Source organism: Streptomyces sp. 130 (genome assembly GCF_007096885.1).
Classification (GTDB): Bacteria; Actinomycetota; Actinomycetes; order Streptomycetales; family Streptomycetaceae; genus Streptomyces.
Window position 1 is genome coordinate 1 of the sequence record NZ_VJNO01000017.1, and the last position, 55,752, is coordinate 55,752.

The window sequence follows — 55,752 nt, forward strand, 5'->3', positions numbered from 1 at the left end:
CGGCCTCCCGGCCTCCCGGCCTCCCGGCCTCCCGGCCTCCCGGCCTCCCGGCCTCCCGGCCTCCCGGCCGCCCGGCCGCCCGGCCGCCCGGCCCCCCGCCCCCCGGGGTGCCGGGCCCCGGCCTCCCGGCCCGGGGCCCCGCCCCCGGGGCGCGTCCTCGCGCTCCCGGGGGGCCGGGCCCCCGGGCCGCGCCCCCGGCCTCCCGGCCCGCGGCCTCCGGGGCGCCCGGCCTCCCGGCCCCCGGGGTGGCGGGCCCCGGGGCGCCCGGCCTTCGGGGTGCCGGCCCCCGGCCCCCGGCCTCCCGGCCCCGGCCCCCGCCCCCGGCCTCCCGCCCCCGGCCCCCCCAGCCCCCGCCCCCTCAATACGCCACCCCCACGCCCTGCTTCACCGTCGCCGGGTCGTTGGTCAGTGCCAGCATCGCGTGGGCCACGTCGGCGCGGGAGATGGTCCGGCCGCTGCGCGGGTTGCCGGCGATCACCGTCCGGTAGGCGCCCGTCAGGGGGCCGTTCGTCAGCTTGGGCGGCCGCACCGACGTCCAGTCCGTGGCCGAGGCCGCCAGCGCCGCCTCCATCGCCGTGAGATCCGCGTACACCTCCTTGAGGACCGCGCCGAGCATCGAGAGCACCATCCGGTCGAGCAGCGGCTCGCCGGCGGGCGCGGGGGCGACCGGGGCGGCGCTGACCACCAGCAGGCGCCGGGTGCCCTCCGCCTCCATGGCGGTCAGCACGGCGCGGGTCAGCCGCTCGGCGACGCCGTCGGCCTTGCGGCCCCTGGAGCCGAGGCCGGAGAGGACCGCGTCCCGCCCCGCCACCGCCTCCCGCAGCGCCTCCGGGTCGTCCACCCGGGCGGCGGTGTGCACCGTGACGTCCGAGAGCGGGACCGCGAGCCGGGCGGGGTCGCGGACCACCGCCGTCACCTCGTGCCCCGCCGCCACCGCCTGGCGGACGATCTCCTGTCCGATACCGCCGGTGGCACCGAAAACCGTGAGCTTCATGGCGCACCCCTTCGAGGTGGGTAAGTATTCACTCACCCCTAGAGTGGGTGGGTAACCACTCACCCGTCAAGCCTTATCGGAGGGCCCATGGAGCAGAAGCCGGCCCGCGTCCGCCTCGTCGACGCCGCCCACCAGCTCATGCTCACCAAGGGCCTGGCCCGGACCACCACGAAGGAGATCGCCAGGGCCGCCGGCTGCTCAGAGGCCGCGCTCTACAAGCACTTCCTCAGCAAGGAGGAGCTGTTCGTGGTGGTCCTCCAGGAACGGCTGCCCAGGGTCGACCTGCGTGAGCTCTTCGCCGACCCGGGCGCGGGGGAGCGGTCGGTCGAGGAGAACCTCACAGGCATCGCCCGCCAGGCCGCCCTGTTCTACGAGCAGAGCTTCCCGATCGCCGCCTCCCTGTACGCCGAACCGAGGCTCAAGGAGCGCCACGACGCGGCCATGCGCGAGCTCGGCACCGGCCCCCACCTGCCCATTCGCGGCGTCGACAGCTATCTGCGGGCCGAACAGGCCGCCGGCCGCGTCCGGCCCGACGCCGACACCTACGCGGCCGCCTCCCTGCTCCTCGGCGCCTGCGCCCAGCGCGCGTTCGCCTACGACGCCACGGAGACCGGCGAGCCGCCCCAGCCGCTGGACGCCTTCGCGGCGTCCCTGGCCCGCACCCTCCTCAACGGCCTCGCGGGCTGAGGCCGAAGCTCAGGCAACCGGCCCGGCCAGCCACGCGTCGACCTTCGCCAGCAGCTCCGCCCGCACCGGCTCGGGCGCCGTGGAACCGCGCACCGACTGGCGGGCCAGCTCGGCCAGCTCCTCGTCGCTGAACGCGTGGTGGCGCCGGACCAGCTCGTACTGCGCGGCCAGCCGGGAACCGAAGAGCAGCGGGTCGTCCGCGCCGAGGGCCATCGGCACGCCGGCGTCGAAGAGGGTGCGCAGGGGGACGTCGGCGGGCTTCTCGTAGACGCCGAGGGCCACGTTGGACGCGGGGCACACCTCGCAGGTCACCCCCGCCTCCGCGAGCCGGCGCAGCAGCCGGGGGTCCTCGGCGGCGCGCACCCCGTGCCCCACCCGGGCCGCGTCGAGGTCGTCCAGGCAGTCCCGGACGCTGGACGGGCCCGACAGCTCGCCGCCGTGCGGAGCGGCCAGCAGACCGCCTTCCCGGGCGATGGCGAACGCCCGGTCGAAGTCCCGGGCCATCCCGCGCCGTTCGTCGTTGGAGAGGCCGAAGCCGACGACGCCCCGGTCCGCGTACCGCACGGCGAGCCGCGCGAGGGTGCGGGCGTCCAGCGGGTGCTTCATCCGGTTCGCCGCGATGACCACCCGGATCGGCAGCCCGGTCTCGCGCGAGGCGGCGTCCACCGCGTCCAGGATGATCTCGATCGCCGGGATCAGCCCGCCGAGCAGGGGCGCGTACGAGGTGGGGTCGACCTGGATCTCCAGCCAGCCGGACCCGTCCGCCACGTCCTCCTGGGCGGCCTCGCGCACCAGGCGCTGGATGTCCTCGGGGGCCCGCAGGCAGGACCGGGCGATGTCGTACAGCCGCTGGAAGCGGAACCAGCCCCGTTCGTCCGTGGCGCGCAGCTTGGGCGGCTCGCCGCCGGTCAGGGCCTCGGGCAGCCGCACCCCGTACTTGTCGGCGAGCTCCAGCAGCGTCGTGGGCCGCATCGACCCGGTGAAGTGCAGGTGCAGGTGGGCCTTGGGCAGCAGCCGTACATCACGTTCCATTGCAAGATCCTGCCGCACGGAGGGGGCGGCGCGGTAGCCGCTTTCTCCATCGGGTGCCCCCTCGAACGCGAAAGCGACCCCCGGTCCGGACATCGGGGGTCGCTTTTACGGGAAGGGGTGGCGCTTACGCCTTCGCCTCGCCCAGCAGCTTCTGGAGCCGCGAGACGCCCTCGACGAGGTCGTCGTCGCCCAGCGCGTACGACAGGCGCAGGTAGCCCGGCGTGCCGAAGGCCTCGCCCGGGACGACCGCCACCTCGGCCTCGTCCAGGATCAGCGCGGCCAGCTCCACCGAGGTCTGCGGGCGCTTGCCGCGGATCTCCCTGCCGAGCAGCTCCTTGACCGACGGGTACGCGTAGAACGCGCCCTCGGGCTCCGGGCAGAACACGCCGTCGATGTCGTTGAGCATCCGCACGATGGTCTTCCGGCGCCGGTCGAAGGCGGTGCGCATCTCGGCGACCGCGTCCAGGTCCCCGGAGACGGCGGCCAGGGCGGCGGCCTGCGAGACGTTGGCGACGTTGGACGTGGCGTGCGACTGGAGGTTGGTCGCGGCCTTCACGACGTCCTTGGGGCCGACGATCCACCCGACGCGCCAGCCGGTCATCGCGTACGTCTTGGCGACGCCGTTGACCACGATGCACTTGTCGCGCAGCTCGGGCACGACCGCCGGCATCGAGGTGAACTTCGCGTCCCCGTAGACCAGGTGCTCGTAGATCTCGTCGGTCAGCACCCAGAGGCCGTGCTCGACGGCCCAGCGGCCGATCGCCTCGGTGTCCGCCTCGCTGTAGACCGCGCCGGTCGGGTTCGACGGGGAGACGAAGAGGACGACCTTCGTACGCTCGGTACGGGCCGCCTCCAGCTGCTCCACGGAGACCCGGTAACCGGTGGTCTCGTCGGCCACGACCTCCACCGGGACACCGCCGGCCAGCCGGATCGACTCGGGGTAGGTGGTCCAGTACGGGGCCGGGACGATGACCTCGTCGCCCGGGTCGAGGATCGCGGCGAACGCCTCGTAGATCGCCTGCTTGCCGCCGTTGGTCACCAGGATCTGGGAGGCGTCGACCTCGTAACCGGAGTCGCGCAGCGTCTTCTCCGCGATGGCGGCCTTGAGCTCGGGGAGCCCGCCCGCCGGGGTGTAGCGGTGGTACTTCGGGGTACGGCACGCCTCGACGGCGGCGTCCACGATGTAGCCGGGCGTCGGGAAGTCGGGCTCGCCGGCACCGAAGCCGATCACCGGGCGGCCGGCGGCCTTGAGGGCCTTGGCCTTGGCGTCGACGGCGAGGGTGGCGGACTCGGAGATGGCACCGATGCGGGCGGAGACCCGGCTCTCGGACGGAGAAGTAGCAGCGCTCATGACCCCCATGCTCCCAGACCGTTTTCCGCGTCGGCACAGGGGTTTCAGGGACCGGACAGCACTCGGACAGCATGCGGACACGAAGCGACCAGGAGCGATCAGCAGCTTTCTGTTCGACGCCGGGCCTCTGAGCACGTACACTCTCCTGTCGTTGGCCTTCACCAGCCGCACCGTTCCTGCACTCGGATCATCCGGGGACATGCGGTAGGTTGGTGGAATCCACAAAGGGTCGTAGCTCAATTGGTAGAGCACTGGTCTCCAAAACCAGCGGTTGGGGGTTCAAGTCCCTCCGGCCCTGCTACACACTCCTTCGCCAGGATGTGTGCGCATGTACGTACTTCAATGCACCGCCGTGCGGCTCCACCGGGCGCGGCACGGCCACGACCCGGAATCAGGTGAGAAGCGTGACGGACGCCGTGGGCTCCATCGACAAGCCTGATGCCGAGGACGAGGCACCCGAGTCGAAGAAGAAGTCCCGGAAGGGCGGCAAGCGCGGCAAGAAGGGCCCTCTGGGCCGTCTCGCGCTTTTCTACCGCCAGATCGTCGCGGAGCTCCGCAAGGTCGTCTGGCCGACGCGCAACCAGCTGACGACGTACACCAGTGTGGTGATCGCGTTCGTCGTCGTCATGATCGGCCTCGTAACCGTGATTGACTTCGGTTTCGCGCGGGTCGTCAAGTCCGTCTTCGGCTGATCCACGCGAAGGGCGCCTGATGGGCGCCCCTTTCGCATGTTCCACCCATATGTATCCAGGAAGAAGCCACCGTGTCTGACCCGAACCTGAACGACGCCGTCGAGCCGACGGCGGGCGCCTTCGAGTCCGCCGAGGACGAGCTCGACATCGTCGAGGCGGCGGACGCCGAGGAGTCGGACCAGGCCGAAGCCGCCGACGCCGGCGAGGAGGCGTTCGAGGACGCCGCCGAGGAGACCGCGGAGACCGCGGACGCGGCCGACGAGGAGGAGGCCGAGCCGGCCGAGCCCGTCGACCCCGTCACGGCCCTGCGCGAGGAGCTCCGCGGGCTGCCGGGCGAGTGGTACGTCATCCACACGTACGCCGGTTACGAGAAGCGTGTGAAGGCCAACCTGGAGCAGCGCGCCGTCTCGCTGAACGTGGAGGAGTTCATCTATCAGGCCGAGGTGCCTGAGGAGGAAATCGTCCAGATCAAGAACGGCGAGCGCAAGAACGTCCGTCAGAACAAGCTCCCGGGTTACGTCCTGGTGCGCATGGACCTGACGAACGAGTCCTGGGGCGTCGTCCGCAACACCCCCGGCGTCACCGGCTTCGTGGGCAACGCCTACGACCCGTACCCGCTGACGCTGGACGAGATCGTCAAGATGCTCGCTCCGGAGGCCGAGGAGAAGGCCGCCCGCGAGGCCGCCGAGGCCGAGGGCAAGCCGGCTCCGGCCCGTAAGGTCGAGGTCCAGGTGCTGGACTTCGAGGTCGGCGACTCGGTCACCGTCACCGACGGCCCGTTCGCGACGCTGCAGGCGACGATCAACGAGATCAACGCCGACTCGAAGAAGGTCAAGGGCCTGGTCGAGATCTTCGGGCGCGAGACCCCGGTCGAGCTGAGCTTCGACCAGATCCAGAAGAACTGAGCTTTCCGCCCGCTTCTGGACACATGCCTACCGAGCAGGTCAGACAGGCTCTCGCAGCCGGTCTGACCTGCTTGGTTTTTGGACGCACGGCTATACCCGTTATCGTTGTGCGGTATGCCTGCATCCGGATGACCGGATGACGGCGAAAACTCTCACTAGGACCCGGAGAGAGCACATGCCTCCCAAGAAGAAGAAGGTCACGGGGCTTATCAAGCTCCAGATCAACGCCGGTGCGGCCAACCCGGCCCCGCCGGTCGGCCCCGCGCTGGGTCAGCACGGCGTCAACATCATGGAGTTCTGCAAGGCCTACAACGCCGCGACCGAGTCGCAGCGTGGCATGGTCGTGCCGGTGGAGATCACGGTCTACGAGGACCGCTCCTTCACCTTCATCACCAAGACTCCGCCGGCCGCCAAGCTGATCCTCAAGGCCGCGGGTGTGGAGAAGGGCTCCGGCGAGCCGCACAAGACCAAGGTCGCCAAGCTGACGGCCGCCCAGGTCCGCGAGATCGCCACGACGAAGCTCCCCGACCTGAACGCCAACGACCTCGACGCCGCGTCGAAGATCATCGAGGGCACCGCCCGTTCCATGGGCATCACGGTCGAAGGCTGATTCAGCCCCACTCCCTCAGTGGTAGGACCGGCGCTGGTCCGCACCACGACTCCACACTCTGAAAAACATCAGGAGTAGAAGTGAAGCGCAGCAAGAACCTCCGCGCTGCGGACGCCAAGGTCGACCGGGAGCGCCTGTACGCCCCGCTCGAGGCCGTCCGTCTCGCCAAGGACACCGCCACCACGAAGTTCGACGGCACCGTCGAGGTCGCCTTCCGCCTGGGTGTTGACCCGCGCAAGGCCGACCAGATGGTCCGCGGCACCGTGAACCTCCCGCACGGCACCGGCAAGACCGCCCGGGTCCTGGTCTTCGCGACCGGTGACCGTGCTGCGGCCGCGGAAGCCGCCGGCGCCGACATCGTCGGCTCCGACGAGCTCATCGACGAGGTGGCGAAGGGCCGTCTGGACTTCGACGCCGTCGTCGCGACCCCGGACCTCATGGGCAAGGTCGGCCGCCTCGGCCGCGTGCTCGGTCCGCGTGGTCTGATGCCGAACCCGAAGACCGGTACGGTCACCCCCGATGTCGCGAAGGCTGTCAACGACATCAAGGGCGGCAAGATCGAGTTCCGCGTCGACAAGCACTCGAACCTGCACTTCATCATCGGCAAGGTGTCCTTCGACGACACCAAGCTGGTGGAGAACTACGCAGCGGCGCTGGAGGAGGTCCTCCGTCTGAAGCCGTCCGCGGCGAAGGGGCGCTACATCAAGAAGGCCGCCCTGGCGACCACGATGGGCCCCGGCATCCCGCTGGACCCCAACCGCACCCGTAACCTCCTCGTCGAGGAGGACCCGGCCGCCGTCTGAGCCTCCGCGCTCGTACGACCGCCGCGTCACGTGTGACATGGACGGGCCCCGCAACCTTTCGAGGTGCGGGGCTCGTCCTCATTCGTACGTGGACATGACTGTCGGAGCCCTGCGTTAGCGTGGGTGACCGAGAGTCGAATGAGGGGCGGAATCGAAGATGAAGACCCATACCGTGAGGCGCCTGGGCCTGTCCGTCGCCGTGGTGGCGGCGCTGACCTCGGTCGCGGCCTGTGGCGGATCGGACGACGGGGGCAAGGGCGGGACCGAGAAGGAGAGCCGCGGCAGCTCCGTGGTGAAGGTCGACCCGATCGCCGCGCTGGTCGCCGTGCAGAAGAAGACCGGCCAGGCGCAGTCGGCCCGGGTCGAGGGGGAGACCACCATGGGCAGCACGATGTCCATGAAGCAGACGGGCGTCATGGACTGGTCCGACGGGATCACCGGCACCATGAAGATCACGTACACCGGCGGCACCATGGCCGACACCCTGAAGCAGGCCGGCGGCAGCGGCACGATGGAGGCCCGCTACTTCAAGGACGGGTACGCGGCCGACATGGGCGAGGCCCTGGCCCAGCAGACCGGCGGCAAGCGCTGGATCAACTACAGCTATGACGACCTCGCCGAGATGGCCGGAGCCTCGGGCGAGGTGATGAAGGACCAGATGCAGAACAGCACCCCCCAGCAGGGGGTGAAGTCGCTGCTGGCCTCCGGTGACGTCAAGAAGGTCGGCCAGGAGGACGTCCGCGGCGTCAGCACCACGCACTACTCGGGCACGGTCGACGTCGCCGAGCTGACCGCCAAGAGCGGCAATCTCGACGCCGACGAGGTCGCCGCCCTCAAGAAGCAGCTGGCCGACGCCGGGATCACCACGGAGACCATCGACATCTGGGTCGACGAGAACGACCTGCTGGTGAAGAAGACCGAGCGCGGTGAGATGAAGACCGGCGAGCTGAACTCCACGGTGTTCTACAGCGACTACGGCACGAAGGTCTCGGTCGAGCGCCCGCCGGCCGCCGAGACCGTCGACTTCGCCGAGATGCTGGAGCAGCAGCAGGGGGCCGCCTCCTGACCCGGTTCCGGCGAGTTCAAACCTCCCGGCACCACCCGAAGCGGGACGGATTTGCCCGGCGCGACCCCAGTCGCGTACTCTTCTGCAGAAGCCAAAGACCGCTGGTCGTTGTCCTGAACCGTGAGGTTCGGGCAACCGAAGGCTCCGTTGATGCGGACGACCTGCGCAGGTGACTGTGGAGAGCTCCCGGATTCCGTCCGGTCGAGCTACGCCCTGGCGCCCGCGCCGGGGCGTTTCGTCTTTCCGGTCCCTTTCGAGCGGTCCTCATCACCCGGAAGGAGGCCGACGCTATGGCAAGGCCCGACAAGGCTGCTGCGGTAGCCGAGCTCGCGGACCAGTTCCGCAGCTCGAACGCCGCCGTGCTGACCGAGTACCGGGGTCTCACCGTGGCACAGCTCAAGCAGCTGCGCCGTTCGCTCGGTGAGAACGCCCAGTACGCCGTGGTGAAGAACACGCTGACCAAGATTGCGGCCAACGAGGCCGGGATCGACACGCTGGACGACCTGTTCGCAGGTCCGACGGCGGTTGCCTTCGTCACCGGTGACCCGGTGGAGTCGGCGAAGGGTCTTCGTGACTTCGCCAAGGACAACCCGAACCTGATCATCAAGGGCGGTGTCCTTGACGGCAAGGCGCTGTCCGCCGATGACATCAAGCAGCTCGCGGACCTCGAGTCCCGCGAGGTTCTGCTCGCCAAGCTGGCCGGTGCCATGAAGGGCAAGCAGACTCAGGCTGCGCAGCTCTTCCAGGCGCTGCCGTCGAAGTTCGTCCGCACCGCGGAAGCGCTTCGCGTCAAGCTGGAGGAGCAGGGCGGTGCCGGTACGCCGGCTCCCGCCGAGGCCGCCGAGTAATCACGCTCAGCGGTCCAGCGGGCACCGTGTACGCCCGCCGACACATACATCCGGCACCTGCCGAATAGTGGAAGGACGCCTGTCATGGCGAAGCTGTCCCAGGAAGACCTGCTCGCTCAGTTCGAGGAGCTCACCCTCATCGAGCTCGCCGAGTTCGTGAAGGCCTTCGAGGAGAAGTTCGACGTCACCGCCGCCGCGGCCGTCGCCGTCGCGGGCCCGGTCCAGGGTGGCCCGGCCGCCCCGGCCGAGGACGAGAAGGACGAGTTCGACGTCATCCTCACCGCCGCCGGCGACAAGAAGATCCAGGTCATCAAGGTCGTGCGCGAGCTGACCTCCCTGGGTCTGAAGGAGGCCAAGGACCTCGTGGACGGCGCCCCGAAGCCCGTCCTCGAGAAGGTCGCCAAGGACGCCGCGGACAAGGCCGCCGAGGCCCTCAAGGGCGCCGGCGCCTCCGTCGAGGTCAAGTGACCCAGGGAGTCGTCTGACTCCTCAGGACCCCCGTGCCGCGAGGCGCGGAGTCACATCGCGAAAGGCGATCACCCGTTCGGGTGGTCGCCTTTCGGCGTACCGGAGGCGGGTGTCTTGCCCTTCCCGCGTTGACGAGTATGGTGATCTTCGCCGTGCGCCTCTCGTGGGGCGTGCGGGCGGTGGTCCGCGGGGCCCGAGGGCGGACGAGGCCGAGGGGGCCCTTGACGAACCGCACGCGGCGCGCAATTCTCAAGGCGCGTCGCCGAATCGATCCGAATCCGAGGCATGGATCGACGGCGGAGCGGGCAGTAAAGAAGGGCGCACCTCGCGCAGGGCTGGACAAGGTGTTGAGAAGAGCTGTTGAGAGCAACGTGGGTCTCTGATAACCCCGACTGGACATCAGTGTGGCACTTGGCTACACTGACCCTTTGCGCTGCCTGTTAGCTGCTCCCTGCCCGTCACCAGGGGCATACCCATCTTGAGCATCGTGGACCGAGCATCCCTGACCTGGGATTTTCTGCCCTCATGTCCAATTTGGGACCGGTACGCGCGTAGTGAGTCCGAGCCCTCGGAAGGACCCCCTCTTGGCCGCCTCGCGCAACGCCTCGACCGCGAATACGAACAACGGCGCCAGCACCGCCCCGCTGCGCATCTCTTTTGCAAAGATCAAGGAGCCCCTCGAGGTTCCGAACCTCCTCGCGCTGCAGACCGAGAGCTTTGACTGGCTCCTCGGCAACGCCGCCTGGAAGGCTCGCGTCGAGGCTGCTCTGGACAGTGGACAAGACGTCCCCACCAAGTCCGGCCTTGAGGAGATCTTCGAGGAGATCTCCCCGATCGAGGACTTCTCCGGGTCGATGTCGCTCACTTTCCGCGACCACCGCTTCGAGCCCCCGAAGAACTCGATCGACGAGTGCAAGGAGCGCGACTTCACGTACGCCGCCCCGCTCTTCGTCACGGCCGAGTTCACCAACAACGAGACCGGCGAGATCAAGTCCCAGACGGTCTTCATGGGCGACTTCCCGCTCATGACCAACAAGGGCACCTTCGTCATCAACGGCACCGAGCGTGTCGTGGTGTCGCAGCTGGTCCGCTCGCCGGGTGTCTACTTCGACTCGTCGATCGACAAGACGTCCGACAAGGACATCTTCTCCGCCAAGATCATCCCCTCCCGGGGTGCCTGGCTGGAGATGGAGATCGACAAGCGCGACATGGTCGGTGTCCGCATCGACCGCAAGCGCAAGCAGTCGGTCACCGTCCTCCTCAAGGCGCTCGGCTGGACCACCGAGCAGATCCTCGAGGAGTTCGGCGAGTACGAGTCCATGCGCGCCACCCTGGAGAAGGACCACACCCAGGGCCAGGACGACGCGCTGCTCGACATCTACCGCAAGCTCCGCCCGGGCGAGCCGCCCACCCGCGAGGCCGCTCAGACGCTGCTCGAGAACCTCTACTTCAACCCGAAGCGCTACGACCTCGCGAAGGTCGGCCGCTACAAGGTGAACAAGAAGCTCGGCGCGGACGAGCCGCTGGACGCCGGCGTGCTCACCACCGACGACGTCATCGCGACCATCAAGTACCTGGTCAAGCTGCACGCCGGTGAGACCGAGACGGTCGGCGAGTCCGGTCGTACGATCGTCGTCGAGACCGACGACATCGACCACTTCGGCAACCGCCGCCTGCGCAACGTCGGCGAGCTCATCCAGAACCAGGTCCGTACGGGTCTCGCCCGTATGGAGCGCGTCGTGCGCGAGCGCATGACCACCCAGGACGTCGAGGCGATCACGCCGCAGACCCTGATCAACATCCGGCCGGTCGTCGCCTCCATCAAGGAGTTCTTCGGCACCAGCCAGCTGTCGCAGTTCATGGACCAGAACAACCCGCTGTCGGGTCTCACCCACAAGCGCCGTCTGTCGGCGCTCGGCCCGGGTGGTCTCTCCCGTGAGCGGGCCGGCTTCGAGGTCCGAGACGTGCACCCGTCCCACTACGGACGCATGTGCCCGATCGAGACCCCCGAAGGCCCGAACATCGGTCTGATCGGTTCGCTCGCCTCGTACGGCCGCGTCAACGCGTTCGGCTTCATCGAGACGCCGTACCGCAAGGTCGTCGACGGTCAGGTCACCGACGAGGTCGACTACATCACCGCCGACGAGGAAGACCGTTTCGTCATCGCCCAGGCGAACGCGGTGCTCTCCGACGACCTGCGCTTCACCGAGGCCCGCGTCCTGGTCCGCCGCCGCGGCGGCGAGGTCGACTACGTCCCGAGCGACGAGGTCGACTACATGGACGTCTCGCCGCGCCAGATGGTGTCCGTCGCGACCGCGATGATCCCCTTCCTGGAGCACGACGACGCCAACCGCGCCCTCATGGGCGCGAACATGATGCGCCAGGCCGTTCCGCTCATCAAGAGCGAGGCGCCGCTCGTCGGCACCGGCATGGAGTACCGCTGCGCCACCGACGCCGGTGACGTGCTGAAGGCCGAGAAGGACGGTGTGGTCCAGGAGGTCTCCGCGGACTACATCACCGTCACGAACGACGACGGTACGTACACCACGTACCGCATCGCCAAGTTCATGCGCTCCAACCAGGGCACCTCGGTCAACCAGAAGGTCGTCGTCTCCGAGGGCGACCGCGTCATCGAGGGCCAGGTCCTCGCCGACGGCCCGGCCACCGAGAACGGTGAGATGGCGCTCGGCAAGAACCTGCTCGTGGCGTTCATGCCGTGGGAGGGCCACAACTACGAGGACGCGATCATCCTGTCGCAGCGCCTCGTGCAGGACGACGTCCTCTCCTCGATCCACATCGAGGAGCACGAGGTCGACGCCCGTGACACCAAGCTCGGCCCCGAGGAGATCACCCGGGACATCCCGAACGTCTCCGAGGAGGTCCTCGCCGACCTGGACGAGCGCGGCATCATCCGCATCGGTGCCGAGGTCGTCGCCGGCGACATCCTCGTCGGCAAGGTCACGCCCAAGGGTGAGACCGAGCTGACCCCCGAGGAGCGACTGCTCCGCGCGATCTTCGGTGAGAAGGCGCGCGAGGTCCGCGACACCTCGCTGAAGGTGCCGCACGGCGAGATCGGCAAGGTCATCGGCGTCCGCGTCTTCGACCGCGAGGAGGGCGACGAGCTGCCGCCGGGCGTGAACCAGCTGGTCCGCGTCTACGTCGCGCAGAAGCGCAAGATCACCGACGGTGACAAGCTCGCCGGCCGTCACGGCAACAAGGGCGTCATCTCGAAGATCCTGCCGATCGAGGACATGCCGTTCCTGGAGGACGGCACCCCGGTCGACATCATCCTCAACCCGCTGGGCGTCCCGTCCCGAATGAACCCGGGACAGGTCCTGGAGATCCACCTCGGCTGGCTCGCCAGCCGCGGCTGGGACGTCTCCGGCCTCGGTGACGAGTGGGCCAAGCGCCTGCAGGCCATCGGCGCCGACCAGGTCGCCCCCGGCACCAACGTCGCCACGCCCGTCTTCGACGGCGCGCGCGAGGACGAGATCTCCGGTCTCTTCGAGGCCACGATCCCGAACCGCGACGGCATGCGTCTGGTGCAGCCCTCCGGCAAGGCCAAGCTGTTCGACGGCCGCTCCGGCGAGCCGTTCCCGGACCCGGTCTCGGTCGGCTACATGTACATCCTCAAGCTGCACCACCTGGTCGACGACAAGCTCCACGCCCGCTCGACCGGCCCGTACTCCATGATCACGCAGCAGCCGCTGGGTGGTAAGGCGCAGTTCGGTGGGCAGCGATTCGGTGAGATGGAGGTGTGGGCCCTTGAGGCTTACGGCGCCGCTTACGCCCTCCAGGAACTGCTGACGATCAAGTCCGACGACGTCACCGGCCGCGTGAAGGTCTACGAGGCGATCGTCAAGGGCGAGAACATCCCCGAGCCTGGCATTCCCGAGTCCTTCAAGGTGCTCATCAAGGAAATGCAGTCGCTCTGCCTCAACGTGGAGGTGCTGTCCTCGGACGGCATGTCCATCGAGATGCGCGACACGGACGAGGACGTCTTCCGCGCGGCGGAGGAGCTCGGTATCGACCTGTCCCGGCGCGAGCCGAGCAGCGTCGAAGAGGTCTGACGGGTTGGCCGGCCGGATCTCCGTGATCCGGCCGGCTCTCCCCGGACCCGTTCAGACCATTGCTGAAGTGCCCCGATTCACTCGCGTGACGCGAGGGGGCTCGAACCCCCGAAAGAGGGATTGACGACAAGTGCTCGACGTCAACTTCTTCGACGAGCTGCGGATCGGCCTTGCCACCGCGGACGACATCCGGACCTGGTCCCACGGCGAGGTCAAGAAGCCGGAGACCATCAACTACCGCACCCTCAAGCCCGAAAAGGACGGACTCTTCTGCGAGAAGATCTTCGGTCCGACCCGGGACTGGGAGTGCTACTGCGGCAAGTACAAGCGTGTCCGCTTCAAGGGCATCATCTGTGAGCGCTGTGGCGTCGAGGTCACGCGCGCCAAGGTGCGCCGCGAGCGCATGGGCCACATCGAGCTCGCCGCTCCCGTCACCCACATCTGGTACTTCAAGGGCGTCCCGTCGCGCCTGGGCTACCTGCTGGACCTCGCGCCGAAGGACCTCGAGAAGGTCATCTACTTCGCCGCGTACATGATCACGTTCGTGGACGAGGAGCGCCGCACCCGCGACCTCCCCTCCCTGGAGGCCCACGTCTCCGTCGAGCGCCAGCAGATCGAGAACCGCCGCGACTCCGACCTGGAGAACCGCGCCAAGAAGCTCGAGTCCGACCTGGCCGAGCTGGAGGCCGAGGGCGCCAAGGCCGACGTGCGCCGCAAGGTGCGCGAAGGTGCCGAGCGCGAGATGAAGCAGCTGCGCGACCGTGCGCAGCGCGAGATCGACCGCCTCGACGAGGTGTGGAGCCGCTTCAAGAACCTCAAGGTCCAGGACCTGGAGGGCGACGAGCTGCTCTACCGCGAGCTGCGTGACCGCTTCGGCACGTACTTCGACGGCTGCATGGGCGCCGCCGCGCTGCAGAAGCGCCTGGAGTCCTTCGACCTCGACGAGGAGGCCGAGCGCCTCCGCGAGATCATCCGTACCGGCAAGGGCCAGAAGAAGACCCGTGCGCTCAAGCGCCTCAAGGTCGTCTCCGCGTTCCTGCAGACCAGCAACAAGCCCAAGGGCATGGTGCTCGACTGCGTGCCGGTCATCCCGCCGGACCTGCGTCCGATGGTGCAGCTGGACGGTGGCCGCTTCGCGACCTCCGACCTGAACGACCTGTACCGCCGCGTGATCAACCGCAACAACCGCCTGAAGCGGCTTCTCGACCTCGGCGCGCCCGAGATCATCGTGAACAACGAGAAGCGCATGCTCCAGGAGGCCGTGGACGCCCTCTTCGACAACGGTCGTCGTGGCCGTCCGGTCACCGGACCCGGCAACCGCCCGCTGAAGTCCCTCAGCGACATGCTGAAGGGCAAGCAGGGCCGCTTCCGTCAGAACCTGCTCGGCAAGCGCGTGGACTACTCCGCGCGTTCCGTGATCGTCGTCGGTCCGCAGCTCAAGCTGCACCAGTGCGGTCTGCCGAAGGCGATGGCGCTGGAGCTCTTCAAGCCGTTCGTGATGAAGCGCCTGGTCGACCTGAACCACGCGCAGAACATCAAGTCGGCCAAGCGCATGGTCGAGCGCGGTCGCACCGTGGTGTACGACGTCCTCGAAGAGGTCATCGCCGAGCACCCGGTGCTGCTGAACCGTGCGCCCACGCTGCACCGCCTCGGCATCCAGGCCTTCGAGCCGCAGCTGGTCGAGGGCAAGGCCATCCAGATCCACCCGCTCGTCTGCACCGCGTTCAACGCGGACTTCGACGGTGACCAGATGGCCGTGCACCTGCCGCTCTCCGCGGAGGCGCAGGCCGAGGCCCGCATCCTGATGCTGTCCTCGAACAACATCCTCAAGCCGGCCGACGGCCGCCCGGTCACGATGCCGACCCAGGACATGGTGCTGGGTCTGTTCTTCCTGACCACCGACGGCGACCTCCGTGACACCAAGGGCGAGGGCCGCGCGTTCGGCTCCACGGCCGAGGCGATCATGGCGTTCGACGCCGGCGAGCTGGCGCTGCAGTCGTCCGTCGACATCCGCTTCCCGGTGGGCACCATCCCGCCGCGCGGCTGGGTGCCGCCGGTCGCCGAGGAGGGCGAGCCCGAGTACCAGCCGGGTGACACCTTCCGGCTGCGGACGAGCCTGGGCCGCGCGCTCTTCAACGAGCTGCTGCCCGAGGACTACCCGTTCGTCGACTACTCGGTCGGCAAGAAGCAGCTCTCCGAGATCGTCAACGACCTCGCCGAGCGCTACCCCAAGGTCATCGTGGCGGCGACGCTCGACAACCTGAAGGCGGCCGGCTTCCACTGGGCGACCCGTTCGGGCGTCACCGTGGCCATCTCCGACGTCGTCGTGCCCGAGGCCAAGAAGGCCATCGTCAAGGGCTACGAGGAGCAGGACGAGAAGGTCCAGAAGCAGTACGAGCGCGGTCTGATCACCAAGGACGAGCGCACGCAGGAGCTCATCGCGATCTGGACCAAGGCGACCAACGAGGTCGCCGAGGCCATGAACGAGAACTTCCCCAAGACGAACCCCATCTTCATGATGGTTGACTCGGGTGCCCGAGGAAACATGATGCAGATGCGTCAGATCGCCGGTATGCGTGGTCTGGTGTCCAACGCCAAGAACGAGACGATTCCGCGTCCCATCAAGGCGTCCTTCCGTGAGGGCCTCACCGTTCTGGAGTACTTCATCTCCACGCACGGTGCCCGTAAGGGTCTGGCGGACACCGCCCTGCGTACCGCCGACTCGGGTTACCTGACCCGTCGTCTGGTGGACGTCTCGCAGGACGTGATCATCCGCGAGGAGGACTGCGGCACCGACCGCGGCCTCAAGCTGAAGATCGCCGTCAAGGGCGACGACGGTGTCCTCCGCAAGACGGACGACGTCGAGACCTCGGTCTACGCCCGCATGCTCGCCGAGGACGTCGTGGTGGACGGCAAGGTCATCGCGCCTGCCAACGTCGACCTCGGTGACGTTCTGATCGACGCCCTGGTGAACGCCGGCGTCGAGGAGGTCAAGACCCGCTCGGTCCTGACCTGCGAGTCCGCGGTCGGCACCTGCGCCTTCTGCTACGGGCGCTCGCTCGCCACCGGCAAGCTGGTCGACATCGGTGAGGCGGTCGGCATCATCGCCGCCCAGTCCATCGGTGAGCCCGGTACCCAGCTGACGATGCGTACCTTCCACACCGGTGGTGTGGCCGGTGACGACATCACCCAGGGTCTGCCGCGTGTCGTCGAGCTCTTCGAGGCGCGTACGCCCAAGGGTGTCGCCCCGATCTCCGAGTCCGCGGGCCGCGTCCGCATCGAGGAGACCGAGAAGACCAAGAAGATCGTCGTCACCCCGGACGACGGCAGCGACGAGATCGCCTTCCCGATCTCCAAGCGCGCCCGTCTCCTGGTCGGCGAGGGCGACCACGTCGAGGTGGGCCAGAAGCTCACCGTGGGTGCCACCAACCCGCACGACGTGCTGCGCATTCTCGGCCAGCGCGCGGTCCAGGTCCACCTGGTCGGCGAGGTCCAGAAGGTCTACAACTCGCAGGGCGTGTCGATCCACGACAAGCACATCGAGATCATCATCCGGCAGATGCTCCGCCGCGTGACGATCATCGAGTCCGGCGACGCGGAGCTGCTGCCGGGCGAGCTCGTCGAGCGCTCGAAGTTCGAGACCGAGAACCGTCGCGTGGTCACCGAGGGCGGTCACCCCGCCTCCGGCCGTCCGCAGCTGATGGGTATCACCAAGGCGTCGCTGGCGACGGAGTCGTGGCTGTCCGCGGCCTCCTTCCAGGAGACGACCAGGGTCCTGACGGACGCGGCGATCAACGCCAAGTCCGACTCCCTGATCGGCCTCAAGGAGAACGTCATCATCGGTAAGCTCATCCCGGCCGGTACGGGCCTGTCCCGCTACCGCAACATCCGGGTCGAGCCGACCGAGGAGGCCAAGGCCGCGATGTACTCGGCCGTCGGCTACGACGACATCGACTACTCGCCGTTCGGCACGGGCTCCGGCCAGGCCGTTCCGCTGGAGGACTACGACTACGGTCCGTACAACCAGTAAGCGAGTCGCTTGATACGCCCGGAGGGCGGTCACCCCGGCATCGGGGTGGCCGCCCTTCGGCGTGCCCGGCTCGCGCGGTTCAGCGGTCCGGGGCCAGGAACGGGCGGAGGCGGTGCACGCGGGTCGCGTAGTCCGGGTGAGAGGCCAGCAGGTGCGCGGCCGGGCCCGGACTGGCGCCGCCCATTCCCGTCATGGCCGGCCCGGTGCCCGGGTGCGCGGGGTGCCGGCCCTCCTCCATGGCGAGCAGGACCTCCGTGAGCGTGGGCGCGAAGCCGAGCGAGGCGGCGTGCAGGTCCGCCCGCAGCTCGGCGCGTCGGCTCAGCGCCGCTGCGGCGTAAGGCAGGGCGAGCAGCACCAGCGGTGCCGCGCCCAGCACGATCGCCGCCGGTCCGAGCAGCACGACGCCGCACCCGGCGATCAGCGCCGCGGTGGCCACCGTGCCGAGCCGCGCGGCCCGGCCGCCGGCGCCGAGAAGTACCGCACGTCCGGCCCGGAACGCCGTGCGGGCGGGCAGCGTGTACCAGCGTCCGGCCAGCGTGGACCAGCTGTGGCCGCCCGTGTGATGGCCCAGTTCGTGGGCGAGTACGGCCGCGAGCTGGGCGCTCGACAGGTTCTCCAGGGCGAACCGGGTCACGCCGACGATGTGCCCGGCAGCCGCGTACGCGTTGAGGTTCGGGGTGTCCTCCACCCAGAGGCGGTAGCGCTCGCCCTCGACGCCCGCCCGTCCCGTCACCTCGCGCCAGACCGGGTCCAGCCGGGCGCGCTCCCGGGGGAGGGGGTAGCGGAGGCCCAGGACGTACCGGGCGTACAGGTCCTCCGCCGGCCGGTGGAAGACGAGCAGGCCGGACGCCAGCCAGACCAGGGCGGGGAGCCAGTACGGCACCCTCCAGGCGAGGTCGAGGAGCCGCCCGACGGCGAGGAGCGCTCCCAGGCTGAACGCGAAGGCGGGGAGGTGGAGCGCCAGTCCGCCCAGTGCGGTGGCGTCCGCGCGTCGTCGGCGCGCGGCGAGATGCAGCCGGGTCCCGGGGGCGTGGCGGTATTCGAGATCGTCCACCGCGTCGGGGCCGGCGATTTCCGGGGGGACCGCCCCGTATGGGGCGGCGGGGTGGTCCGGGTCGGGGTGCTGGGGCATGTCCGTCCTCGGGTCGTGGGGGTGAGGTCAGCCGATGACCACGGAAACGGGGAGCAGCAGAGCGCCCAGGCAGAACGCGGCCAGTCCGGCCCGGATCCACTGGTGCTTGCGCAACGCGATCCGGCTGGTCTCGGCGAGGGCCGCCAGGAGGGCGGGCATCGGCAGTCGTTCCGTGTCGGCGAGAGCCTGCGGGAGGCGGTTCAGCCGCACGGCCCGCTGGATGTCCCCGAAGTAGGTGAGGGGAGCGCCGGGTCCTGCGCCGCGGACCCGGTAGCGCGGTACGACGGCCATCAGGAGGCACAGCAGGGCGATGGCCAGGACGGTGATTCCCGTCCACCAGAGGGCGGAACCCCAGCCGGACAGGCGGCTCGAAGGCCACCTCGTGCCGGCCAGGATTCCGCAGACCAGGCCCGAGCTGATGCCGAGGGCGGCCACCACGACGGCCGCCTTGCTGTCGGCGCGGGCGATCTCGGTGCGGAGGTCGGCGAGAAGTCGTGACGCGGCCTCCGCGCCGGGCGCGGGGTCCGGGGCGGTCATGGCACGTCCTTGGGCAGGTACACATCCTGCTCGTGGGCGGGTGCCGCCGTGGCTGGCTGCTGCCGGGGCTCGGGGACCTGTGGCCCCGGGACCGTCGCCTCGGGCTCGTCGGGCCACTCGGCGGACAGGGGCAGCCGGGGCGCGGGGGCTCCTCGGCCCGTCTCGTCGGCCGGCAGCTGGTGGTTCAGGATGTCGTGCAGGGCACGCAGGGCGAGGTTCTTGGGACCTTCGAGCTCGTACCCCTCGACGTTGTCGCTGTTGAGCAGTTGGGTGACCATGTCCGCCTTGGCGCGGATCATGCTCAGCTGGTCCTGGCGAAGACTCTGCATGACCAGCCGGGAGTCCTCCGGGTGCTCGGCGAGGTGCAGGGCCCAGGCCCGGACTCCGCCCTGTTCCAGTTGGCGCTGGTAGAAGTCGACCTTGGCGAGTTCGGCGTCCTGCAACTCCGTACGCCACTTCTGCTTCTGGAGGAGCAGTGCCTGCTGCTGCTCGCCGTACGCCAGGGCGCGGTGGGTCGTCTCGAAGTCGAGGGCCATGGCCCGGCGTTCCTTGTGGACCTTCTCCACGGCGTCGTGGTCGATTCGTTGCATGCGCCTCTCGTGTTCGATGTTGTCCTGGTCCCGGTGCAGCCGCATCGTCCAGGTGACGAGGAGCCCCGCCTGCGCGCCCAGCGGGCCCCGGGCCTGTACCGCGCGGAGGACTTCGGCTTCCGCCTGGGTGCTGCTGGTGATGGCGAAACGGCGCGTGACGTCGCGGGCGGCCCGCTCCAGCTCGCCCAGCAGCAGTCGCGGTACGTCGCGGTGTCTCGATGCGACGAAGACCGCTGGATCGCCCACCTGCCAGCTCAACTCGATGACGCTGTCGAACTGGAGGGCGTCGTTCCTGCTGGGGAGCGCAAGTCTCGCGCGGACGGGATGGACGCCCATGTCCACCTCGTACACGGCGGTGTAGCGCTTGCTGATGATCTCTGCCCGCGTCGGCCGGATCGGTGGCAAGGACGTGCGGTAGCCGCCGGAGGGGGTCGCGAACACCAGGGCGTGGTCGATGCGGGTGAGCCTGCGGGGAACGAAGCCGAGTCGGGTGATCTGGCGTACGGTCAGCACCGGATCGGTGAGCGGCGTATGGCGGCCGGCGGGCTGCTCCCACTCGGGAGGACCGTGGAACGGGTTCATGTCGGCTTGCCTCCTGTGTTCGGTCGGGATTCAGGGCGTCGGCAGCGAGGCCAGCAGGCGCTGCGCGACGGGCGTGGGTGTGCCGTCGCCGCCGGGGAGCGTGCGCAGCAGGTGGCTGATGCGCCGGCGCTCCGGCTCGTCCACGGAAAGACCGCCCAGCAGGTGGGCGAGCGCGCTTTCGCTTCCGGGTGCGCCTTCGGCCGAGAGCACCCACCGGCTCAGCACGTCCAGGGCGCGTTTGCGGTGGTCGCGGTCGTTCAGTGCCGTCCGCATGAGCAGTCGGATGCCCGCCGCCGCGGGGGCGGGCGTCGTGAGCGACTCCGCGTACCAGTCCAGGACCAGGGGCCGGCCCTTCGGGGCACCGCGCTCGGTGCGTCCGCAGGCGCCGAGGAAGCCGTTCATGGTGAGGTCCCCCATGCGCTGGTCGCGTACCTGGGTCCTCAGGAGCTCGTCCAGCACCTGGTCCTTCGCCGTGGAGAGCAGGAGGAGCTCCACCGACTCGGCCAGCGCCGAGCCCAGTTGTCCGTCGTCCTGACCACCGGACTCGTCCGGCTCGTCCCGGTCCTCCCGGTGTGCCGCGGTGCGCAGGGCGGCCAGGGTCTCGACCGGTCGCTCGGGTCCGATGAGCCCGTGCGTGCGGATGGCGACCCAGCGGAGGTGGGGTGCCTGGCTGTCGCACCAGGCGTCGAGGATCTCGGGCACGTTCGGAGTGCCGATGCGATGCGCGAGGGCCAGGGCGTGCACGGCGACGGTCCGGGGGCCGTACAGCGGGGACGCCGCCCACGGCTCGATGACGAGTGCCATGGCGGAGGGAAGGTCGGTGTGGGCCAGCACGGCGACCGTGGAGGACGCGCGGGTGCGAACGAGTGGCCTGCCGTCCTTCGCCAGTTCCTGCAGCCACTGCACCAGGGCCGGTCGGGCCGAGGGATGCCCGGTCCACACCTCGCGCAGGAGGACGAGCGAGGTCCGGTCGTCCCGGAAGGCTGCCTTCACCTGCCGTACCGGACCCCACTCGGTGGGCTCGTCGGCCTCATAGCGGCGGGCCCGCGCGCGTTGGAGGCGTCTGCCGATGTGCGTACCGAACACGGGTACGGCGGCGGGGAGCTGGGAGTCCGCTGTCTCCTGCAGGCGTGCGTAGAGCCGGTCGCTGACCTCGGCCGTCAGCGCATACGGCCCGTCGTCGAACGCCGCGAGCGCGATGAGGAAGGACTTCTCCCGCAGGTGCAGCACGCTGTCGTCCTCCTCGAACCACTCCCGGACCTGGTCTTCGAGGGCTCGCAACGAGAAGTTGTCGACCTGCTCCCCGCTGACGTCCCCGGCCGCGAACCCGATCAGTTCGGACGCGAACGCGGAGGTCTCGCGGGGCTGGTGGTCGCGTGCGAGGAACTCCGTGACCACCGGCAGGGCCAGCAGGTCGGCGATGGTGTGCTCGTCGAGCCGGGTCCGCAGGTGCGCGGAGAGTACGTCAGCCGGCGCGGGCGGCTGCCAGGCTCGGGCCTCGACGTCCTCCAGGTGCGCCTTTGGCCCGACCGTGATCACCATGTACGCGTCCCGCCGGCCGAGCCGGTCGCGCAGAGCCAGCAGATCAACGTCCCGTAACGGCTTGTTTCCGTCGGTCTCCAGGTCGCACAGGAGGTGGCCCTTCGCCCCGGTGTCCTCGTCGCCGTCCGGAAGAAGGGAGTGCGGTGCGGTGTCCCGGGCCAGTGAACGCACCGGAGAGAGACCGAGGCGGTGCAGCAGCATCAGTGCGGCGGTACGCCGGCCCGAGGACTGGGGCCCGCTGAGCACGAGCACGCGTTCCTCGTGCAGCTGCTCGACGAGCGCCGCGAAGGCCGGGCCCGGGTCGGCGAAGCACGCGGCGATCCCGCTCAGCGTGGCAGCGCGGATCTCGCCCGAGGAACCGGCGGCCGACGGGCCGCCGAACCCGTAGTGGACGTGGGTCCTGGCGTCCACATGGACGTCACCGTGGAAGGAGCCGCCCCCGATCCCGTGGTTGACGCCGCCCAGCACGCCACCGGTCAGCCGCGTCTGCGCACCGAACGCCATGGTGCGCGGGACGTGGTCCTCCAGGTCCCGGCGAGCCGCCCACGCCTCCTGCGGCCGGTCCGGCGCAACGGCGTCGGCGGCCTCGTCCGCGTGGCCGGCGGGCGCGGAGGCCGGTGACTGCTCCTCCTCGGCCGGACGACGGGGATCGGACTCGCCGCTCACCCCCGGTCCCCGCGGTCGCTGCCGAACCGCACGTCGCCGTGGAAGACGCCGCCGCCGATGCCGTGGTTGTCGCCGCCGAAGACGCCGCCGTTCACCGTCGCCCCGCCGAGGCCGAACGTGGACGCGGGCGCGGGCGCGGGGGCCGGGTGCGGCGGGGGCTGCTGACGCGTCGGGCCGGGGGCGGCGGCATCGGCCTCGGGGGCGGGCACCGGGGCCCAGGACCCCGGGCTGTGCAGCCAGGCCGGCAGGGGCCCGTTCTTGCTGTCCGCGGTGACGGCGTGGAACTCGTCGGCCGACACCCCGGCGTGGTTGTGCCGCACGACGCCCTGGTAGACGGTCTCCGACACGGCCAGCACGAAGTCGTCGCCCGGCCTGGCCCGCAGCGCCTGCCGCAGTACGTCCGCGTCGAGCAGCCGGCACGCGTGGTTGAGGTCGGACCCCACCCAGCCGCCGCCACCGTCGACGGCGACGAACCCGGACGCGACGACTCCGCGCAGCCTCATCTGCGCGGAGCTGGATGCCCTGCGGTTCAACGCCCGCAGCTCCGCCGGTACGAAAGTGAGGAGCGTACGCAGCAGCGCGGTCGACGAAGCGTTGGAGTCGATCAGCTCCATCACGCTGTCGCCCCGGTCGGCCCGCCGCCGCAAGGTCATTTCGATGCCCGCGTCCAGCAGGGCGCGGTCGGCGAGCTCGAACAGCATCCGGCGCAGGTACGCCTGCTCCACGTCATCGCGTTCGCTGAACTTCTCGATGTCGAGGAGAAGGATGGTGCTGTGCACGGGGTGGGACATGGGAGTACCGCCTCTCGCCGTCGGCTGGGTCGGCAAGAGCCTGCCGCCGGCGGGGCCGCGGCGATGAGGGCGTATGACGCACTCGCACTGTGACAGCGTGCACAGACGTCAGCGCGCGGGAGTGCTTGGCTGGGGCACCGAGGCCGACTGCGGAACCGAGACGCGGGCCATCAGCCGCAGCGCACTCGGACGTACGACGACCAGGGTCCGGCGGCCGGTGATCACGATGCCGCGGCTCCTCAGGTCCTTCAGCAGCCGCTGGACCATTTCACGGGAGGCACCGATCGCGCCGGCCAGTTCCTGCTTGCTGAGCGGCACGGTGATCTCGACGCCCTCGGCGGTCCGCCGCCCGTGGGAGCGGGCGAGGTCGAGGAGCAGGATCGCGAACCGCTCCCGGACGCTCAGGGAGGCGAACTCCAGCCGCCGCCGGTCCGCGGCCCTGTTCCGGTCCGAGGTCAGGCCGAGCAGTTTCAGCGAAACGGCGGGGGACCGGCTCACGTACTCGCGGAACCGTTCGTGCGTGATCGCGACGGCTCGCACCGGAGCGAGGGCGGTGACGGTCGCGGAGCGGGGGCGACCGGTCAGGGCGGCCGACTCACCGACGATGTCACCGGGCCCGCGCAGCGCGAGCAGGGCTTCGTACCCGTTCTCGGACGCCGCGATGACCTTGGTCCACCCGTGCAGGATGAGCAGGACGTGGGACGAAGGTTCGTACTGCTGCAGAAGCGGCGCCCGCGGAGCGAAGGACAGCTCCCGCCCCAGCCCGAGCAGGGCTTCTCGCTCATCGCGTTCCAGCCGGGCGAGAAAGGGAACCCGGTCGTCGAGTCCGTCCTCGCCGGGCAGGGCTGCGGCGGCCGTCATGCGGTCCCCCCGATCGGTCGGCGCGGTCCAATGTACTGAGGGGCCCGGACACCCGGCCGGGGAGCGGTGAGATTTCGGCCACGCAGTGTGCCGGATCGACTACGGGGGACCTCGGGCGGGCCGGTGCGGCGGCCGTCCTCGGGCTGGGCGGCATTTGTTTTGACCCAGGTCCGTGAGGTAGGTACGCTCAGACCTTGTGCCTGGGGTGTGCCTGGGTTCGTGTGCGTGTCCTCAACCGCATGGCGAGCCTGTCTTCGGCCACCGTGATCCGTGCTCCTCATGCCGTTCCGGTACGGGCTCGCAGGATTCGACACACCCGACCGCGTGGGTCGGTGACGTTCCAGGTTAGTTTCACCGACGGCACACAGAAACCGGAGAAGTAGTGCCTACGATCCAGCAGCTGGTCCGGAAGGGCCGGCAGGACAAGGTCGAGAAGAACAAGACGCCCGCGCTCGAGGGTTCGCCCCAGCGCCGCGGCGTCTGCACGCGTGTGTTCACGACCACCCCGAAGAAGCCGAACTCCGCGCTCCGGAAGGTCGCACGTGTGCGTCTGACCTCGGGCATCGAGGTCACGGCCTACATCCCGGGTGAGGGACACAACCTGCAGGAGCACTCCATCGTGCTCGTGCGTGGTGGCCGTGTGAAGGACCTGCCGGGTGTTCGCTACAAGATCATCCGCGGCTCGCTCGACACCCAGGGTGTCAAGAACCGCAAGCAGGCCCGCAGCCGCTACGGCGCCAAGAAGGAGAAGTAAGAATGCCTCGTAAGGGCCCCGCCCCGAAGCGCCCGGTCATCATCGACCCGGTCTACAACTCTCCTCTTGTCACGTCGCTGATCAACAAGATCCTGCTCGACGGCAAGCGTTCCACCGCCGAGCGGATCGTGTACGGCGCCATGGAGGGTCTTCGCGAGAAGACCGGCGCCGACCCGGTCATCACGCTGAAGCGCGCGCTGGAGAACGTCAAGCCCTCGCTCGAGGTCAAGTCCCGCCGCGTCGGTGGCGCCACCTACCAGGTGCCGATCGAGGTCAAGCCCGGTCGTGCCGCCACCCTGGCGCTCCGCTGGGTCGTGGGTTACTCCCGCGCCCGCCGCGAGAAGACGATGACCGAGCGGCTGATGAACGAGCTGCTCGACGCCTCGAACGGTCTTGGCGCTGCCGTCAAGAAGCGTGAGGACACCCACAAGATGGCCGAGTCCAACAAGGCCTTCGCGCACTACCGCTGGTAGTCGCTACCCCCATCGAGACCGAGAGAAGACTGAGCCTCATGGCCACCACTTCGCTTGACCTGGCCAAGGTCCGCAACATTGGGATCATGGCCCACATCGACGCGGGCAAGACGACCACCACTGAGCGGATCCTGTTCTACACCGGCGTCTCGTACAAGATCGGTGAGGTCCACGACGGCGCTGCCACGATGGACTGGATGGAGCAGGAGCAGGAGCGCGGCATCACCATCACGTCCGCCGCGACGACCTGCCACTGGCCGCTCAACGATGTTGACCACACCATCAACATCATCGACACCCCGGGTCACGTCGACTTCACCGTCGAGGTGGAGCGTTCGCTCCGCGTCCTCGACGGCGCCGTCACCGTGTTCGACGGTGTGGCCGGCGTCGAGCCGCAGTCCGAGACCGTCTGGCGTCAGGCGGACCGCTACGGCGTGCCGCGCATCTGCTTCGTCAACAAGCTCGACCGCACCGGTGCCGACTTCCTGCGCTGCGTCAGCATGATCGTGGACCGCCTCGGCGCGACCCCGATCGTCATGCAGCTGCCGATCGGTGCCGAGGCGGACTTCACGGGCGTCGTCGACCTCGTGTCGATGAAGGCCTTCGTGTACCCCGAAGAGGCCGCCAAGGGCGAGATGTACAACATCGTTGACATCCCGGCCGAGCTCCAGGAGCAGGCGGACGAGTGGCGCGGCAAGCTGCTCGAGGCCGTGGCCGAGAACGACGACGCCATGATGGAGCTGTACCTGGAGGGCACCGAGCCCACCCAGGAGCAGCTGCACGACGCGATCCGTCGCATCACCCTGGCCTCCAAGGGCGGCGCCGACTCCACCACCGTCACCCCGGTGTTCTGTGGCACCGCGTTCAAGAACAAGGGCGTCCAGCCCCTGCTCGACGCGGTCGTCCGCTACCTGCCTTCCCCCCTGGACGTCGAGGCCATCGAGGGCCACGACCCCAAGGACCCCGAGACGGTCGTCAAGCGCAAGCCCTCGGACGACGAGCCGCTGTCGGCTCTGGCGTTCAAGATCGCGAGCGACCCGCACCTCGGCAAGCTCACCTTCGTCCGGATCTACTCCGGTCGCCTGGACGCCGGCACCGCGGTGCTGAACTCCGTCAAGGGCAAGAAGGAGCGCATCGGCAAGATCTACCGCATGCACGCGAACAAGCGTGAGGAGATCGACTCGGTGGGCGCCGGCGACATCATCGCCGTCATGGGCCTGAAGCAGACCACCACCGGTGAGACGCTGTCCGACGAGAAGAACCCGGTCATCCTGGAGTCCATGGACTTCCCGGCGCCGGTCATCCAGGTCGCGATCGAGCCCAAGTCCAAGGGCGACCAGGAGAAGCTGGGTGTCGCCATCCAGCGCCTCTCCGAGGAGGACCCGTCCTTCCAGGTGCACTCCGACGAGGAGACCGGCCAGACCATCATCGGTGGTATGGGCGAGCTTCACCTCGAGGTGCTCGTCGACCGCATGAAGCGCGAGTTCCGCGTCGAGGCGAACGTCGGCAAGCCGCAGGTCGCCTACCGCGAGACGATCCGCAAGGCCGTCGAGCGCATCGACTACACGCACAAGAAGCAGACTGGTGGTACCGGCCAGTTCGCGAAGGTGCAGATCGCCATCGAGCCCCTCGAGGGCGGCGACGCGTCGTACGAGTTCGTCAACAAGGTCACCGGTGGCCGCATCCCCCGTGAGTACATCCCCTCGGTGGACGCGGGTGCCCAGGAAGCCATGCAGTTCGGTGTCCTGGCCGGTTACGAGATGGTGGGCGTCCGCGTCACCCTGATCGACGGTGGTTACCACGAGGTCGACTCCTCCGAGCTCGCCTTCAAGATCGCCGGTTCGCAGGCGTTCAAGGAGGGTGCCCGCAAGGCGTCCCCCGTGCTCCTCGAGCCGATGATGGCCGTCGAGGTCACCACGCCCGAGGACTACATGGGCGACGTCATCGGCGACCTCAACTCCCGCCGTGGCCAGATCCAGGCCATGGAGGAGCGCAGCGGCGCTCGCGTCGTGAAGGGCCTCGTGCCCCTCTCGGAGATGTTCGGCTACGTCGGAGACCTCCGCAGCAAGACCTCGGGTCGCGCAAGCTACTCGATGCAGTTCGACTCCTACGCCGAGGTTCCGCGGAACGTCGCCGAGGAGATCATCGCGAAGGCCAAGGGCGAGTAACTCTCCCGAGCTCACGCTTTAGGCTTGTCACCGGAGCCCGTGGGGCATTCGTCGCGCAGTTCACGCTTCGCGGAGAATGCCCCCGGGGGCCGGCATCCCAGCAAAGATCACCCTGGCGCCGATGAAGCAAGGCGTACAGAACCACTCCACAGGAGGACCCAGTGGCGAAGGCGAAGTTCGAGCGGACTAAGCCGCACGTCAACATCGGCACCATCGGTCACATCGACCACGGTAAGACGACCCTCACGGCCGCCATTACCAAGGTGCTGCACGACGCGTACCCGGACCTGAACGAGGCCTCGGCCTTCGACCAGATCGACAAGGCTCCCGAGGAGCGCCAGCGCGGTATCACCATCTCGATCGCGCACGTCGAGTACCAGACGGAGTCGCGTCACTACGCGCACGTCGACTGCCCGGGTCACGCGGACTACATCAAGAACATGATCACCGGTGCCGCGCAGATGGACGGCGCCATCCTCGTGGTCGCCGCCACCGACGGCCCGATGCCGCAGACCAAGGAGCACGTGCTCCTGGCCCGCCAGGTCGGCGTTCCGTACATCGTCGTCGCCCTGAACAAGGCCGACATGGTGGACGACGAGGAGATCCTGGAGCTCGTCGAGCTCGAGGTCCGCGAGCTGCTCTCCGAGTACGAGTTCCCGGGCGACGACCTGCCGGTCGTCAAGGTCTCGGCGCTCAAGGCCCTCGAGGGCGACAAGGAGTGGGGCAACACCGTCCTCGAGCTCATGAAGGCCGTGGACGAGAACATCCCGCAGCCCGAGCGCGACGTCGACAAGCCGTTCCTGATGCCGATCGAGGACGTCTTCACGATCACCGGTCGTGGCACCGTCGTCACCGGCCGCATCGAGCGTGGTGTCCTCAAGGTCAACGAGACCGTTGACATCGTGGGCATCAAGCAGGAGAAGACCACCACCACGGTCACCGGCATCGAGATGTTCCGCAAGCTGCTCGACGAGGGCCAGGCCGGTGAGAACGTCGGTCTGCTCCTCCGTGGCATCAAGCGCGAGGACGTCGAGCGCGGCCAGGTCATCATCAAGCCCGGTTCGGTCACGCCGCACACCGAGTTCGAGGCCCAGGCCTACATCCTGTCGAAGGACGAGGGTGGCCGTCACACCCCCTTCTTCAACAACTACCGCCCGCAGTTCTACTTCCGTACCACGGACGTGACCGGCGTCGTGACCCTCCCCGAGGGCACCGAGATGGTCATGCCGGGCGACAACACCGTCATGTCGGTCCAGCTGATCCAGCCGGTCGCCATGGAGGAGGGCCTGAAGTTCGCCATCCGTGAGGGTGGCCGGACCGTGGGCGCCGGCCAGGTCACCAAGATCAACAAGTAATCACTTGTCGCATCTGACCTGGTAGCTCCGCACAGAGCTCCAAGAAGGGCCCCGTCCCACCGTTCACGCGGTGGGGCGGGGCCCTTCGGTGTTTCCACGGGCCTACGCGGCAGGCTCCGGCCGCCGGATCATGAACACGTCCACCGGGTCCTCCCGCTCGGTCACGAAGCCGTGCCGCTCGTACAGCCGCCGCGCGGCGCTCCCCCGGAGGACGTTCAGCCGCACCGGCACCCCTTCGGCGTCCGTACGCGCCAGCAGCAGCCGCAGTACGCCGGAGCCGATGCCGCGCCCCTGAAGCGCCTCGTCCAGGAAGAAGCTCTCCAGGCACCGGCCGTCCTCGTACGGCCGCAGCGTCACGCTCCCCGCGAAGCGGCCGTCCACGACGATGACCGAGGTGTGCTCGGGGGCGTACGAGTCGCGCATCCGCTGCCGCACCCGGTGCTCGTCGTAGCGGCCGAGGCGGACGAGGTCGGGGCGCATCACGACGGCCCGGAGCTCGACTATGTCCTCCAGGTCGGCGGGGGCGGCGGGGCGCAGGGCCCAGGCCTGATCGGTGCGTACACGCATGGCGGGAGTCTGTCAGAGCGCGGGCGGACGGGGTGCGTCTGGCAAGGTGGCGCTCATGTGCCACTACTGCGGCTGCCGTGAGATCCCCCTGATCAAGGAGTTCATCGCGGAGCACGAGTCCGTCACGGACGCGGCGGGCGCCGCCCTGCGCGCGCTGGACGACGGGGACCGCGGAGTCGTCGGCGAGCTGGTGGCCCGGATGGAGCGGGAGCTCGTGGCGCACTGGCGGGGCGAGGAGCAGGGGCTCTTCGCGGTGATGAGCGCCGATCCGGAGTACGCGGACTACATCGACGCGCTCGTACGCGAACACCGCGAACTGGGCGCGTTCCTGCGGGAGATCGACCTCACGCGCGACGAGGACGTCGTACGGCTGCGCGAGGCGGTGGCGGAGTTGCACCACCACATCGCCAAGGAGGAGGACGGGCTGTTCCCGGCGTCGCTCACGGCGCTGACGGGCGACGAGTGGGACCGGTCGATGCGGGCCTGGCGGGAGGCGCACCCCGCCTAGACGGCGGCCGGCCGGTGGGGCGGGGGCGCGGCGAGGCGGACCTCGGCACCGGCCTGGCGGGTGCCCCAGCCGGTCTGCCAGCAGGTCGCGGCGCCGTACCAGCGCAGCGGGCGCAGGACGGCCCAGGACCACAGCATGGCCAGGGGGGTCAGGGCCCAGGTGGCGAGCTGGGAGCGCAGGGTCTGGTCGGAGCGGCGCACGACGAGGTAGCGCAGGGTCTGGCCGGCGGTCAGGAGGAGGGGGACGGCCACCAGCAGCGGGGAGGGGAGGGGGCCGGGGCGCAGGTGGAGAGCGAGGAGCCACAACAGGGCTGCGGTGGTGGCCAGTTGCTGGAACCAGCGCAGGAGCTGGGCGGTCAGCGCGGGGTGGCGGGCGGGCAGGTAGCGCACCCGCCACAGGGAGCGCAGGCTTGAGCCGTGCATCCAGCGCAGGTACTGGCGGACGTGGTGGCCGAGCTCTTCGGGCATGGCGGTGAACACCACGGCGGTGGGCTGCTGGACGACGCGTCCGCGTACGAGCGCGTAGAGGGTGAGCATCGAGTCGTCGGAGAAGGTCACGGGCCGGCCCATGAACGTCTCCGACAGGTACGCCTCGGCGTGGTCGGTGAGGATGTCCGCGCGGTAGGCCGCCAGCGAGCCGGAGGCGACCATGACGCTTCCCAGCGGGGACTGGGCGGAGCGTTCGACCATCTGGCAGGTGACGTACCAGAGGTCGGTGATGCGGCTGAGGAGGCCGTTGCGGTTGTTGCGGGCCAGGACCAGCCCGGCGACCGCCTGGGCCCGGGGATCGGCCAGGGGCTGGAGGACTTCGTGCAGGGCGTCGGGGGCGAGCTGGGCGTCGGAGTCGATGGTGACGAGCACGTCCGCTCCGGGGCACTGACGGGCGGCGAGGACCTGGGCGTGGCGTTTGCCGCGGTTGGGGGTGCGGTGCCAGGTGGTCGGAATGCCGTGCTCGCGGGCGGCGGCCGTCCACCAGCGGCGCACGACCCGGTGGGACAGTTCCGAGCCGTCGTCGACGATGTGCACCGAGTCCGGCGGGCGGGTCTGGGCCAGCAGGGAGGACAGGGCCGCGCGCAGATAGCCGTTGTCCTCGTTGAAGACCGGTACCAGCACCGCCACGTGCAGGCGGTCGAGGTGTGCCTGCTCCTGGGCGTCGGCGCGGTGGGGGCGCTCGCACAGGTAGAGCACGGTCTGCGCGAGCAGGAGCGCGGCCAGCGGTGTCCAGGCCCACAGCGCGGGCCCCGAGGAGACACCGCGGGCGGTCGGCCAGGTCCGCAGCCCGTAGGCGGACAGGGCGAGGGCGATGACGGCGGCGGCGCCGGTGCCGGCGAGGAGCAGCCCGCGCCGGCGCCGGGTGGCGGTGATCGTGTCGGTCACGGAGGTGTCCTCGCGGGTGCGCGGTGGCTTCAGAGGCCCGCGCCGCGGCGGAAGCCGTAGCGCACGCACGCCGCGCCGAGGACGACGGCGAGCAGGGCGGCGGCGATCATCCACCAGCCGGCCAGGGTGAGCCCGCCGAGCACCACCACTCCGGTTCCGGTCTGGGCGAGCTGATCGTGATACACGGCGGTGCTCCTTCGGACTGCGAGGTCGGTGCCGCCCACGCTGGCACGGGCCGTGCCGCCCCGCGCCCCGGCCGCGGCCACCGAGGTGACGGTGTCGTCCGTCGGGGCGCGGGCCGTTCGGGCAGGCGGGCCTGCCGCATCGGCTCGGGGCGCTCACCCGTGTGGCCGAGCCCTGCGGGCGCGGGGTGAGGGGCGCGGTGCTCAATGGAGGGGCCGCGTATCCGTCAGGACTGTCAGGGCCGTAGCCGTCAGGACCGTAGCCGAGGAGTGGGCGTGACGACGTTCGATCTGCCGTACGAGGACACCGCTGACGCCGAGGACGCGGACCGGGGGTTCGTGGCCGCGCTGGAGCCGGGGGTGGTCAAGGACGCCTCGGGGCGGACGGTGTGGGACGTGGACGCGTTCGCGTTCCTGGCCGGTGAGCCGGAGCCGACGGTCGATCAGAGCCTGTGGCGCCAGGGCGCCCTGTGCGCGCGGCAGGGGCTGTACGAGGTCACCGAGGGCGTGTACCAGATCCGGGGCCTGGACCTGTCGAACATGACCCTCGTCGAGGGCGAGCGGGGCGTCGTGGTCGTCGACCCGCTGGTGTCGGCGGAGACGGCCGCGGCGGGACTCGGCCTCTACCGCGAGCAGCGGGGCGCGCGGCCGGTGACGGCCGTGATCTACACCCACCCGCACCTGGACCACTTCGGCGGGGTCATGGGCGTGATCGGACCCGGTGACGACGTGCCGATCGTGGCGCCTGAGCACTTCATGGAGCACGCGGTCTCGGAGAACGTCTACGCGGGCACGGCGATGATCCGCCGGGGCATGTACTTCGGCGGTTTCGGTACGCCGGTCGGTCCGCTGGGGCAGGTCGGCATGGGGCTGGGGATCGCGACCTCGTCCGGCTCGGTCGGTCTGATCCCGCCCACGCTGGAGATCACCCGCACCGGGCAGGAGGAGGTCCTGGACGGGGTGCGGTTCGTCTTCCAGATGACTCCGGGCACCGAGGCGCCGGCGGAGATGAACTTCTTCCTGCCCGAGCGGCGGGCGCTGTGCATGGCGGAGAACTCCTGCCACACCCTGCACAACCTGCTGACGCTGCGCGGCGCGCAGGTCCGCGACGCACGGGTCTGGTCCCGCTACCTCAACGAGGCGATCGAGCTGTTCACCGGCTCCGCCGACGTGGTCTTCGCCTCCCACCACTGGCCCGTGTGGGGCCGGGAGCGGATCGTGGCCTTCCTGTCCGAGCAGCGCGACATGTACGGCTATCTGCACGACCAGACGCTGCGCATGATGAACTCCGGCCGCACCGGCATCGAGATCGCCGAGGAGATCGAGCTGCCGCCGGCCCTGGAGAAGGCGTGGCACGTCCGCGGCTACTACGGCTCGGTGTCCCACAACGTGAAGGCGGTCTACCAGCGCTACATGGGCTGGTTCGACGGCAACCCCGCCCACCTGTGGCAGCACCCGCCGCAGGCCCAGGGCGAGCGTTACGTCCGCGCACTCGGCGGCGCCGACCGGGCGGTGAGCGCCGCACGGGAATTCGCCGACGAGGGCGACCTGCGCTTCGCCGCCGAACTCGCCTCGCACGTCGTCTTCGCCGACCCCGGGCACGAGGGCGCCCGCGACCTGCTCGCCGACGTCCTGACCCGCCTCGGCCACGGCGCCGAGTGCGCGACCTGGCGCAACTTCTACCTCCAGGGCGCCTACGAGCTGAAGAACCCGGTGCCGCCCACCGCGATCGCCCTGGCGGCGAGCATGGCCTCCGCCCTCAGCGTCACCCAGGCGTTCGACTCCCTGGCCATCCGGGTCAACGGCCCGCGCGCCTGGGACGAGGACCTCAGCATCCTGTGGAAGCTCACCGACCTCGGCGAGACGTACCGCATGGTGCTGTCCAACGGCGCCCTCATCCACTACCCGGACCCCAAGGACACCACCGCCGACCTCACCCTGGCCCTGACGAAGCCGCAGCTGCTCGGCCTGCTCGCCGGCCACGGCCTCGACGGAGTCACCACCGACGGCGACACCGGCGTCCTGGCCCGGCTGCTCGCCGTCCTGGACGACCCCGAGCCCGACTTCGCGATCGTCACCCCGTAGGCCCCAGGGCCCAGTTCGAGGAGGGCACACATGGGCGAGGCGATCGGAGCGATGCTCACCTCGGCGGTGGGCATCGCGATCAGCCCGCTGCCGCTGATCGCGGTCATCCTGATGCTGGCCACCCCGAAGGGCCGGTCGAACGGCATCGCCTTCACCGCCGGCTGGGTGGTGGGCCTGGCGGCCGTCGTCGCCGTCGTCGTGGCGGCGGGCAGCGGTCTGCACACCGAGGGGGAGAAGCCCTCGTGGGCGTACTGGCTCAAGCTGGCCCTGGGCGTGCTGTTCGCGCTGATGGCGTACAAGCAGTGGCGCGGCCGGCCGCGCGAAGGGCACGAGGCCGCCGCGCCGAAGTGGATGCGGGCCCTGGACCGGTTCACCCCGGCCAAGGCGGCCGGGCTCGCGGTGGTGCTGGTGGCCGCCAACCCCAAGAACCTGGTCCTGGCCGTCGGCGGTGCCGTCTCGATCGCGACCGCCTCCGCCTCGGGCGGCGGCAAGACGGTGGCCGCCGTGCTGATGGTGCTCATCGGCTCCCTGTGCACGCTGCTGCCGCTCGGGGTCTACCTGCTGGGCGGCAGCCGTTCGGCCCGGGTGCTGGGCGGGTGGAAGGAGTGGATGTCCGCCCACAACGCGGCGATCATGACGACCGTCCTCGCCGTGCTCGGCACCAAGTACATCGGTGACGCGCTCACCGGCCTCTCGTGAGGCGGGCGGTCACGAGCCGGGTCCGTCGCGCGCTCGCCGGACTGGGCCGGCCGAAGCCGGCGGACGCGGCCTCCGGGGCGGTGACCGGTCTGTTCTCGATCCCCGAGGGGATGGCGTACGCCTCGATCGCCGGTTTCAGCCCGGTCGCCGGTCTCTACGCGGGCGTCGTGCCCGCGGTCGTGGGCTCGCTGACCTCCCGTACCGTCCTCATGGTCACCACCCTGACGAGTGCGATCGCCCTGACCTCGAAGAGTGTCCTGTCGGACGCGGGGCTCGACCCGAAGGACGCCGGCAATGTGGCCATGCTGACCGTGATGGTCGGCGCGGCGATGCTGCTCCTGGGGGTCCTGCGGCTCGGCGCGGTGATGAGCTTCGTGTCGAACGCGGTGATGACCGGCTTCTCCACCGGCATCGCCCTGCAGATCATGACGGGCGTGCTGAAGGACGCCACCGCCTATGCGCCCCAGGGGCACAACAAGATCCGCCAGCTCGTCGACTGGCTGGTCCACGTCGGGAGCTGGCAGGGCGCGGCGACCGCCACCGCCGCCGTCACGATCGCGATCTGGGCGGCGGCCCGGGCCGTCAAACGCCTCGAACCCGTCGCCCTGCTGATCGCGATGGTCCTGACCAGCGCCGGGGCGGCACTCCTGTCCGCCGACGTGGAGCTGGTCGAGGACATCGCCGCCATCCCCGCCGCCCTGCCCTCCTTCACCGCACCCGACCCGTCCGCCCTGCCGCACCTGATCGGCGGGGCGTTCTCGGTGGCGCTGGTCGCCCTCGCCCAGGCCGCCGGGATCGCGCCGTCGATGCCGAACCCGGACGGCACCCGCTCCGACGTGAACGGCGACTTCCGGTCCCAGGGGTACGCCAACCTCGCGGGCGGCCTGTTCCAGGCCATGCCGTCGGGCGGTTCGCTCTCGCGCACCGGTGTCGCGGTCTCGGCCGGGGCCCGCACCCGCTGGGCGGGGGTCGTCTCCGGTGTCTTCCTCGCCCTGGTCGTCCTGGTGGCCGGCTCGCTCGCCGAACACATCCCGATGCCCGTGATCGGCGGGCTGATCCTGGTCGTCGGCGGCGAGCTGATCTGGGGCAAGCGGCACGACATCCTCCTCGTGCTGCGTACCTCGTGGATGTCGTCGGCGGCGATGGTCCTCACCTTCCTGGCCACCACCCAGATCCCCCTCCAGCAGGCCATCGTCCTGGGTGCCGTGCTCTCCCTGCTGCTCTACTGCGCCCAGGCCGCGCGGCAGGCCGACCTCGTCGCCCTGCGCCGCGTCCCGGACGGCGCCGGTGGCACCGGACGCTGGGAGACCGCCGAGCCACCGGCGGCCCTCGCGCCGGGCACGGTCACCGTCCTCGATTACGCGGGCTCCTCCTTCTTCGCCGAGCTGCCCAGGATCGAGAGCCGGCTTCCGGCGGTGGACGGGGCGCGCGGGGCGGCCCTCGTGCTGGCCGTCCGCGCCCTGCCCGACGTGCCCTCCTCGGCGATGCTCAAGCTCCTCGACCGCTACGCCGCCCGCCTGGAGGACCAGGGCGGCCGGCTGATCCTGTGCGGCGTCGAGCCCGCCCTGCTCCGGCTCCTGGAACGCTCCGGCATCGCGGACCGCCTCGGCCCCGGCGGCATCGTCCCCGCCGCGCCGAGGATCTTCGGCCCGCTGGAGACCGCGTACGCGGAGGCGGACCGCTGGGCGTCCGGGCACTCGGCCACCGACCGGCCCTAGGCGTACTGCCCTGTGAGGTTGCGGCAGGTCTCAGCAGGGCGAACCGCAGTCCCTGGCCGCCTGCGGTTCGGCCAGGACGTCGAGTCCGTAGCCGAGGGCGGTGAGGGCGGCGACGGCTGCCACCAGCCCGAGCGCGGTGCGCCACCGCTTGCGTACGGCGGCGAAGAGGGCCAGGGCCGTGAGGGTGCCGCCGAGCAGCAGCAGCGGGAGGCCCAGGAACAGCACGTCGGTGTTGCGCTCGCCCTCGAAGGCGCCGGACAGGCCGCTCCTGCCGTACGGAAGCCAGACCGCGAGGCCCGCGAGGGCGCCGAGCGCCGCCGAGAGGAGCCCGGCGGCACCGGTGAGAGCTTCGCGGCGGGGGTTCGTGTGTGCGGTGTCCATGTGGGGAGAGACGTCCGGCGGGGCCGGGGAGTTTCAATCCTCAACGATCGGGTCCGACAGGGCCTGGAGCGCGGGGCGGAGCAGTGCGGCGATGCGCTCCGCGGGAGCCTCCCGGAGCACGGGCAGGCCGAGCAGCTGGTGGCCGATGGTCACGCCGAGCAGCGCGGTGACCATCAGCGCGGCACGCAGTTCGGGGTCGTCGGCGTCCGGGAGGGCGGCGCCGACGCTGTCGGTCTGCCGGCCGAGAGCGGCACGTATGTGGTCGGCCGCCGCCCGGTCGGTGAGCATCGACCGCATCATCGCGAGCGTGCCCTCGGGCAGACCGCCGAGCTTGACGCCGAGCGAGGCCATCAGCTGATCGACGAGCCCGTCGCCGTCCGCCGCCGCCGGCGGGACGGGCAGCGCCTGCACGGCCTGCCCGAACAGCTCCCGCTTGGAGCCGAAGTACTGCATGACCAGGGCCGGATCGACGCCCGCCGCGCTCGCCACCGCGCGGATGGTGGTGCGCTCGAAGCCCTTCTCGGCGAACAGCTCCCGGGCGCTGCCGAGGATGCGTGCCTCGGTCGCCCGGCGGCGGTCGGCGCGGGACCGGTGGGGGGTCGTCGTCACGCCGCTCACTCTACAGCCGTTGACCGAACGTGCGGCCGGAGCCTACCGTGGTTGGGTCAACATCTGTTGAGCGAATGGGAGTGTTCCGTGCCGTATCCGGAGGCATCCGCCGCGCGCACGCCCCGCGAGGTGCTGACCCGCTACTACCAAGCCATGATCGACAAGTCGCCGGACGACCTCGCCGACCTCTACGCCGCCGACGCGCTGCACGAGTTCCCGTTCGCCGCCCCCGGCTTCCCGCCCCGCTTCGAGGGCCGCGAGGCCGTGCGCGCCGGATACCGGGCGGCCTGGGGCGCGAGCCCCGCCGAGGTGCGCGAGGTGCGGAGGGTCGCGGCGTACGAGACCGCCGATCCGGGCGTGCTCGTCGCGGAGCACGTCGTGGTGGGGGCGGTGCCGGGCAGGTCCGGTGAGTTCACCGTGCCCGGCCTGCTGGTGCTGCACGTCCGGGACGGGCTGCTCACGCGCGTACGCGACTACATGGACGCCTCGGGGGTCGCGGACGCCCGGAGGTGAGGGGCGCGGTGGGCGACCGCCCCGTATGTCCACGGCGGACCGCCCGCTTGGGCACGTACACCGGACGGTGCAGCGGGCCCCGATGACGACACCGTCCGGTGTACGGCCGGGTGTCCTCATCGGGGCGACGCGGCGGCCCTCGTTCCCTCCGTAGGTTCTGGATCACCGGAACGACACCGAGGAGGACGGCATGACGGCCACGGACACGGCTTCGCCAGTGGGAGTAAGGGCCTCGCTCACCCTGATCGGCATCGGGGCCCTGGCGATGGCGGCGTTGGAGATGCTGAACCCGGAGTACGACCTGGTGAGCGAGACCCTCAGCCGGTACGTGCACGGCACGGCCGGCTGGCTTCTCCCGGCCGCGCTGCTGGCCGTCGGCGCCGCCTCCGCCGTTCTCGTGGTACGCCTCGGCGCCGGGACCGGGCGGGCGGGCCGGGCGGCGCTCGTGGTGTGGACGGGCGCCATCATGGTCGCGGGCCTCTTCCCGGCGGACCCACCCGGCCACTGGAGCCGTCCCTCCCTCTCCGAACTCGTCCACGGCAACGCCGCCTTCCTCGCCTTCGCCGCACTGCCGACCGCCGCCGTGCTGCTCCGCGGGACGCTCGCGGCCCGGCGGCCCGCTCTGCGCACTGCCCTCAGCACCCTCACCGTGGTCTCGGGCACGGCCACGGCGGCCCTGGCGGTCCTCCTCGTCGACGTGATGGACGGCGGCCCGTCGCTGGGGCTGGGCGGCGCCCCCACGCTCGTCGGTCTCGTCGAACGCCTGGTACTCGCCGCCGACTTCGGGTGGATCGCGCTTGCCGTAGCCGCTGCGGGCGCCCGCGGGCAGCAGGGACGGGACCGTCGTGCATGATCCGCGCATGGACCGACCCGGCACCCCCGCTCCCGCCGACCCACGCGCGGTCCGGCTCGTCGACCGGCTTCTCGCGGTCGGCACCGCCGTCGCCGTCCTGGCCGGTACCGCCCGGCTCGGCGGCCGGCTGGACATCGCGGGAGCCCTGCCACTCGCCCTGTGGCTGGGCCTGCTCCTTCTGGTGCGCTGCCGGTGGCCGCTCGCCGTGCTGCTGCTGAGCGTGCAGGCGGTCGTCGTGTTCCGTACCTCCGGACTCACCGATGCCGGCTGGGTGTGGCCGGTCTCCGCCGCGTACGCCACGCTGGCTGCCGACGACCGGCCGGGCCGCCCCGGCCTCCCGTGGGCGGCCGGTGTCGGCCTGGCGGAACTGGCCTTCGCCGCGACCTGGGACACGACGGCCGGCGGCGCCACCCCGCGCGAGGTCCTCGGCTCCCTGGGCGTCGAGGCCCTGTGGCTGGCGGTGCTCCTCGCCGCCGCGACTGCCTACCGCAACCGCCTCCGCTGGCGCGCCGAACTCGACGAGCGCCTGCTGCGGGCAGCGCGGGAAAGAGACCTGGAGGCCGACCGGCGGATCGCGGAGGCCCACCTGGAGATCGCCCGCGAACTGCATGACGTCGTCGGGCACACCCTCACCGTCGTCGGTATCCAGCTGCGGGTCGCGGCCGAGGTTCTGGACGACTCACCGGAGGAGGCGCGGGCCGCGCTCGCCACCGCCCAGCAGGTCCGTACCGAGGCGGTACGGGACCTCCGCGCGCTCGTCCACGTGCTGCGCGCGCCGGGAGGGGCGGCCCCGGAAGACCCCGTGGCCGGAGTCCCCCACGTCACGGCGCTCGTCGACCGGATGCGGTCGGCGGAGCTGGACATCCGGCTGGAGACGTCCGGCGACGTCACCGCCGTGCCCGCACCGGTCTCCCTCGCTGTCCACCGCATCGTTCAGGAGGCCCTCACCAACACGGTCCGCCATGCCGGAGCCTCGCGGGCCGACGTGAGCGTCCGATGCGGCCGGGAGCGGGTGGAGGTGCGCGTCACCGACGACGGCCGGAACACGGCGGAGACATCGGAAACGGCCGGGCACGGGGTACGCGGCATGGACGAGCGGGTCCGGGCGCTCGGCGGTGACTTCTCCGCCGGACCGCGCGGCGAGGGCGGCGGATGGGTCGTGCGGGCCGCCATCCCTGTGCCAGGCTTCCGCTCATGACGATCAAGGTGATCCTGGCCGACGACCAGGCCCTGGTACGTGCCGGTTTCAGCAGCCTCCTCGCCCGCGCCGAGGGCATCGAGGTCATCGGCGAGGCGGGCACGGGCGACGAGGCCGTCCGCACGGCCCGCGCCGTCCGCCCCGACGTCGTCCTCATGGACATCCGCATGCCCGGTACGGACGGCCTCACCGCCACCCGGAAAATCGTCGAGGACCCCGAACTGGCCGGCTGCCGGGTCATCGTCCTCACGACCTTCGAGACCGACGAGTACGTCTTCGCGGCCCTGAGCGCCGGCGCGAGCGGCTTCCTCACCAAGGAGATCGAACCGGACGAGCTGCGCCAAGCCGTCCGGTCGGTGGCGGCCGGCGACGCGCTGCTCTCACCGAGCGCGACCCGCCGGGTGATCGAGCAGTTCGCGCGCCGCCCGGTGGCCCCCGTCGACACCGCCGAACGGCTCGCCGTGCTCACCGCCCGGGAAGTCGAGGTGACCCGCCTGATCGCAACCGGCCTGTCCAACGACCAGATCGCCGCACAGCTCTTCATCAGTCCGCTCACCGCCAAGACCCACGTCACCCGCGCGATCGCCAAGCTCAACGTCCGTGACCGCGCCCAACTGGTGATCCTCGCGTACGAGACGGGCCTGGTCCGCGCCGGTGGCTGGGACCCGGTAGTGCGTCCTGCGTGACGCGAGTGCAACCGGCCGATCCAGAGCTCGATGACGAACCGCCCGCCCGGCGCGAGGTGGCGTGCGGCGTTCCGGGAACGGGCCTAAGCGGCACCGGGCGGTTCCGCTTCACGGCACTCCCGGCAGTGGCCCGGCTCCGGTGCTCTGAAGACGCGTTCGCAGCGGTCGCAGTCCTGGAGGGGGACGGCCTCGGGGGCCGTCCGTTCCGGTGCGGTGGGCAGCGGGGGTGGGAGGAGGTCGGTCAGGCGGGTGCGGAGGAATCCGGCCGGGTGCCTGACGACGGGCGGCAGGTCGCTGGTCAGGGCGTGCCGGACGGCGGCGGGGCGTACGTTGCGGTCGAGCCAGGTGGTGACCTCGGGGGCGATTTGGCTGATGTCCCGTGCGGACAGCGTGAGTTGGGGCGCGTGGCGGCGGAGCCCCGCGAGCAGGTCGGCGGCGGCCCGGTGCCGCGTCTCGACCGGGATGGGTGGCGGGGGCGGCTGCTTGCACGGAGCGGGGGAGGCGACCGGTGCCGATGCCGATGCGATGGCGTGGGGCTGGTTGTACGACGTCGTACGGGTGACGACGCGGCCGTTCGGGAGGCGGAGGCGGCTGCGGCGCAGATACCCGGCGGCCTCCAGCTCGCGCAGCGCGGCGGTGATCCGGGCCTCGCTCTCCGGGAAGCGGGCGGCGAGGCACTTGATGCCCACCCTGGCCCCGGCGGGCAGTGACTGGATGTGCGCGGCGAGCCCGATCGCGAGGAGCGAGAGGTCCGGGTGCTGGGCGAGGTGGTTGCCGATCACCGTAAAGCCGGACGTGTGGCGGACGTTGACATGCTGGACGCCTGCGGCGGGGGAGCCGGAAGGGGCGCGCGAGGGCGCGATAACCTGCGAGGTAGCCATCAGGAAGCTGCTTCTTCCGCGTTGGTCAGGCCCTCGGTGGAGATTCCTGTCTCGCCGGGGGCCGTCACGTTCTGTGGTGTTGATGTCGCGGCGAGCATATGCCAGGCAACCGGTCCAGAATCCAGCCCAGTTGGCCTAGTTCACTCGCGCGAGTGATGCAGGTCAGAGCGGGGTGGGGTGGGGTTTGGTCCGGTTCTTTCTCAGGTTCTTTGAAAGCCTTTCTACGTCGCGAAGGACCGCGACCCGGTGGCCCGGGACGCGGTCGGGGACGTCACGGTACGAGGTCGAGCTCGGCCCAGACCGTCTTGCGCGGCACCGGCCCCTCCTCGACGCCCCAGCGGTCCGCCAGCGCCGCGACGATCAGCAGCCCGCGCCCGCTCTCGGCGTACGGACCCGGGTGGTCCGGAACGGGCAGACGGTCACTCCGCGTGTCCGTCAGCTCGATGCGCAGCCGCGTCGCGTCGCTCACGGTGAGGCTCAGCCGGAAGTCCCGTCCCGGCACGCGCCCGTGCGTGGCCGCGTTCGCGGCCAGCTCGGCGACGATGTGCGCGGCGGCCTCGGTGGGGAGCCCCCAGTCGCCCAAATGCGCCGTGGTGAGCAGCCGGGCGAGGCGTGCGCCCCGGCGCGTGGGGGAGAGCAGCACGGCGAACTGCCGGGCGGGAGCGGAACGTTCGGTTCGGGTGATTTCTCGATTCACGTCACTCAGGGTGGCCGTGGGCGCCTACCGTGAACAGTGACTCGGCGCTTACGTACGGTCATTGTCCCGAGCTTGTCCAGCGTTGTCCCCGCTGTACGGGGTGACGCCCGGGGGACGTACACGGTTGAGGAAGAACGGCACGCGTGCGGAAGCGGGGCACGGATGAGTGTGGACGAGATCGGTACGCAGTGGCAGCCCGACGCGGGCGCCGACGAGCCGGGCTGGGACGTGGACCCGGACGACGAGTCGGGCGTCGCGGTGGTCGCTGCGGTGGGCCGCCAGCTCCGGGCATGGCGGGAGGCGGCGGGCCTGACGGCTGCGGAGTTCGGGACGCGGCTGGGGTACGGGGAGAACCTGGTCTACAAGGTGGAGGGCGGGCGGAGGATTCCCCGGCCGGAGCTGTTGGACAAGGCGGATGAGGTGTGCGGGGCGGCGGGGAAGATCGCCGCGATGAAGCAGGACTTGGTGGCGGTGAGGTACCCGAAGAAGATTCGCGAGCTGGCGAAGATGGAAGCGCAGGCCGTCGAACTCTCGGCCTACGGAAGCCACAACATCCACGGTCTGTTGCAGACGGAGGAGTACGCCCGGGCGCTGTTCGGGATGCGGCGGCCCGCCTTCTCCTCCGACGAAGTCGATCGCCTGGTGGCTGCCCGTATGGCCCGAAAATCGATCTTCAGCCGCTCACCCGCGCCGGAGCTCAGCTTTGTGCAGGAAGAGGCGACGCTGCGGCGCCCTCTCGGGGGCAGAATGGTCCTGCGGCGTCAGCTCGAACACCTGTTGGAGGTAGGGGAGTTGCGGAACGTTGAAATCCAGGTGATGCCGACCAACCGCGAGGACCATGCGGGAATGGGTGGGGTGATGCAGGTGCTGAAGTTCAAGGATGGGTCTGCGGTGGGGCGTTCCGAAGGCGAGTTCGGTAGTCGGCCGGTCTCGGATCCGAGGCACCTGCGAATCATCGAGCTGCGAACTGGGATCATGCGGGCTCAGGCTCTCACGCCTCGGGAGTCGCGGGCCTTCATCGAGCAAGTACTGGGAGAGACATGATCAGCGAGAACTCTGGCGCCGACGCTCCTCGGCTGGAGTGGTTCAAGAGCAGCTACAGCGACAGCAGCGACAGCAACGAGTGCGTAGAGGTCGCGGCGGCGCCCGGTGCGGTGCACGTCCGTGACTCCAAGGACCTCTCCGTGCCGGAGCTGGCCTTCGGCGAGACGGCATGGGCGGGCTTCGTTTCGTACGCCGCCGACTGCTGATTCTTCACGCGCTGGGAGAGGGACATGACTCGCGAGACCGAGTGGTTCAAGAGCAGCTACAGCAGCAGTAGCGAAGGGGACTCGTGCGTCGAGGTCGCGGCGGCGTCCGGCGCGGTGCGCGTCCGTGACTCCAAGGACCTCTCCGTGCCGCAGCTCGCCTTCGGCGAGTCCGCGTGGGCGGGGTTCGTGGCGTACGCCTCCGGGCGCTGCCAGTAGGAGGTGCGCCCCGCCGCCCATGGGTCCACGGGCCCGGGCGGGCGGGGCCGGCTCCGCCGGGGAGAAAACCGGGGCGGGGGCGCCGATCGGCTCGACGCTCACTTGGCAGCGTGCGAGAATCGCACGTATGGCTAGCATCGACGCACGCACGCTTGGTGAGCGCATCCGAGATGCACGTAAGCGCGCTGGTATGAGCCAAGAGGAACTCGGTCAGGCGGTGGGCATCGAGCGCACGGCGGTGAACAAGATCGAGGGGGGCGTCCGCAGAGTCACGGCGTTGGAGCTGTCCGATGTCGCCGCCGTGCTCGGCGTTCGCATGTTCACGTTCTTCGAGGACCCCGTCCCGGCGCTCGTTTCGCACCGATCCAGTCAGGGCCTGGACACCGTCGATTCGCAGATCGACGCACTCCTTGCGAACCTTGCCGGCGAGGTCGAGTTCATCGATGCGCTCGGCGTCCAGGAGCTCGGCCTCGATGCCGCTGATGTGGTCGCTCAAGCGGGCATCACGCCACCCTCGACCAACTCCGAGGCCGAAGCCCTTGCCGCGAAGGCGCGTGTGCTGATGGGGCTTTCGGCGGACGAACCGATCTCCCAGCTCTCCGAGAGAGTGGCCGACATCGGTCTGCTGGCCTTCTCGCGCAACATCGGCGAGGACACTGCCGACGCCGGGACGGTCCTGTTGCGCCGAGGCGGAGTCAGCCTCGTCAACAGCCACATGAAGGTCGGCCGAAGGCGGCTGGCGCTCGCGCACGAACTCGGTCACTACCTCATCGCGGATGACTACACCGTCGACTGGCAGGTGGCCGCGCATACCGACTGCGATGTCCCGATGGAGTCACGCCTCGATCGTTTCGCGCGCGCGCTTCTGCTGCCCGGGGATGCGGTCGGACGCGATTGGCGGAAGAAGGTCGAGCTGCACGACGAGCGCAGTGCGGCGATTTCACTGGCCAGCGAATTCCGGGTCGACATGGCCACCCTGGCGACACGGCTCAAAGAACTGGGACTGGCCGACAGCGAGACAACCGGTTCGGTGCGCAGGTTCCGCACCAACCAGGCTGACATCGTCGAGATGAACCTGCGGGTGCCCCTTGAGGAACTGGACGGTACAACGGTTCCTCGGAATTTCGCGCGTGCGGTGCTCCGGCTGGTGCGTGACGAACGGATCAGCCGCGACCGGGCCCTTGAATTGCTGCAAGGTACTTTCGATGAGGCGGATCTGCCGCGAAACCGCGTGCGGCGGCCCGACGAGATCTGGCGGTTCGTTTCGTGACAGTGCCCGAAGACGCCTGGGTCTTTGACACGGGCCCCTTGCGCCACTTCGCCGCCCAGGGGTGGCTGGGCGTTTTACGGTTCCTCGCCGGTGAGCGGCCTGTGTACATTCCGAGCGCCGTCGAACGCGAACTCTACAATGCCGCCGACGCGATACCTGCCGTGCGGCAGGTGGTCGGAGCCGACTGGATTCGCGTTCACTCGTCGGAGTCCATGGAATACATGGGGGCGTTTTCCCGCTACCACGACCGGCTGGTCGCCGGGGGTAAGAATGTGGGCGAGTGTGAAGTTCTCGCCATGGGAAAGATCTACGGTTGCGAAATCGTGGTGGACGATGCCGCGCCGCGTCGAATCGCGGAAGAAGAGGGCATCAGAGTCGCGGCGACTGTCGCCATCCTCTGCGACGCCATTCGCGAGCGGAAGCTGACGACAGCCATGGTAGAAGAGCTTGCCGACCACCTCCTTGAAGGTAAGTACTATTTGCCTTTCGGGCGAGGAGGATTCCGGAATTACGTGCTGGAGAACGGCCTCTTGGATTACGGCGAGATCTGAGCGGAAGTTGCGGGCCGCACGTGGCTCTCCGCAAGCCCACCATCCGGTGCCCGAGGGCGAAGCCGCCCGAGCCCGGGGCAACCAGACGTCACGCCCCCGGTCCGTCCGCAGGACTCAGCGACGCCCCCCTGATCCCCCGCAGCACCTCCGCGCCGATCTCCGCCAGCCGGCCCCCGTCCGGCGGCGTCGCGCCCAGGCCGATCGCGTAACCCGTGCCGCCGGGCGCCGTGACCGGGCGGGGCCAGACGCGGCAGTCCGGGGCGCCCGCCTCCGCCAGGGCGGCGGTCAGGGCCAGCAGGCGTCCGCGTAGGCGGCCCACCTCGGCGGGGTGGGCCGAGGCCAGGGCCCACGCGGTGTGTTCCGTGAGCGGAGGCGGGGCGCAGAGGGTGTCCGGGGCGCCCGCTTCCAGGAGTTCCCAGGCCCGGAACAGCTCCGCCGTGAGCAGGTCCCGGCCTGCGGTGGAGACCTGGGCCGTGCAGGAACGGACCGGGGCCGTCGGGGTGTACACCGTCACCGGGGCGTCCGTCGCGGGGCCGTCGCCCATCGAGCCCCTGTCCGCCGGGCCCTCGCCCACCGGGATGCGCCAGTCCCAGGCCGCCCAGGTCGCGAAGAAGTCCCGGAGGCCGCCGCCCTCCTGGGCCGTACGCGCCGCGAGGACCGCCCACGCGATGCCGGGGAGGCCGCCGCACGGGGCGGAGTCCAGGCCCCGCGCCGCCGCCCACTCCTTCACCTCCCGGGCCAGCGCGGTGAACGCCTGCCCGCGCGGGAACGCCTCCGCGTCGCTCACCGCGCTCAGCGCGACCGCCGCCGCCTCGCCCAGCTCCGCGCGGCGGGCGACCGCTTCGGCCGGAGGCAGCGTGCCCGTCGCCACGGTGACCAGGTCCACCCGCAGGCCGTCCACGTACCACCGCAGGCCGGGGACCCGGGCGCCCGTCACCTCGCGCAGGTCCCGCGCCTCCGGGAAGGCGGCGGCGAGCCGGTCCCGTACGCCCGCGACGCCGGGGAGCGCCGCCACCAGGTCCAGGTCCGCGCCGGGGAGCGCGCAGCCCATGCGCCGGGAGCCGACGAGGTGGACGTGCGCGTCGGGGAGGGCGGCGGCGACCCGTTCGGCCACCTCATCGACGCGAAGGGCAGGTGCGCCGAGGCCCACCCGTACCCCGTAGTGGTCCGACACATGCAGCCCACCCGGCCCGGGCGCTTCCCCCGTCAGCACCGCCGTACACGCCCGCAGCCGGTCCGTACGCAGCAGCACCCGGTCCAGGCGCGAGACCCGGCCCGAGAGGGACGAAATCGCGGCCAGGGGGTTGGCCGACGGGTCGAAGGTCGGGGTGTCGTCGGCGGGGCCGTGCACCTCCTTCCAGGCGTCCGTCATCGCCAGCCGGGTCTGCGGGTGGTCGCCGCCGTCGTTGAAGTCGCCGACGAGGACGAGTTCGCCCGCCACCGCCGCCAAACCCGTCGCCAGGTCCGTCAGTTCCGCGTCCCGGCGGGCCGCGCCCTCGGGGGAGTGGTCGCTGCTGAGGTGCGTGACGGCCACCGTGACCGGGCCCTCCGCCGTCTCCACCACCGCCGCCGCGACCGCCTTGTGCGGCCCCAGCACGTGCACCGCCGCCTCGCTCACCGGCAGCCGGCTGAGCAGCAGCAGACCGTGGTCCGGCACGTCGTGCCCGGCCGGGTCGGTCGCGAGGGTGTAGCGGGCGCGTACCCAGTCGCAGCCCAGCAACAGCGTCAGCAGCGCGGGCTCGACCTCCTGGAGCGCGATCACGTCCGCGTCCGCCGCGCGCAGCGCCTCGGCCAGCAGGGGGCGGCGGCGCGCGGTGTCGATGCGGTCGCTGTCGTAGCGGTCCCAGAGGGTGTTCCAGGTGAGGACCGTCAGCGGGCCGGGCGGGCCGGGTGTGCCGGGTGCCGCGTCCGGCGGGCCGGGTGCCGTGTCCGGCGCCGGTTCCCAGGTGCCCGTCGCGCGGGAGTACGCGTGCGGGATTCGCGCCGTGAAGTACGGGGAAGGCAGCCGGCGCGCCTCCCGCACCCGGCCGGCGTCCGTCGCGTCGACGCGGTCCGTGCCCGTCGCCCGGTCCCACACCACCTCGCCGTCCGCCTCGAAGAACAGCACCCGGTGCCAGGGGATGTCCCCGCCCGGCGTGAACCGGTCCAGCGGCACCCGCTTCGGCTCCCGGCCGCGCTGCGCCACGCCCAGCACGAACCGCGCCGCGTCGAAGCGGGCGTCCCAGCGGACGCGGTGGTAGATCTCCTCACTCGTGCGCATCAGGCCCGGTCCTCCACGGTTCCGCTGGTGCCGATGTACCAGGTGCGGTGCGCCTGGCCGGGATACGGGGGCACGAACCGGTGCAGCTGAGACGCCAGCACCTGCGGCGGTACGGGGTGCTCCCGGCGTCCGTTGCGCGCGGCCAGCTCCGCCTCGCCGACCCAGGCCACGGCATGGGTGACCAGGGCGTCCCGGCGCCGGGCGACCGCGTGGACCAGGGAGCGCTGGTGCGCGTTGAGCGAGGTGGCGTCCCAGACCACCGTGGCGCCGGGGACGAGGGCCGCGTCCAGCCGGTCCAGGCCCTCCCGCAGCACGTCCCCGTTGGCGCTCTGGTCGGCGCGCGAGCCCCGGGCCAGGCGGAGATCGTCCAGCGAGACGTACGTGGCGACCCCCGGCAGGCCCCGGCCGAAGGTGCTCTTGCCGCTGCCCGAGGGACCGGCCAGCTGCACCAGGCGCGGGAAGTCCCCGGACCGCCACCGCCAGGTCGCGGCGACCGCCTCCTCGGCGGTGGCGACGCGCCCGGCCGCGTACGCCTCGCGGGCCTGCGCCAGGCAGCGCGCGGCGGCCTCCGGCCCGAGGGCCGCGAACGCCTCGGCCAGCCCGTCCGGCTCCCGCACCTCCTCCGCGTGCAGGGCCGACCACTCGACCTGCTCCCGCGCCCCGGCGGTGTCCGCCAGCACCCCGGACACCGCGTGCAGGACGGGCAGGTCGGCGGCGAGCGCCATCCGGGCCAGCCCGGCGCGCCGCTCCTCGTCGGGGTAGGGGCGGTGCAGCCCGGGGGCCAGCCCGACGAGGTCCGCGACGCGGCGGGCGAGCGGCATGCCGAGGGCGGGGGCCAGCAGCGGGGCGACGGCGGCGCGGCGGGTGCCGTGCAGCAGGGCGGCGAGGACGCCGGCGAGCCGGTCGTCACCGGTGCGGCCGAGGGCGTCGAGGGCATCGGCGGCGGCGCGGGCTTTCCCCGCCCCGTCTCCCGTCTCGGCGCCTACGGCCGCCGCCAGCGCCGCCGGGTCCACGGGCGCCCCGCTCCGTACCGCCCAGAGCGCCGCCCCCGGACCCAGCCCGTTCTCCACGACCTCCGCGTGCATCCAGTGCGTATCGGTCACCACGTGCCCCGGCCGCACCCACTTGCCGACGACGCGCCCGAACAACGCGGCCGGGAAGCCCGCGGCCGGCCGCACGACGTACCCCTCCTGCCGCCCCGTGTCCGGCTTCAGCGCGCGCAGCGCCTTCGCGTCGAACACCCCGCGCCACAGCACCGGCGGCGCCGGGATGCCCAGGGAGCGCAGGAACTCCACGGTCCGGTCCCAGCCCAGGCAGCGGTCGCCGTCCCACACGGAGAACCCGTAGAAGTGGTTCTCCAGCGAGTCGTACGCCAGGGAGTGCCGCGCGAACACGTTCTCCCCGCAGATCCGCCACCCCTGCGGGATGCGGGGGCCGACGCGGGCCTGGAGGGCCTTCACCCAGGTCCTCGACGGGTGGTGCGCCGAATCCAGCGAACGGGCGTGCAGCCCGTCCGCGTACAACGTGGTGTTCTCGCCGTCCAGCTTCTCGGTGACGACGACCTCGGCCCCGGCCAGCGCCGCGAGGTCGGTCATCCGCACGTCGTCGGACGTGGCGCCGGGCGACCAGGGCAGATGAGGCGTCCGTGGATAGTGCGTCCGCATGCTCTTCCGCCCCCGTACCGTCGCCGTGCCCGGCCGGAAACTGTAGGGCCCGGGGCTTGCGCGTACGAACGAATTACGCGGACGGGTCAGCGCGGCAGCGCCGCCCCGAACGCATCACCGTCGCCGCCCGCCGAGAAACCGAGGTCCGCCTCCGCGAGCGCGGTGGCCGACTCCAGGGTGCCGGGCTTGACCTTGAGCACGGTGACGGACCCTGCCGCGTTGCCAGGGGCGCCGACCAGCGGTTCGACGCGGCCGTTGCCGTCGGTGTCCAGGGCGCCGACCGTCCAGCCGAAGTGGTCGTGCGCGGCTATGACGCCAGGCACCTTGTCGGTGTCCTGGTCGATCCAGAGCGCGCCCTTGGTGGTGACGCCTCCGGTCGCGTTGCCGAAAAGGACCATGGAGGCGCCGGCGCCGGTCGCGGAGTCGAGCGTCTCACTGCGCATGCCGATGACGAGGTCGTCGGTGCCGTCCCCGTCGAAGTCCCCCGCGGCGAGGCCCGACGCGAAGTAGTCCTCCATCTCGGGTGCGCCGGAGATGCCGGGGGAATCCTGGTCGAAGAGCTTCACGCGGCTGGTGGCGGACAGGCCCTGGGAGCTTCCGTAGAAGACCCCGAGCGGGCACTGCATCGAGGACCTGTGCATCGGCGAGGCGATCGGCGTCAGTCTGCTGGCCGGCTTCCTGGGTTCGTCCATCTCCGAGTACTACCGGCAGCACCCGGTGCACATCTCGTGGCCGTCCTTCTCGTGGCCCTGGTCGCACTCCGGCAGCAGCTCGGCGACGACCTCGTACACCAACATCTTCGGCAACTCGATGTCGTCCACCGCGAGCGGCATCGCCGCCCAGGCGGCGGCACAGGCGGCGGCGGCCCGGAGTCACACCGCGTCCCCGTACCGGTCGCACGCGCGGTATCCCTCCTACCGCTCCTACACCCCGTACCGTTCGCCCGGCCGCCCGCAGGCGCCCCAGCCCCCGGGCCCGCCCCCGCCGCCTCCGCCGCCGCCGTGGCCCCAGCTGATCAAGGCCGTCCTGAGCGTGGTCCACGCCCGGCCGACGGGCGGCACGGACACGGACACGGAGCACCAGCGCTTCGTGGACGACGCCTTCACCCGCGCCCAGAAGGACCTCGATCTCACCGAGGAGCAGTTGCGCGGCTACTTCAAGACGTTCCCCGGCAGCACCACCCAGCCGGACCCGAACGGCGCCCCGTCACCGCAGCCGAGTCCGTCCGCAGGCAGTGGCGCCTCTTCGCCCGAAGACCCCTGCAAGGCGTCCAGGGACGACCGCCACTACTACGAGCCCCTGGTGAGCGGAACGGCGACCGGTGTCGTGGCCCTGCTGTGTCCGTCCGACCTGAAGGGGAAGAACTCGCGCGCGCGGCGGCCCGCCAACATGAACCCGCCCGGCTACGTCGCCAAGCGGGACGACGACAACCTCTGGACGTATGCGCGCACCCATATTCTGGGCGACCGTTTCAATGGAAAATGGCGCAACGAGAATATATTCACCGGCTACCGGCAGATGAATGATCCCGGAATGAAGCGGTGTGAGAACAAGATGGCGAGCGCCCTGGAAAAGAAGCAGCGCGTGATATACTCCGGCCAGCTGGTTTACGGAAATGGGCGGGGCAAGATTCCCACCGGAATCAATATGACGGCTATTTCAGATGCCGATGGTGTGCTCTTTAAGGGCGTGTTCGTGTCGAACTCTCCGGGAAGCCAGGTGACGTGCTGATGCTCGACGAACTCGAAGAGGCCCTTCCGGCTCTCCGCGCACACCGCCGCAGCGATCTTCCTCCGGTCGATTGGGCGCTCATCGAGCGGGAGGTCGGCTGCGCCTTCCCGGCGGATTTCGTTGCCCTGGCGACGTACTACCCGCCGTTCGTCCTCGACGACTTCCTCTCCGTTCATATCCCCGAGGCGGGCCGTGAGCGGAACTTCGTTTCGGGGATCCGGCGTATGACGAGTACGTTGACGAGCCTCCGGGACGAAGGAATGTCCCACGGGTACGTTCCCTTTCCCGAGTCCGGCGGTCTCGTTCCCTGGGGTGACTCCTGCGACGGTGACGACTTCTACTGGAAGACCGGGGGAGACGGGCCGGACGAGTGGACCGTCGTGGTGGCCGGGCGCAACGACGACTGGTACGAATTCCGCGGCTCCCTCGTGCAGTACCTGGCGGGGCTGGTGAAGGGGACCGTGGCACCGGACGGTCTGCCGCCGGACTTCCCGGTGGACAACCCGACGGTCGAGATCGACTGACCGCTCCCCGTCGATTCGACCCGGCCCCGTGATGACCTGACCCCCGCGCCCGTACCTCCCGTCCACCCGTGAAAAGAGCAAGCCCGTGAGCACCGTCACACCCCCCGAGCATCCCGACGAAGGGCGGGGTCCGTCCGCCCTCTCCGACGAACAGTGGGAGACGTTCCAGCGCGAGGCCGCGGGGGGCGGCCGCGGGGAGGCGCCGGAGAGCCGTCCGCGCGGGCGCGGATGGTGACGCGCAGGCTGCGGGAGCAGGACGCGGCGGCGGCCGGCGGCCGGCGGTGGGGGCGGAAGAAGCGGGCGCCGGAGCCGGCGCTCCCGCCCGGCTGGCGCACCGGACCCGCGTGGCAGGAGATGAACGGGCGACGCAACCGGCTCCGGGCGGTGCGCACGGTGTCCGTGCTGGCGCTCGTCGCCGGGGTCGCCGTGGTCGCCGTACGGCCGTCGCTGCTGCTCGACCGGCTCCCCGGCCACCGCGCCGATGCCGGGGCCGGAGTCGCGGCCTCGCCGCTGCCCGCCGAGACGGTGCGGCCGTCCGTCGCCCCCGTGGACCAGGCGGGCCTGCCCGACCGTGCGCACCCGTTCCGGGGGTCGCCCGCCGAGCGGTGGGCCTCCGGGGCCGATGGCATCGTGCTGCCGGAGGCGAAGGCGACGGGCGGGATGAGCGAGGCGGACGTGGCGCTCGCGCTGCGGCTGACCAAGGAGTTCCTGGTCGGCACCAATCTGGACCCGGCCGTGCTGCGCGGCGGGCAGCCCACCGCCGCGATGGCCCTGCTCGACCCGGAACAGCGGGACGGGCTGCCGGAGCTGCGACGCGCTCTGCGCGACCCGGACGAGCGACACGACCCGCTGGACCTGGTGACCCGCTTCGACCCGGACGAGGCGGTCCCGGTCGGCGACGTGGTCCGGGTGCGGGGGCGTATGACGTTCGGCGCGGGCGAGGGCGGCGAGGTCCGGGTGCACGCGGACTACACCTTCGTCTACCCGCTGGTCCGGGCGGACGGGGACGGTGGCGTGTCGCGGACGATCGTCCGCCGGGACCTGACGGCGTCCCTGCTCGACCCGGCCCGGTGGCAGGCGACACGGGGCAAGCTCGACCTCACCGAGTACGCCGGCGAGTACTCCAACAGTGCGTGCGGCGTGTACGACGGGTACTTCCACCCCGTGTTCGCGGGCAGCGGGACGGCCTCCGCCCCGGCCACCGGTCCCGCGGTCGACCCGTACGACCGCAGCCGGACCGTGCGGGGTGCGGAGGAGTACGAGGGCTGCGGGACCGCCACCCGCACCTGAGGGGCCGATCCGGGGCCCCCGACCCGCGCCCGCGTTTGAGCATCCACTCGCGCGGGGTAAGATCCTCGGCCCGATTGGCCAGGCTCACAGCCCGTATGGCACACTAGCCAGGTTGCTCGGTTGAGTGTCAATGCTGCGCGCCTCCCGCCGGGAGGACCGGAAGCGAGTCCCACAGTACTCGTCGGCCCCATGCGGGCCGGACGTACGGGAATCTTCCGGGAAGCGTAAGTGGGGCACCGGCCAGGCACCCGGTGGGGTTTCACCCCCGGCAGCGTGGTCTTCGGCCCGCACCCCCTTGGTTGGGAAATCCTTCGGGACTTCTGCGTAGAGGGGATGCGACACGCCCGACCGCGTGGGTCGGAGGCGGAGTTACCGAACCCCGGGTTCCAGAGCGTTAGACGAGAGACAGGACTACTAGTAGCCATGGCGGGACAGAAGATCCGCATCCGGCTCAAGGCCTACGACCACGAGGTCATCGACTCCTCGGCGAAGAAGATCGTCGAGACGGTGACCCGCACTGGTGCGTCGGTCGCGGGCCCGGTGCCGCTGCCCACTGAGAAGAACGTGTACTGCGTCATCAAGTCGCCGCACAAGTACAAGGACTCTCGCGAGCACTTCGAGATGCGCACGCACAAGCGCCTCATCGACATCCTCGACCCCACCCCGAAGACGGTTGACTCGCTGATGCGTCTCGACCTGCCGGCTGGCGTCGACATCGAGATCAAGCTCTGAGGGGACGGGCCGAGATGAGCAAGAACATCAAGGGCGTCCTGGGCGAGAAGCTCGGCATGACCCAGGTCTGGGACGAGAACAACCGGGTCGTCCCGGTGACCGTCGTCAAGGCCGGTCCGTGCGTCGTGACGCAGGTCCGTACGAACGACAGCGACGGCTACGAGTCGGTGCAGATCGCCTTCGGCGAGATCGACCCGCGCAAGGTGAACAAGCCCCTCAAGGGCCACTTCGCCAAGGCCGACGTCACCCCGCGCCGCCACCTGGTGGAGATCCGTACCCCTGACGCGAGCGAGTACACGCTCGGCCAGGAGATCAATGCCGAGGTGTTCGAGTCCGGCGTCAAGGTCGACGTCACGGGCAAGAGCAAGGGCAAGGGCTTCGCCGGTGTCATGAAGCGTCACAACTTCCGGGGCCTCGGCGCCGGTCACGGCGTGCAGCGCAAGCACCGTTCCCCCGGTTCGATCGGTGGCTGCGCCACCCCTGGGCGTGTCTTCAAGGGCATGCGCATGGCCGGTCGGATGGGTAACGAGCGCGTCACCACCCAGAACCTGACCATCCACGCGGTTGACGCGGAGAAGGGTCTGCTGCTCATCAAGGGCGCGGTCCCCGGTCCGAACGGCGGCCTCGTCCTGGTCCGTACCGCGGCCAAGGGGGCTTGAGGTAATGAGCACCATTGACATCCTTTCGCCGGCAGGCGACAAGGCCGGTACCGTCGAGCTCCCCGCGGAGATCTTCGACGCGAAGACCAGCGTTCCGCTGATCCACCAGGTCGTCGTCGCACAGCTGGCAGCTGCCCGTCAGGGCACGCACAAGACCAAGTCCCGTGGCGAGGTCCGCGGTGGTGGGCGCAAGCCGTACCGCCAGAAGGGCACCGGCCGCGCGCGCCAGGGTTCGACCCGTGCGCCGCAGTTCGTCGGCGGTGGCGTCGTCCACGGCCCGCAGCCGCGTGACTACTCGCAGCGCACCCCGAAGAAGATGAAGGCCGCCGCCCTCCGCGGTGCCCTCTCCGACCGGGCGCGTCACTCCCGTATCCACGTCGTCACCGGCGTGGTCGAGGGTGGGATCTCCACCAAGGCCGCCAAGACGCTGTTCGGCAAGATCTCGGAGCGCAAGAACCTGCTCCTGGTCGTCGACCGCAACGACGAGGCCGCGTGGCTCTCCGCACGCAACCTGCCCCAGGTGCACATCCTGGAGCCGGGCCAGCTGAACACGTACGACGTGATCGTCTCTGACGACGTGGTCTTCACCCAGGCCGCCTTCGAGTCCTTCGTGTCTGGCCCCCAGACCGAGACCGAAGGGAGCGACGCCTGATGAGCGAGGCGACCGTTACCAGCAAGACCTACTCCGACCCGCGCGACGTTCTCGTCAAGCCGGTTGTCTCGGAGAAGAGCTACGCGCTGCTCGACGAGAACAAGTACACGTTCATCGTCGCGCCGGGCTCCAACAAGACCCAGATCAAGCAGGCCGTCGAGGCGGTCTTCTCGGTCAAGGTCACCGGGGTCAACACGATCAACCGCCAGGGCAAGCGCAAGCGCACCCGCACCGGTTTCGGCAAGCGCGCCGACACGAAGCGCGCCATCGTGACCCTCGCTGAGGGCGACCGTATCGACATCTTCGGCGGCCCGACCTCCTAGTGAGGCCGAGTCGTCCGGAATCGGACGAGGACTGAGAAATGGGTATCCGCAAGTACAAGCCGACGACCCCGGGCCGTCGTGGCTCCAGCGTCGCCGACTTTGTCGAGATCACGCGGTCCACGCCGGAGAAGTCGCTGGTCCGCCCCCTGCACAACAAGGGCGGCCGTAACAACACCGGTCGTGTGACCGTTCGCCACCAGGGTGGTGGCCACAAGCGCGCCTATCGCGTGATCGACTTCCGTCGTCACGACAAGGACGGCGTGCCGGCCAAGGTCGCGCACATCGAGTACGACCCCAACCGCACCGCGCGCATCGCGCTCCTGCACTACGCGGACGGCGAGAAGCGCTACATCATCGCGCCGCGCGGCCTGACGCAGGGCGACCGTGTCGAGAACGGCCCGGCCGCCGACATCAAGCCCGGCAACAACCTGGCGCTGCGCAACATCCCGGTCGGTACGACCATCCACGCCATCGAGCTGCGGCCCGGCGGCGGCGCGAAGTTCGCCCGCTCCGCGGGTGCCTCCGTGCAGCTGCTGGCGAAGGAGGGCACCATGGCCCACCTTCGTATGCCGTCGGGTGAGATCCGCCTGGTCGACGCCCGCTGCCGCGCCACCATCGGCGAGGTCGGCAACGCCGAGCAGTCGAACATCAACTGGGGCAAGGCCGGCCG

The 55,752-nt window shown here is 70.4% G+C and carries 54 protein-coding genes, 1 tRNA gene and 1 pseudogene (1 of these 56 only partly in view); 36 read left to right on the plus strand and 20 right to left on the minus strand.

Annotation, left to right across the window (positions count from 1 at the left end; genetic code table 11):
* Window positions 1-358: 358 nt before the first annotated feature.
* Entirely contained in the window at window positions 359-994 is a 636-nt protein-coding gene (locus FKN01_RS16530; RefSeq protein ID WP_143621110.1) for an NAD(P)-dependent oxidoreductase, read from the minus strand.
* An 87-nt stretch (window positions 995-1,081) separates the two neighbouring features.
* On the opposite strand from FKN01_RS16530, the gene FKN01_RS16535 reads away from it, so the two are divergent.
* Entirely contained in the window at window positions 1,082-1,681 is a 600-nt protein-coding gene (locus FKN01_RS16535; protein WP_143621113.1) for a TetR/AcrR family transcriptional regulator, read from the plus strand.
* 9 nt (window positions 1,682-1,690) lie between these two features.
* Here the strand turns inward: FKN01_RS16535 and FKN01_RS16540 are convergent, their stop codons facing one another.
* Window positions 1,691-2,713 (minus strand): adenosine deaminase, encoded by a 1,023-nt coding sequence (locus FKN01_RS16540; protein ID WP_143621116.1) that lies wholly within the window; start codon window positions 2,711-2,713, stop codon window positions 1,691-1,693.
* A 124-nt stretch (window positions 2,714-2,837) separates the two neighbouring features.
* Window positions 2,838-4,064, minus strand: coding sequence for a pyridoxal phosphate-dependent aminotransferase (locus FKN01_RS16545; RefSeq protein ID WP_143621119.1), 1,227 nt, complete (start codon window positions 4,062-4,064; stop codon window positions 2,838-2,840).
* Window positions 4,065-4,289: 225 nt separating this feature from the next.
* Here FKN01_RS16545 and FKN01_RS16550 point away from each other — a divergent pair.
* The 10 genes from FKN01_RS16550 to FKN01_RS16600 all read left to right on the plus strand — a co-directional run bounded on the left by FKN01_RS16550 (window position 4,290) and on the right by FKN01_RS16600 (window position 17,556).
* A tRNA-Trp gene (locus FKN01_RS16550) sits at window positions 4,290-4,362 on the plus strand.
* Between the two features lie 106 nt (window positions 4,363-4,468).
* Window positions 4,469-4,756, plus strand: a complete 288-nt coding sequence (gene secE, locus FKN01_RS16555; protein WP_143621121.1) for a preprotein translocase subunit SecE — start codon at window positions 4,469-4,471, stop codon at window positions 4,754-4,756.
* A 71-nt stretch (window positions 4,757-4,827) separates the two neighbouring features.
* The gene (gene nusG, locus FKN01_RS16560) at window positions 4,828-5,661 is read left to right on the plus strand and encodes a transcription termination/antitermination protein NusG (protein WP_143621123.1); all 834 of its coding nucleotides are present in this window, start codon (window positions 4,828-4,830) and stop codon (window positions 5,659-5,661) included.
* A 175-nt stretch (window positions 5,662-5,836) separates the two neighbouring features.
* Window positions 5,837-6,271: a 50S ribosomal protein L11 gene (gene rplK, locus FKN01_RS16565; protein ID WP_143621126.1), complete on the plus strand. Its 435-nt coding sequence runs from the start codon at window positions 5,837-5,839 to the stop codon at window positions 6,269-6,271.
* A gap of 80 nt (window positions 6,272-6,351) precedes the next feature.
* Window positions 6,352-7,074, plus strand: coding sequence for a 50S ribosomal protein L1 (gene rplA, locus FKN01_RS16570; protein WP_143621129.1), 723 nt, complete (start codon window positions 6,352-6,354; stop codon window positions 7,072-7,074).
* Between the two features lie 157 nt (window positions 7,075-7,231).
* Complete coding sequence (locus FKN01_RS16575) at window positions 7,232-8,140, plus strand: LppX_LprAFG lipoprotein (RefSeq protein ID WP_143621132.1); 909 nt, start codon at window positions 7,232-7,234, stop codon at window positions 8,138-8,140.
* Between the two features lie 290 nt (window positions 8,141-8,430).
* Window positions 8,431-8,988: a 50S ribosomal protein L10 gene (gene rplJ / locus FKN01_RS16580; protein WP_018101258.1), complete on the plus strand. Its 558-nt coding sequence runs from the start codon at window positions 8,431-8,433 to the stop codon at window positions 8,986-8,988.
* Between the two features lie 84 nt (window positions 8,989-9,072).
* On the plus strand, window positions 9,073-9,456 hold the full coding sequence (gene rplL, locus FKN01_RS16585; protein WP_143621134.1) for a 50S ribosomal protein L7/L12: 384 nt from the start codon (window positions 9,073-9,075) through the stop codon (window positions 9,454-9,456).
* 584 nt (window positions 9,457-10,040) lie between these two features.
* Window positions 10,041-13,526 carry a DNA-directed RNA polymerase subunit beta gene (rpoB, locus tag FKN01_RS16595; protein ID WP_143621137.1) on the plus strand — a complete coding sequence of 1,162 codons (3,486 nt, stop codon included), beginning with the start codon at window positions 10,041-10,043 and terminating at the stop codon, window positions 13,524-13,526.
* Window positions 13,527-13,656: 130 nt separating this feature from the next.
* Entirely contained in the window at window positions 13,657-17,556 is a 3,900-nt protein-coding gene (locus FKN01_RS16600) for a DNA-directed RNA polymerase subunit beta' (RefSeq protein WP_143621139.1), read from the plus strand.
* A 79-nt stretch (window positions 17,557-17,635) separates the two neighbouring features.
* Here FKN01_RS16600 and FKN01_RS16605 read toward each other — a convergent pair whose 3' ends face one another.
* The 6 genes from FKN01_RS16605 to FKN01_RS16630 form a co-directional block, all read right to left on the minus strand.
* Window positions 17,636-18,688: a M48 family metalloprotease gene (locus FKN01_RS16605; protein ID WP_260696915.1), complete on the minus strand. Its 1,053-nt coding sequence runs from the start codon at window positions 18,686-18,688 to the stop codon at window positions 17,636-17,638.
* 27 nt (window positions 18,689-18,715) lie between these two features.
* Window positions 18,716-19,225: a Pycsar system effector family protein gene (locus tag FKN01_RS16610; protein ID WP_143621141.1), complete on the minus strand. Its 510-nt coding sequence runs from the start codon at window positions 19,223-19,225 to the stop codon at window positions 18,716-18,718.
* Window positions 19,222-20,397 (minus strand): hypothetical protein, encoded by a 1,176-nt coding sequence (locus FKN01_RS16615; protein WP_143621143.1) that lies wholly within the window; start codon window positions 20,395-20,397, stop codon window positions 19,222-19,224. Before FKN01_RS16615 ends, FKN01_RS16610 begins: the two co-directional genes overlap by 4 nt.
* 30 nt (window positions 20,398-20,427) lie before the next feature.
* On the minus strand, window positions 20,428-22,605 hold the full coding sequence (locus FKN01_RS16620; protein ID WP_143621146.1) for a hypothetical protein: 2,178 nt from the start codon (window positions 22,603-22,605) through the stop codon (window positions 20,428-20,430).
* Window positions 22,602-23,396, minus strand: coding sequence for a hypothetical protein (locus FKN01_RS16625; RefSeq protein WP_143621149.1), 795 nt, complete (start codon window positions 23,394-23,396; stop codon window positions 22,602-22,604). The genes FKN01_RS16620 and FKN01_RS16625 overlap by 4 nt, the downstream gene beginning before the upstream one ends.
* 108 nt (window positions 23,397-23,504) lie before the next feature.
* Window positions 23,505-24,257 (minus strand): Crp/Fnr family transcriptional regulator, encoded by a 753-nt coding sequence (locus FKN01_RS16630; RefSeq protein WP_143621152.1) that lies wholly within the window; start codon window positions 24,255-24,257, stop codon window positions 23,505-23,507.
* A 382-nt stretch (window positions 24,258-24,639) separates the two neighbouring features.
* On the opposite strand from FKN01_RS16630, the gene rpsL reads away from it, so the two are divergent.
* The 4 genes from rpsL to tuf all read left to right on the plus strand — a co-directional run bounded on the left by rpsL (window position 24,640) and on the right by tuf (window position 29,007).
* The gene (rpsL, locus tag FKN01_RS16635) at window positions 24,640-25,011 is read left to right on the plus strand and encodes a 30S ribosomal protein S12 (protein ID WP_003948652.1); all 372 of its coding nucleotides are present in this window, start codon (window positions 24,640-24,642) and stop codon (window positions 25,009-25,011) included.
* Window positions 25,012-25,013: 2 nt separating this feature from the next.
* Window positions 25,014-25,484 carry a 30S ribosomal protein S7 gene (gene rpsG, locus FKN01_RS16640; protein ID WP_073964452.1) on the plus strand — a complete coding sequence of 157 codons (471 nt, stop codon included), beginning with the start codon at window positions 25,014-25,016 and terminating at the stop codon, window positions 25,482-25,484.
* A 38-nt stretch (window positions 25,485-25,522) separates the two neighbouring features.
* Window positions 25,523-27,652, plus strand: a complete 2,130-nt coding sequence (gene fusA / locus FKN01_RS16645; RefSeq protein WP_143621155.1) for an elongation factor G — start codon at window positions 25,523-25,525, stop codon at window positions 27,650-27,652.
* A gap of 161 nt (window positions 27,653-27,813) precedes the next feature.
* Window positions 27,814-29,007 (plus strand): elongation factor Tu, encoded by a 1,194-nt coding sequence (gene tuf / locus FKN01_RS16650; protein ID WP_018101246.1) that lies wholly within the window; start codon window positions 27,814-27,816, stop codon window positions 29,005-29,007.
* A 102-nt stretch (window positions 29,008-29,109) separates the two neighbouring features.
* On the opposite strand, the gene FKN01_RS16655 is transcribed toward tuf, so the two are convergent.
* Window positions 29,110-29,574: a GNAT family N-acetyltransferase gene (locus FKN01_RS16655; RefSeq protein ID WP_143621157.1), complete on the minus strand. Its 465-nt coding sequence runs from the start codon at window positions 29,572-29,574 to the stop codon at window positions 29,110-29,112.
* A gap of 55 nt (window positions 29,575-29,629) precedes the next feature.
* Between FKN01_RS16655 and FKN01_RS16660 the strand changes: the two genes are divergently transcribed.
* Window positions 29,630-30,082 carry a hemerythrin domain-containing protein gene (locus FKN01_RS16660; protein WP_143621160.1) on the plus strand — a complete coding sequence of 151 codons (453 nt, stop codon included), beginning with the start codon at window positions 29,630-29,632 and terminating at the stop codon, window positions 30,080-30,082.
* Here FKN01_RS16660 and FKN01_RS33575 read toward each other — a convergent pair.
* Together FKN01_RS33575 and FKN01_RS32565 are read right to left on the minus strand one after the other, a co-directional pair.
* Entirely contained in the window at window positions 30,079-31,458 is a 1,380-nt protein-coding gene (locus FKN01_RS33575) for a glycosyltransferase family 2 protein (protein ID WP_185992866.1), read from the minus strand. The two genes, FKN01_RS16660 and FKN01_RS33575, sit on opposite strands and share 4 nt — an antisense overlap.
* Before the next feature lie 29 nt (window positions 31,459-31,487).
* Window positions 31,488-31,643, minus strand: a complete 156-nt coding sequence (locus FKN01_RS32565) for a hypothetical protein (RefSeq protein ID WP_185992871.1) — start codon at window positions 31,641-31,643, stop codon at window positions 31,488-31,490.
* Window positions 31,644-31,916: 273 nt separating this feature from the next.
* Between FKN01_RS32565 and FKN01_RS16670 the strand changes: the two genes are divergently transcribed.
* The 3 genes from FKN01_RS16670 to FKN01_RS16680 are packed head-to-tail and all read left to right on the plus strand — an operon-like array spanning window position 31,917 to window position 36,142.
* Window positions 31,917-33,725: an alkyl/aryl-sulfatase gene (locus FKN01_RS16670; RefSeq protein WP_260696916.1), complete on the plus strand. Its 1,809-nt coding sequence runs from the start codon at window positions 31,917-31,919 to the stop codon at window positions 33,723-33,725.
* A 30-nt stretch (window positions 33,726-33,755) separates the two neighbouring features.
* The gene (locus tag FKN01_RS16675; protein ID WP_143621167.1) at window positions 33,756-34,424 is read left to right on the plus strand and encodes a GAP family protein; all 669 of its coding nucleotides are present in this window, start codon (window positions 33,756-33,758) and stop codon (window positions 34,422-34,424) included.
* On the plus strand, window positions 34,421-36,142 hold the full coding sequence (locus FKN01_RS16680; protein WP_260696917.1) for a SulP family inorganic anion transporter: 1,722 nt from the start codon (window positions 34,421-34,423) through the stop codon (window positions 36,140-36,142). Before FKN01_RS16675 ends, FKN01_RS16680 begins: the two co-directional genes overlap by 4 nt.
* Before the next feature lie 30 nt (window positions 36,143-36,172).
* Here the strand turns inward: FKN01_RS16680 and FKN01_RS16685 are convergent, their stop codons facing one another.
* Both FKN01_RS16685 and FKN01_RS16690 read right to left on the minus strand, forming a co-directional pair.
* Window positions 36,173-36,523, minus strand: coding sequence for a hypothetical protein (locus FKN01_RS16685; RefSeq protein ID WP_143621170.1), 351 nt, complete (start codon window positions 36,521-36,523; stop codon window positions 36,173-36,175).
* Between the two features lie 33 nt (window positions 36,524-36,556).
* Window positions 36,557-37,132, minus strand: coding sequence for a TetR/AcrR family transcriptional regulator (locus tag FKN01_RS16690; RefSeq protein ID WP_143621173.1), 576 nt, complete (start codon window positions 37,130-37,132; stop codon window positions 36,557-36,559).
* Window positions 37,133-37,219: 87 nt separating this feature from the next.
* Here FKN01_RS16690 and FKN01_RS16695 point away from each other — a divergent pair, with 87 nt between their 5' ends.
* The 4 genes from FKN01_RS16695 to FKN01_RS16710 all read left to right on the plus strand — a co-directional run bounded on the left by FKN01_RS16695 (window position 37,220) and on the right by FKN01_RS16710 (window position 40,382).
* Window positions 37,220-37,645, plus strand: a complete 426-nt coding sequence (locus FKN01_RS16695) for a nuclear transport factor 2 family protein (RefSeq protein WP_143621175.1) — start codon at window positions 37,220-37,222, stop codon at window positions 37,643-37,645.
* A 190-nt stretch (window positions 37,646-37,835) separates the two neighbouring features.
* A complete protein-coding gene (locus tag FKN01_RS16700; protein ID WP_143621178.1) occupies window positions 37,836-38,498 on the plus strand; it encodes a DUF998 domain-containing protein in 663 nt (220 codons plus the stop codon).
* 7 nt (window positions 38,499-38,505) lie between these two features.
* Entirely contained in the window at window positions 38,506-39,696 is a 1,191-nt protein-coding gene (locus FKN01_RS16705; protein WP_143621181.1) for a sensor histidine kinase, read from the plus strand.
* Window positions 39,693-40,382, plus strand: coding sequence for a response regulator transcription factor (locus FKN01_RS16710; RefSeq protein WP_143621184.1), 690 nt, complete (start codon window positions 39,693-39,695; stop codon window positions 40,380-40,382). Before FKN01_RS16705 ends, FKN01_RS16710 begins: the two co-directional genes overlap by 4 nt.
* A gap of 83 nt (window positions 40,383-40,465) precedes the next feature.
* On the opposite strand, the gene FKN01_RS16715 is transcribed toward FKN01_RS16710, so the two are convergent.
* Entirely contained in the window at window positions 40,466-41,263 is a 798-nt protein-coding gene (locus tag FKN01_RS16715) for a helix-turn-helix domain-containing protein (protein WP_143621186.1), read from the minus strand.
* Between the two features lie 271 nt (window positions 41,264-41,534).
* Window positions 41,535-41,960, minus strand: coding sequence for an ATP-binding protein (locus tag FKN01_RS16720; protein ID WP_143621189.1), 426 nt, complete (start codon window positions 41,958-41,960; stop codon window positions 41,535-41,537).
* 162 nt (window positions 41,961-42,122) lie between these two features.
* On the opposite strand from FKN01_RS16720, the gene FKN01_RS16725 reads away from it, so the two are divergent.
* The 5 genes from FKN01_RS16725 to FKN01_RS16745 all read left to right on the plus strand — a co-directional run bounded on the left by FKN01_RS16725 (window position 42,123) and on the right by FKN01_RS16745 (window position 45,247).
* Complete coding sequence (locus FKN01_RS16725) at window positions 42,123-43,004, plus strand: helix-turn-helix transcriptional regulator (protein WP_143621192.1); 882 nt, start codon at window positions 42,123-42,125, stop codon at window positions 43,002-43,004.
* Complete coding sequence (locus FKN01_RS16730) at window positions 43,001-43,210, plus strand: DUF397 domain-containing protein (protein WP_143621195.1); 210 nt, start codon at window positions 43,001-43,003, stop codon at window positions 43,208-43,210. The genes FKN01_RS16725 and FKN01_RS16730 overlap by 4 nt, the downstream gene beginning before the upstream one ends.
* Before the next feature lie 24 nt (window positions 43,211-43,234).
* Entirely contained in the window at window positions 43,235-43,426 is a 192-nt protein-coding gene (locus FKN01_RS16735; protein WP_143621197.1) for a DUF397 domain-containing protein, read from the plus strand.
* Window positions 43,427-43,553: 127 nt separating this feature from the next.
* Complete coding sequence (locus FKN01_RS16740) at window positions 43,554-44,696, plus strand: helix-turn-helix domain-containing protein (RefSeq protein ID WP_143621200.1); 1,143 nt, start codon at window positions 43,554-43,556, stop codon at window positions 44,694-44,696.
* The gene (locus tag FKN01_RS16745; RefSeq protein WP_143621202.1) at window positions 44,693-45,247 is read left to right on the plus strand and encodes a nucleotide-binding protein; all 555 of its coding nucleotides are present in this window, start codon (window positions 44,693-44,695) and stop codon (window positions 45,245-45,247) included. The genes FKN01_RS16740 and FKN01_RS16745 overlap by 4 nt, the downstream gene beginning before the upstream one ends.
* Before the next feature lie 88 nt (window positions 45,248-45,335).
* Here FKN01_RS16745 and FKN01_RS16750 read toward each other — a convergent pair whose 3' ends face one another.
* The 4 genes from FKN01_RS16750 to FKN01_RS33210 all read right to left on the minus strand — a co-directional run bounded on the left by FKN01_RS16750 (window position 45,336) and on the right by FKN01_RS33210 (window position 50,004).
* Window positions 45,336-47,507 (minus strand): RNA repair domain-containing protein, encoded by a 2,172-nt coding sequence (locus tag FKN01_RS16750; protein ID WP_143621205.1) that lies wholly within the window; start codon window positions 47,505-47,507, stop codon window positions 45,336-45,338.
* Entirely contained in the window at window positions 47,507-49,171 is a 1,665-nt protein-coding gene (locus FKN01_RS16755) for an RNA ligase family protein (RefSeq protein WP_143621209.1), read from the minus strand. The genes FKN01_RS16750 and FKN01_RS16755 overlap by 1 nt, the downstream gene beginning before the upstream one ends.
* 86 nt (window positions 49,172-49,257) lie before the next feature.
* Window positions 49,258-49,863, minus strand: a complete 606-nt coding sequence (locus tag FKN01_RS16760; RefSeq protein ID WP_143621211.1) for an FG-GAP repeat protein — start codon at window positions 49,861-49,863, stop codon at window positions 49,258-49,260.
* A 9-nt stretch (window positions 49,864-49,872) separates the two neighbouring features.
* Window positions 49,873-50,004, minus strand: a complete 132-nt coding sequence (locus FKN01_RS33210; RefSeq protein WP_260696918.1) for a hypothetical protein — start codon at window positions 50,002-50,004, stop codon at window positions 49,873-49,875.
* A 256-nt stretch (window positions 50,005-50,260) separates the two neighbouring features.
* On the opposite strand from FKN01_RS33210, the gene FKN01_RS16765 reads away from it, so the two are divergent.
* The 8 genes and pseudogenes from FKN01_RS16765 to rplB form a co-directional block, all read left to right on the plus strand.
* Window positions 50,261-50,902, plus strand: a complete 642-nt coding sequence (locus tag FKN01_RS16765; protein ID WP_185992867.1) for a DNA/RNA non-specific endonuclease — start codon at window positions 50,261-50,263, stop codon at window positions 50,900-50,902.
* On the plus strand, window positions 50,902-51,426 hold the full coding sequence (locus FKN01_RS16770) for an SMI1/KNR4 family protein (protein ID WP_143621218.1): 525 nt from the start codon (window positions 50,902-50,904) through the stop codon (window positions 51,424-51,426). The genes FKN01_RS16765 and FKN01_RS16770 overlap by 1 nt, the downstream gene beginning before the upstream one ends.
* A gap of 85 nt (window positions 51,427-51,511) precedes the next feature.
* A pseudogene (locus FKN01_RS16775) lies at window positions 51,512-52,716 on the plus strand (hypothetical protein).
* 423 nt (window positions 52,717-53,139) lie between these two features.
* Window positions 53,140-53,448, plus strand: coding sequence for a 30S ribosomal protein S10 (gene rpsJ, locus FKN01_RS16780; RefSeq protein ID WP_003948644.1), 309 nt, complete (start codon window positions 53,140-53,142; stop codon window positions 53,446-53,448).
* 14 nt (window positions 53,449-53,462) lie between these two features.
* Entirely contained in the window at window positions 53,463-54,107 is a 645-nt protein-coding gene (rplC, locus tag FKN01_RS16785) for a 50S ribosomal protein L3 (protein ID WP_018101228.1), read from the plus strand.
* A gap of 4 nt (window positions 54,108-54,111) precedes the next feature.
* Entirely contained in the window at window positions 54,112-54,759 is a 648-nt protein-coding gene (gene rplD / locus FKN01_RS16790) for a 50S ribosomal protein L4 (RefSeq protein ID WP_143621221.1), read from the plus strand.
* Window positions 54,759-55,082 (plus strand): 50S ribosomal protein L23, encoded by a 324-nt coding sequence (gene rplW, locus FKN01_RS16795; protein ID WP_003966958.1) that lies wholly within the window; start codon window positions 54,759-54,761, stop codon window positions 55,080-55,082. Before rplD ends, rplW begins: the two co-directional genes overlap by 1 nt.
* Before the next feature lie 38 nt (window positions 55,083-55,120).
* Window positions 55,121-55,752, plus strand: partial view of a 50S ribosomal protein L2 gene (gene rplB, locus FKN01_RS16800; RefSeq protein WP_073964434.1) — the 5' portion only. The gene runs 205 nt beyond the window's last position; 632 of the gene's 837 nt are visible here — the first part of the coding sequence; it begins with the start codon at window positions 55,121-55,123; the stop codon falls past the right edge of the window.

Bases quoted from the DNA above. Each gene is read 5' to 3' on its own strand.
- FKN01_RS16705 (WP_143621181.1), top strand. From the start codon at position 38,506: ATGGACCGACCCGGCACCCCCGCTCCCGCCGACCCACGCGCGGTCCGG.
- FKN01_RS16740 (WP_143621200.1), top strand. From the start codon at position 43,554: ATGGCTAGCATCGACGCACGCACGCTTGGTGAGCGCATCCGAGATGCA.
- rpsG (WP_073964452.1), top strand. From the start codon at position 25,014: ATGCCTCGTAAGGGCCCCGCCCCGAAGCGCCCGGTCATCATCGACCCG.
- FKN01_RS16730 (WP_143621195.1), top strand. From the start codon at position 43,001: ATGATCAGCGAGAACTCTGGCGCCGACGCTCCTCGGCTGGAGTGGTTC.
- FKN01_RS16685 (WP_143621170.1), bottom strand. From the start codon at position 36,523: ATGGACACCGCACACACGAACCCCCGCCGCGAAGCTCTCACCGGTGCC.
- FKN01_RS33210 (WP_260696918.1), bottom strand. From the start codon at position 50,004: ATGCCGCTCGCGGTGGACGACATCGAGTTGCCGAAGATGTTGGTGTAC.
- rplK (WP_143621126.1), top strand. From the start codon at position 5,837: ATGCCTCCCAAGAAGAAGAAGGTCACGGGGCTTATCAAGCTCCAGATC.
- FKN01_RS16725 (WP_143621192.1), top strand. From the start codon at position 42,123: ATGAGTGTGGACGAGATCGGTACGCAGTGGCAGCCCGACGCGGGCGCC.
- rplD (WP_143621221.1), top strand. From the start codon at position 54,112: ATGAGCACCATTGACATCCTTTCGCCGGCAGGCGACAAGGCCGGTACC.
- rpsJ (WP_003948644.1), top strand. From the start codon at position 53,140: ATGGCGGGACAGAAGATCCGCATCCGGCTCAAGGCCTACGACCACGAG.
- FKN01_RS16700 (WP_143621178.1), top strand. From the start codon at position 37,836: ATGACGGCCACGGACACGGCTTCGCCAGTGGGAGTAAGGGCCTCGCTC.
- FKN01_RS16675 (WP_143621167.1), top strand. From the start codon at position 33,756: ATGGGCGAGGCGATCGGAGCGATGCTCACCTCGGCGGTGGGCATCGCG.
- FKN01_RS16575 (WP_143621132.1), top strand. From the start codon at position 7,232: ATGAAGACCCATACCGTGAGGCGCCTGGGCCTGTCCGTCGCCGTGGTG.
- rplL (WP_143621134.1), top strand. From the start codon at position 9,073: ATGGCGAAGCTGTCCCAGGAAGACCTGCTCGCTCAGTTCGAGGAGCTC.
- fusA (WP_143621155.1), top strand. From the start codon at position 25,523: ATGGCCACCACTTCGCTTGACCTGGCCAAGGTCCGCAACATTGGGATC.
- FKN01_RS16630 (WP_143621152.1), bottom strand. From the start codon at position 24,257: ATGACGGCCGCCGCAGCCCTGCCCGGCGAGGACGGACTCGACGACCGG.
- FKN01_RS16545 (WP_143621119.1), bottom strand. From the start codon at position 4,064: ATGAGCGCTGCTACTTCTCCGTCCGAGAGCCGGGTCTCCGCCCGCATC.
- FKN01_RS16605 (WP_260696915.1), bottom strand. From the start codon at position 18,688: ATGCCCCAGCACCCCGACCCGGACCACCCCGCCGCCCCATACGGGGCG.
- FKN01_RS16715 (WP_143621186.1), bottom strand. From the start codon at position 41,263: ATGGCTACCTCGCAGGTTATCGCGCCCTCGCGCGCCCCTTCCGGCTCC.
- FKN01_RS16735 (WP_143621197.1), top strand. From the start codon at position 43,235: ATGACTCGCGAGACCGAGTGGTTCAAGAGCAGCTACAGCAGCAGTAGC.
- FKN01_RS16760 (WP_143621211.1), bottom strand. From the start codon at position 49,863: ATGGACGAACCCAGGAAGCCGGCCAGCAGACTGACGCCGATCGCCTCG.
- rplC (WP_018101228.1), top strand. From the start codon at position 53,463: ATGAGCAAGAACATCAAGGGCGTCCTGGGCGAGAAGCTCGGCATGACC.
- FKN01_RS16710 (WP_143621184.1), top strand. From the start codon at position 39,693: ATGACGATCAAGGTGATCCTGGCCGACGACCAGGCCCTGGTACGTGCC.
- FKN01_RS16535 (WP_143621113.1), top strand. From the start codon at position 1,082: ATGGAGCAGAAGCCGGCCCGCGTCCGCCTCGTCGACGCCGCCCACCAG.
- FKN01_RS16755 (WP_143621209.1), bottom strand. From the start codon at position 49,171: ATGCGGACGCACTATCCACGGACGCCTCATCTGCCCTGGTCGCCCGGC.
- FKN01_RS16530 (WP_143621110.1), bottom strand. From the start codon at position 994: ATGAAGCTCACGGTTTTCGGTGCCACCGGCGGTATCGGACAGGAGATC.
- FKN01_RS16655 (WP_143621157.1), bottom strand. From the start codon at position 29,574: ATGCGTGTACGCACCGATCAGGCCTGGGCCCTGCGCCCCGCCGCCCCC.
- FKN01_RS16770 (WP_143621218.1), top strand. From the start codon at position 50,902: ATGCTCGACGAACTCGAAGAGGCCCTTCCGGCTCTCCGCGCACACCGC.
- rplW (WP_003966958.1), top strand. From the start codon at position 54,759: ATGAGCGAGGCGACCGTTACCAGCAAGACCTACTCCGACCCGCGCGAC.
- FKN01_RS16540 (WP_143621116.1), bottom strand. From the start codon at position 2,713: ATGGAACGTGATGTACGGCTGCTGCCCAAGGCCCACCTGCACCTGCAC.
- FKN01_RS16750 (WP_143621205.1), bottom strand. From the start codon at position 47,507: ATGCGCACGAGTGAGGAGATCTACCACCGCGTCCGCTGGGACGCCCGC.
- rplJ (WP_018101258.1), top strand. From the start codon at position 8,431: ATGGCAAGGCCCGACAAGGCTGCTGCGGTAGCCGAGCTCGCGGACCAG.
- FKN01_RS16660 (WP_143621160.1), top strand. From the start codon at position 29,630: ATGTGCCACTACTGCGGCTGCCGTGAGATCCCCCTGATCAAGGAGTTC.
- FKN01_RS16625 (WP_143621149.1), bottom strand. From the start codon at position 23,396: ATGTCCCACCCCGTGCACAGCACCATCCTTCTCCTCGACATCGAGAAG.
- FKN01_RS16615 (WP_143621143.1), bottom strand. From the start codon at position 20,397: ATGAACCCGTTCCACGGTCCTCCCGAGTGGGAGCAGCCCGCCGGCCGC.
- FKN01_RS16610 (WP_143621141.1), bottom strand. From the start codon at position 19,225: ATGACCGCCCCGGACCCCGCGCCCGGCGCGGAGGCCGCGTCACGACTT.